42 protein-coding genes and 1 pseudogene are annotated in these 44,451 nt (G+C 68.5%); 26 read left to right on the plus strand and 17 right to left on the minus strand.

Annotation, left to right across the window (positions count from 1 at the left end; genetic code table 11):
• The first annotated feature begins 261 nt into the window (after positions 1-261).
• From DI526_RS12600 to DI526_RS12615, 4 genes are all read left to right on the plus strand, one after another.
• Complete coding sequence (locus tag DI526_RS12600) at positions 262-834, plus strand: protein-L-isoaspartate O-methyltransferase (RefSeq protein WP_304278313.1); 573 nt, start codon at positions 262-264, stop codon at positions 832-834.
• 127 nt (positions 835-961) lie between these two features.
• On the plus strand, positions 962-2,404 hold the full coding sequence (locus DI526_RS12605) for a TolC family outer membrane protein (protein ID WP_304278315.1): 1,443 nt from the start codon (positions 962-964) through the stop codon (positions 2,402-2,404).
• Positions 2,405-2,534: 130 nt separating this feature from the next.
• A complete protein-coding gene (locus tag DI526_RS12610) occupies positions 2,535-3,083 on the plus strand; it encodes a DUF2497 domain-containing protein (RefSeq protein WP_304278320.1) in 549 nt (182 codons plus the stop codon).
• A gap of 128 nt (positions 3,084-3,211) precedes the next feature.
• Positions 3,212-5,932, plus strand: coding sequence for a valine--tRNA ligase (locus DI526_RS12615; protein ID WP_304278324.1), 2,721 nt, complete (start codon positions 3,212-3,214; stop codon positions 5,930-5,932).
• A gap of 56 nt (positions 5,933-5,988) precedes the next feature.
• On the opposite strand, the gene DI526_RS12620 is transcribed toward DI526_RS12615, so the two are convergent.
• On the minus strand, positions 5,989-7,224 hold the full coding sequence (locus DI526_RS12620; RefSeq protein ID WP_304278327.1) for a serine hydrolase: 1,236 nt from the start codon (positions 7,222-7,224) through the stop codon (positions 5,989-5,991).
• A 240-nt stretch (positions 7,225-7,464) separates the two neighbouring features.
• Here DI526_RS12620 and DI526_RS12625 point away from each other — a divergent pair, with 240 nt between their 5' ends.
• Positions 7,465-9,219, plus strand: a complete 1,755-nt coding sequence (locus DI526_RS12625) for a class I adenylate-forming enzyme family protein (RefSeq protein WP_304278331.1) — start codon at positions 7,465-7,467, stop codon at positions 9,217-9,219.
• A 23-nt stretch (positions 9,220-9,242) separates the two neighbouring features.
• On the plus strand, positions 9,243-9,602 hold the full coding sequence (locus tag DI526_RS12630) for a DUF1801 domain-containing protein (RefSeq protein ID WP_304278333.1): 360 nt from the start codon (positions 9,243-9,245) through the stop codon (positions 9,600-9,602).
• A gap of 42 nt (positions 9,603-9,644) precedes the next feature.
• On the opposite strand, the gene DI526_RS12635 is transcribed toward DI526_RS12630, so the two are convergent.
• Positions 9,645-11,132, minus strand: coding sequence for an amidase (locus tag DI526_RS12635; protein ID WP_304278336.1), 1,488 nt, complete (start codon positions 11,130-11,132; stop codon positions 9,645-9,647).
• Positions 11,133-11,252: 120 nt separating this feature from the next.
• Here DI526_RS12635 and DI526_RS12640 point away from each other — a divergent pair, with 120 nt between their 5' ends.
• Positions 11,253-11,984: a TlyA family RNA methyltransferase gene (locus DI526_RS12640; protein ID WP_304278338.1), complete on the plus strand. Its 732-nt coding sequence runs from the start codon at positions 11,253-11,255 to the stop codon at positions 11,982-11,984.
• 60 nt (positions 11,985-12,044) lie between these two features.
• Here DI526_RS12640 and DI526_RS12645 read toward each other — a convergent pair whose 3' ends face one another.
• Positions 12,045-12,674 carry a hypothetical protein gene (locus tag DI526_RS12645; RefSeq protein WP_304278341.1) on the minus strand — a complete coding sequence of 210 codons (630 nt, stop codon included), beginning with the start codon at positions 12,672-12,674 and terminating at the stop codon, positions 12,045-12,047.
• A gap of 158 nt (positions 12,675-12,832) precedes the next feature.
• Between DI526_RS12645 and DI526_RS12650 the strand changes: the two genes are divergently transcribed.
• From DI526_RS12650 to DI526_RS12675, 6 genes are all read left to right on the plus strand, one after another.
• Positions 12,833-14,083 carry a class I SAM-dependent RNA methyltransferase gene (locus DI526_RS12650; RefSeq protein WP_304278344.1) on the plus strand — a complete coding sequence of 417 codons (1,251 nt, stop codon included), beginning with the start codon at positions 12,833-12,835 and terminating at the stop codon, positions 14,081-14,083.
• A gap of 1 nt (position 14,084) precedes the next feature.
• Positions 14,085-15,134, plus strand: a complete 1,050-nt coding sequence (locus DI526_RS12655) for an acyltransferase (protein ID WP_304278347.1) — start codon at positions 14,085-14,087, stop codon at positions 15,132-15,134.
• Between the two features lie 18 nt (positions 15,135-15,152).
• Entirely contained in the window at positions 15,153-15,524 is a 372-nt protein-coding gene (locus tag DI526_RS12660) for a YciI family protein (protein WP_304278350.1), read from the plus strand.
• Positions 15,521-16,786: an RNA polymerase sigma factor gene (locus DI526_RS12665; protein WP_304278352.1), complete on the plus strand. Its 1,266-nt coding sequence runs from the start codon at positions 15,521-15,523 to the stop codon at positions 16,784-16,786. The genes DI526_RS12660 and DI526_RS12665 overlap by 4 nt, the downstream gene beginning before the upstream one ends.
• Positions 16,787-16,856: 70 nt before the next feature.
• Positions 16,857-17,942 carry a PA0069 family radical SAM protein gene (locus DI526_RS12670; protein WP_304278428.1) on the plus strand — a complete coding sequence of 362 codons (1,086 nt, stop codon included), beginning with the start codon at positions 16,857-16,859 and terminating at the stop codon, positions 17,940-17,942.
• Positions 17,943-18,188: 246 nt separating this feature from the next.
• Positions 18,189-18,644, plus strand: coding sequence for a cell wall biosynthesis glycosyltransferase (locus DI526_RS12675; protein ID WP_304278356.1), 456 nt, complete (start codon positions 18,189-18,191; stop codon positions 18,642-18,644).
• Positions 18,645-18,797: 153 nt separating this feature from the next.
• Here the strand turns inward: DI526_RS12675 and DI526_RS12680 are convergent, their stop codons facing one another.
• Together DI526_RS12680 and DI526_RS12685 are read right to left on the minus strand one after the other, a co-directional pair.
• Positions 18,798-20,396, minus strand: a complete 1,599-nt coding sequence (locus DI526_RS12680; protein WP_304278359.1) for a lytic transglycosylase domain-containing protein — start codon at positions 20,394-20,396, stop codon at positions 18,798-18,800.
• 57 nt (positions 20,397-20,453) lie between these two features.
• The gene (locus tag DI526_RS12685; protein ID WP_304278362.1) at positions 20,454-21,272 is read right to left on the minus strand and encodes a uracil-DNA glycosylase; all 819 of its coding nucleotides are present in this window, start codon (positions 21,270-21,272) and stop codon (positions 20,454-20,456) included.
• 212 nt (positions 21,273-21,484) lie between these two features.
• Here DI526_RS12685 and DI526_RS12690 point away from each other — a divergent pair, with 212 nt between their 5' ends.
• From DI526_RS12690 to DI526_RS12705, 4 genes are all read left to right on the plus strand, one after another.
• The gene (locus DI526_RS12690) at positions 21,485-23,155 is read left to right on the plus strand and encodes an electron transfer flavoprotein-ubiquinone oxidoreductase (RefSeq protein ID WP_304278365.1); all 1,671 of its coding nucleotides are present in this window, start codon (positions 21,485-21,487) and stop codon (positions 23,153-23,155) included.
• Positions 23,156-23,244: 89 nt separating this feature from the next.
• Positions 23,245-24,978: a tetratricopeptide repeat protein gene (locus tag DI526_RS12695; protein ID WP_304278368.1), complete on the plus strand. Its 1,734-nt coding sequence runs from the start codon at positions 23,245-23,247 to the stop codon at positions 24,976-24,978.
• Positions 24,979-25,019: 41 nt separating this feature from the next.
• Complete coding sequence (locus DI526_RS12700; RefSeq protein WP_304278370.1) at positions 25,020-25,892, plus strand: 4-(cytidine 5'-diphospho)-2-C-methyl-D-erythritol kinase; 873 nt, start codon at positions 25,020-25,022, stop codon at positions 25,890-25,892.
• A 9-nt stretch (positions 25,893-25,901) separates the two neighbouring features.
• On the plus strand, positions 25,902-26,537 hold the full coding sequence (locus DI526_RS12705; RefSeq protein WP_304278372.1) for a peptidylprolyl isomerase: 636 nt from the start codon (positions 25,902-25,904) through the stop codon (positions 26,535-26,537).
• Here DI526_RS12705 and DI526_RS12710 read toward each other — a convergent pair.
• From DI526_RS12710 to DI526_RS12725, 4 genes are all read right to left on the minus strand, one after another.
• Positions 26,534-26,980 (minus strand): NUDIX hydrolase, encoded by a 447-nt coding sequence (locus DI526_RS12710; protein ID WP_304278375.1) that lies wholly within the window; start codon positions 26,978-26,980, stop codon positions 26,534-26,536. The genes DI526_RS12705 and DI526_RS12710 overlap by 4 nt on opposite strands.
• A complete protein-coding gene (locus DI526_RS12715; protein ID WP_304278379.1) occupies positions 26,977-27,780 on the minus strand; it encodes a lipid II flippase Amj family protein in 804 nt (267 codons plus the stop codon). The genes DI526_RS12710 and DI526_RS12715 overlap by 4 nt, the downstream gene beginning before the upstream one ends.
• Positions 27,781-27,903: 123 nt before the next feature.
• The gene (locus tag DI526_RS12720; protein WP_304278382.1) at positions 27,904-29,439 is read right to left on the minus strand and encodes an ammonium transporter; all 1,536 of its coding nucleotides are present in this window, start codon (positions 29,437-29,439) and stop codon (positions 27,904-27,906) included.
• Between the two features lie 22 nt (positions 29,440-29,461).
• Entirely contained in the window at positions 29,462-29,800 is a 339-nt protein-coding gene (locus DI526_RS12725) for a P-II family nitrogen regulator (protein ID WP_304278385.1), read from the minus strand.
• A 328-nt stretch (positions 29,801-30,128) separates the two neighbouring features.
• Here DI526_RS12725 and DI526_RS12730 point away from each other — a divergent pair, with 328 nt between their 5' ends.
• The 4 genes from DI526_RS12730 to glyS all read left to right on the plus strand — a co-directional run bounded on the left by DI526_RS12730 (position 30,129) and on the right by glyS (position 34,522).
• A complete protein-coding gene (locus tag DI526_RS12730) occupies positions 30,129-30,479 on the plus strand; it encodes a DMT family protein (protein WP_304278388.1) in 351 nt (116 codons plus the stop codon).
• Positions 30,480-30,563: 84 nt separating this feature from the next.
• Positions 30,564-31,520 carry a fasciclin domain-containing protein gene (locus DI526_RS12735; RefSeq protein ID WP_304278390.1) on the plus strand — a complete coding sequence of 319 codons (957 nt, stop codon included), beginning with the start codon at positions 30,564-30,566 and terminating at the stop codon, positions 31,518-31,520.
• A 98-nt stretch (positions 31,521-31,618) separates the two neighbouring features.
• Positions 31,619-32,518 carry a glycine--tRNA ligase subunit alpha gene (locus DI526_RS12740; RefSeq protein WP_304278391.1) on the plus strand — a complete coding sequence of 300 codons (900 nt, stop codon included), beginning with the start codon at positions 31,619-31,621 and terminating at the stop codon, positions 32,516-32,518.
• A 6-nt stretch (positions 32,519-32,524) separates the two neighbouring features.
• A complete protein-coding gene (gene glyS, locus DI526_RS12745; RefSeq protein WP_304278394.1) occupies positions 32,525-34,522 on the plus strand; it encodes a glycine--tRNA ligase subunit beta in 1,998 nt (665 codons plus the stop codon).
• 22 nt (positions 34,523-34,544) lie between these two features.
• Here the strand turns inward: glyS and DI526_RS12750 are convergent.
• The 4 genes and pseudogenes from DI526_RS12750 to DI526_RS12765 all read right to left on the minus strand — a co-directional run.
• Positions 34,545-34,631 (minus strand): annotated as a pseudogene (locus tag DI526_RS12750) (hypothetical protein); the annotation flags it as partial.
• 47 nt (positions 34,632-34,678) lie between these two features.
• On the minus strand, positions 34,679-35,005 hold the full coding sequence (locus DI526_RS12755; protein WP_304278397.1) for a GIY-YIG nuclease family protein: 327 nt from the start codon (positions 35,003-35,005) through the stop codon (positions 34,679-34,681).
• Between the two features lie 46 nt (positions 35,006-35,051).
• A complete protein-coding gene (locus DI526_RS12760; RefSeq protein ID WP_304278400.1) occupies positions 35,052-36,014 on the minus strand; it encodes a c-type cytochrome in 963 nt (320 codons plus the stop codon).
• A 122-nt stretch (positions 36,015-36,136) separates the two neighbouring features.
• Positions 36,137-36,991, minus strand: a complete 855-nt coding sequence (locus tag DI526_RS12765; RefSeq protein WP_304278401.1) for a metal-dependent hydrolase — start codon at positions 36,989-36,991, stop codon at positions 36,137-36,139.
• Positions 36,992-37,046: 55 nt separating this feature from the next.
• On the opposite strand from DI526_RS12765, the gene DI526_RS12770 reads away from it, so the two are divergent.
• Positions 37,047-37,673 carry a TetR/AcrR family transcriptional regulator gene (locus DI526_RS12770; RefSeq protein WP_304278404.1) on the plus strand — a complete coding sequence of 209 codons (627 nt, stop codon included), beginning with the start codon at positions 37,047-37,049 and terminating at the stop codon, positions 37,671-37,673.
• On the opposite strand, the gene DI526_RS12775 is transcribed toward DI526_RS12770, so the two are convergent.
• The 4 genes from DI526_RS12775 to DI526_RS12790 form a co-directional block, all read right to left on the minus strand.
• On the minus strand, positions 37,670-38,065 hold the full coding sequence (locus tag DI526_RS12775; RefSeq protein WP_304278407.1) for an NUDIX domain-containing protein: 396 nt from the start codon (positions 38,063-38,065) through the stop codon (positions 37,670-37,672). The two genes, DI526_RS12770 and DI526_RS12775, sit on opposite strands and share 4 nt — an antisense overlap.
• On the minus strand, positions 38,062-39,078 hold the full coding sequence (gene hemB, locus DI526_RS12780; RefSeq protein WP_304278409.1) for a porphobilinogen synthase: 1,017 nt from the start codon (positions 39,076-39,078) through the stop codon (positions 38,062-38,064). Before hemB ends, DI526_RS12775 begins: the two co-directional genes overlap by 4 nt.
• A 58-nt stretch (positions 39,079-39,136) precedes the next feature.
• Positions 39,137-40,636 (minus strand): NAD(P)/FAD-dependent oxidoreductase, encoded by a 1,500-nt coding sequence (locus DI526_RS12785; protein ID WP_304278414.1) that lies wholly within the window; start codon positions 40,634-40,636, stop codon positions 39,137-39,139.
• Positions 40,637-40,770: 134 nt separating this feature from the next.
• Entirely contained in the window at positions 40,771-41,235 is a 465-nt protein-coding gene (locus DI526_RS12790) for a DUF2147 domain-containing protein (RefSeq protein ID WP_304278417.1), read from the minus strand.
• Positions 41,236-41,485: 250 nt separating this feature from the next.
• On the opposite strand from DI526_RS12790, the gene DI526_RS12795 reads away from it, so the two are divergent.
• From DI526_RS12795 to DI526_RS12810, 4 genes are all read left to right on the plus strand, one after another.
• Complete coding sequence (locus DI526_RS12795) at positions 41,486-42,634, plus strand: isobutyryl-CoA dehydrogenase (RefSeq protein ID WP_304278419.1); 1,149 nt, start codon at positions 41,486-41,488, stop codon at positions 42,632-42,634.
• A gap of 7 nt (positions 42,635-42,641) precedes the next feature.
• Positions 42,642-43,241, plus strand: a complete 600-nt coding sequence (locus DI526_RS12800; protein ID WP_304278424.1) for a histidine phosphatase family protein — start codon at positions 42,642-42,644, stop codon at positions 43,239-43,241.
• A 7-nt stretch (positions 43,242-43,248) separates the two neighbouring features.
• Complete coding sequence (locus tag DI526_RS12805; protein WP_304278425.1) at positions 43,249-44,301, plus strand: enoyl-CoA hydratase/isomerase family protein; 1,053 nt, start codon at positions 43,249-43,251, stop codon at positions 44,299-44,301.
• A 60-nt stretch (positions 44,302-44,361) separates the two neighbouring features.
• A partial coding sequence (locus DI526_RS12810) for a lipoprotein (protein ID WP_304278431.1) occupies positions 44,362-44,451 on the plus strand: 90 nt, incomplete at its 3' end.

Genomic DNA, 44,451 nt, shown 5'->3' on the forward strand with positions numbered 1-44,451 from the left:
GGTAGCTCAGTGGTAGAGCAGCCGGCTGTTAACCGGCTGGTCGTAGGTTCGAATCCTACCCGCGGAGCCATCTCTTCTTTCCTGCACGATTTGGTTTGGACCGGACGGTTTCGTTCAGCCGGGGCGCCAAAGGTCGCGTCCTTGGCGAGTGACGACTTGGGCGCGCGCTTTAAACCCCGCCTGCGCCGCGCGATCGCATTGCGTTCTGACGATCGGCGGACCTATAAGCCTGCTCGAAAGTCCAGTCCTTCGAGGGATTCCATGAGCACCGACTTCGCCGCCGCGCGGCTGAACATGGTCGAGAGCCAGATTCGCACCGCCGACGTCACCGACCTGCCGCTGCAGGACGCGCTGCGCGTGGTGGCGCGCGAGACGCTGGTCCCCGCCGCGAAGGCCTATCTGGCCTATGCCGACGTCGACATCGAATATGCGCCGGGCCGCTGGCTGCTGCGTCCCCGCGAGGTCGGCAAGCTGCTGCAGAATCTGAAGCCCCGCGAGGGCGAGAAGGCCCTGGCCATCGCCGCGCCCTACGCCGCGGCCGTGCTGGAGACCATGGGCCTGTCGGTGACGCGCGTCGACGGCGACGACCTGAAGGCCGCGCCGGGCGCCGGCTATGACGTCATCGTCTGCGAAGGCGCCGTTTCGGTCGCGCCGAAGGCCTGGCAGGACGCGCTGGCGATCGGCGGTCGCCTGGGCGTTGTCGAGCGCACCGGCCCGGTCGGCCGCGCCGTCATCTATGTGCGCGCCGAGGACGGTGTCGGTCGTCGCCAGGCCTTCGACGCCTCGCCGCCGATTCTGGCTGGGTTCGAGGTCGAGGCCGGCTTCAGCTTCTGATCGGGGCGTCGCGGCCGGGCGCCGCAACGTCTGCGTGAAAAAAGCTTAACTGGCGACGGCAGGCGGTCCGACTTACACGCCTCATAGTGTGGTACGCGAGCTTCGCGTGATTGGGGATAGAACCTAGATGTCGAACCGTCGACGGGCCGGATTGCTGGCCGCCGCTTGCAGCGCCGGCCTGATGGCGGGCGTTTTCACCGCCGCTCAAGCCGAAACCCTGGCCGACGCCATCGCCCTGGCCTACCAGACCAACCCGACGCTGCAGCAGCAGCGGGCCAGCACGCGGGTCGTCGACGAGGGCGTGGTCCAGGCCAAGACCGGCTTCCGTCCGACGATCGGCGGCGAACTGGACGTCACCGGCTCGAACACCTCGCCGCACACGGGCGCCGACGTGAAGGCCTCGGGCAGCGCCGCGACCGTGTCGGTCAGCCAGCCGCTCTATACGGGTGGGCGCGCCAGCGCCAACCTGAGCGCCGCCGAGGCCGACGTGCTGTCGGCGCGGGAGAACCTGCGCTCGGTCGAGCAAAGCGTGCTGATCAACGTCGTCCAGGCCTATGTCGACGTGCGCCGCGACCAGGAACGCCTGCGCATCGCCAAGGAAAACGTCGCCGTCCTGCAGCGCCAGCTGGACGAATCCAACGCCCGCTTCGACGTGGGCGAGATCACCCGCACCGACGTGGCCCAGTCGCAGGCTCGCCTGGCCGCCGCCAAGGCCGGCCTGTCCTCGGCCCAGGCCCAGCTGGAAATCAGCCGCTCGTCCTACGCCGCCCTGGTCGGGCAGACGCCGGGCGAGCTCGCGCCGGAGCCCAGCCTCGCCAGCCTGCTGCCGACGTCGGTGGACCAGGCCTTCGAAGCCGCGCAGACCACCAATCCCAGCGTGACCTCGGCCCGCTACGCCGAGGAAGCCGCCGCCGCCCGTGTCGCCGTGGCCAAGGCCGGCTATCGCCCGACCGTCTCGGCCCGCGCCTCGCTGGGCTACGCCGCCGACCGGCGCGCCGGCGTTGGCAGCCAGTTCGACGACTACGACCGCACCCTGTCGGGCGCGATCACCGCCTCGATCCCGATCTTCACCGGCGGCCTGACGACCTCGCAGGTGCGCGCCGCGTCCGAGCGCGAGAACGCCGCCCGCAGCGCCACCGACAGCGCCAAGCGCACGGCGATCCAGCAGGTCTCGAACGCCTGGAGCAACCTGCTGGCCTCGCGCGCCAACCTGGTCTCCAACGAGGAGCAGGTGCGGGCCACGCGGATCGCGTTCGAAGGCGTGCGTCAGGAGCAGCAGGTGGGCCTGCGCACGACCCTGGACGTCCTCAACGCCCAGCTGGAACTGTCCAACGCCGAGCTGGCGCTGGTCGGCGCCCGTCGCGACGAATATGTCGCCAGCGCCGCGGTGCTGCAGGCCATGGGTCAGCTGGGCGTCACCAAGCTGGCGGCCAACACGACCGCCTACGATCCCAAGGTGTCCTACAGCCGCGTCACGCACAGCGTCGGCTGGGTTCCGTGGGAGCCCGTCGTGCAGGCTGTCGACAAGGTCGGCGCGCCGTCGCCCAAGGGGAGCAGCGCGGCGAAGTAAGCGTCGCGTCCCGCGTCGTTTCCGCCCACGGGTTATGCTTAAGCTTGCTTAAGCTGTCCAAGTCTGCACCATCGCGAACTGACGCGCCGTCAGGCGTGTAGAGATTCGTATTCCTTACGACGGCCCAAACATGTCCGATCAGAGCTCCCAAGAACCGACGATGGAGGAGATCCTCGCCTCCATCCGACGCATCATCTCCGAAGATGACGCGCCGGCGGAGCCTGCGGCCGAGGAGGCGCCCGTCGTCGAACCGGAACCGCTGCTCGAGCCGGAGCCGGATTTCGGCGGCGATGGCGAAGACGTGCTGGAGCTGACCGACCCGATCGAGCCGGAATTCGAAGTCGAGCCGCCTCTCGAGACCGTTGGCGATATCGACGTCTATTCTCCGCCGCCGCCCGAGCCGGAGCCGGAACCCGCGCCGCCGCCGCCGATCGCCCCCAGCTTCGATCGCGACGAAGTGGCCGATACCCTGGTTGGCGCGACGGCCGCCTCGGCCGCGGCCTCGGCGTTCGGCAGCCTGAGCTCGGCCCTGCTGATGCCCAAGGACGGTCGCACGCTGGAGGATGTCGTTCGCGAGCTGCTGCGCCCGCTGCTCAAGGAATGGCTGGACCAGAACCTGCCGCGCATCGTCGAGACCAAGGTCGAGGAAGAGGTACAGCGCATCGCTCGCGGTCGCTAACCCCGCTTCGACTCTCGCGAAAAACGAGGCGGCCGCCGCGGCGGCCGCCTTTTTCGTTGCGAATTACCCCACAAATCCAGGCCCCGCAGGTTCCCCGCGCGGGCCGCAGATGGCATATCCGCACCGCCATGCTCGAAAAGACCTTCGATCCCAAATCCGTCGAACCCCGCCTGTACGCCGCCTGGGAGGCCTCCGGGGCCTTCAAGCCTGCTGAGGATCCGAACGCCGAGCCGTTCGTCATCGTGATCCCGCCGCCGAACGTGACGGGCAGCCTTCACATCGGTCACGCGCTGAACAACACGCTGCAGGACGTGCTGACCCGCTTCCACCGGATGCGCGGCAAGGCCGCCCTGTGGCTGCCGGGCACCGACCACGCGGGCATCGCCACTCAGATGGTCGTCGAGCGCCAACTGGCCGCCCAGGGCAATATCGGCCGCCGCGACATGGGCCGCGACGCCTTCGTCGCCAAGGTCTGGGAATGGAAGGCCGAAAGCGGCGGGGCCATCACCAACCAGCTGCGCCGCCTGGGCGCCAGCTGCGACTGGTCGCGCGAGCGCTTCACCCTTGACGAGGGTCTGTCGGCGGCCGTCCGCAAGGTGTTCGTCCAGCTCTACAAGCAGAACCTGCTCTATCGCGACAAGCGCCTCGTCAACTGGGACCCGCAGTTCCAGACCGCCATCTCCGACCTCGAGGTCGAGCAGAAGGAGGTCGACGGCGCCTATTGGCACTTCGCCTATCCGCTGGCCGACGGCGTCACCTACCAGCACCCGATCGCCTTCGACGAGGACGGCAAGCCGACCGATTTCGAGACCCGCGACTACATCGTGGTGGCGACCACGCGGCCGGAGACGATGCTGGGCGACACCGGCGTCGCGGTCCATCCCGATGACGAGCGCTATAAGGGCCTGGTCGGCAAGTTCGTGACCCTGCCGATCGTCGGCCGCCGCATCCCGATCGTCGCCGACGACTACGCCGACCCGACCAAGGGCTCGGGCGCGGTGAAGATCACCCCGGCCCACGACTTCAACGACTTCGGCGTCGGCAAGCGCGCCGGTCTGGAAGCGATCAACATCCTGACGGTCGACGCCAAGCTGAACGAGAACGTTCCGGCCGAGTACCAGGGCATGGACCGCTTCGTCGCGCGCAAGGCGATCGTCGCCCGCGCTGAGGAAGAGGGCTGGCTGAAGGAGATCGAGAAGACCAAGCACATGGTCCCGCACGGCGACCGTTCGGGCGTGGTCATCGAGCCCTTCCTGACCGACCAGTGGTATGTCGACGCCAAGACCCTGGCCCAGCCCGCGCTGAAGGCCGTCGAGAGCGGCGAGACGGTCTTCGAGCCCAAGCACTGGGAGAAGACCTATTTCGAATGGCTGCGCAACATCGAGCCCTGGTGCGTCTCGCGCCAGCTCTGGTGGGGTCACCGCATCCCGGCGTGGTTTGGTCCGGAAGGCTCGATCTTCGTCGAGGAGACCGAGGAAGCCGCCTACGCCGCCGCCAAGGCCCAGTTCGGCGAGAACGTCGTCCTCACCCAGGACGAGGACGTCCTCGACACCTGGTTCAGCTCGGCCCTGTGGCCGTTCTCGACCCTGGGCTGGCCGGAAAAGACCGCGGATCTGGCCAAGTTCTACCCGACCAGCACCCTGGTGACGGGCTTCGACATCATCTTCTTCTGGGTCGCCCGGATGATGATGATGGGCATCCACTTCATGGGTGAAGCCCCGTTCAAGCAGGTGTTCATCAACGCCCTCGTCCGTGACGAGAAGGGCGCCAAGATGAGCAAGTCCAAGGGCAACGTGATGGATCCGCTGATCCTGATCGACGAGCTGGGCTGCGACGCGGTGCGCTTCACCCTGACGGCGATGTCGGGCCAGGCGCGCGACATCAAGCTCTCCAAGCAGCGCATCGAGGGCTATCGCAATTTCGGCACCAAGCTGTGGAACGCCTCGCGCTTCGCCCAGATGAACGAGTGCGTCCGCGTCGAGGGCTTCGATCCGGCCACCGTCCAGCAGCCGATCAACAAGTGGATCCGCGGCGAGACGGTCAAGACCGTGGCCGAGGTGACCAAGGCCCTGGAAGCCCCGTCGTTCGACGAGGCGGCCGGCGCTCTGTACCGCTTCGTCTGGAACGTCTTCTGCGACTGGTACCTGGAGCTGGCCAAGCCGATCCTGAACGGCGATGACGCGGCGGCCAAGGCCGAGACCCGCGCCACGGCCGCCTGGGCGCTGGATGTGATCCTCAAGCTCTTGCACCCGGTGATGCCGTTCATCACCGAGGAGCTGTGGGAGAAGACGGCCGAGTTCGGTCCGGCTCGCGACAGCATGCTGATCTCGGCTCAATGGCCGGACCTGCCCGCCGACTGGATCGACGCCGAGGCCGAGGCCGAGATCGGCTGGCTGGTCGAGACCGTCGGCGAGATCCGCTCGATCCGCGCCGAGATGAACGTGCCGCCGTCGGCCAAGCCCGCTCTGACCGTCGTCGGCGCCGGTCCCGAGACCAAGGCCCGCCTGGCCCGTCACCGCGACCTGCTGCTGACCCTGGCGCGCCTCGACAGCGCCCGTGAAGCGGACGCCGCGCCGGCTGGCTCGGTTCCGATTGTGATGGGCGAGGCCACCGGCGCCCTGGCCATAGCCGAGTTCATCGACCTAGCCGCCGAGAAGGCGCGCCTGACCAAGGAAATCGCTGGCCACGTCGGCGAGATCGAGAAGGTGGGCAAGAAGCTGGGCAACCCCGACTTCCTGGCCCGCGCCAAGGAAGAGGTCGTCGAGGAAAACCGCGAACGCCTCGCCGAAGCCGAAGCCGCCAAGGCCAAGCTGGAAGCGGCGCTCAGCCGGCTGGAGTCGGTGGGTTAGGTCTTCACGGGACGAGAATGGGAGGGCGGCGTCTCAACGAGAGCGCCGCCCTTTCCTTATTTGGCGTAGACCGCGTCGCGCAGCTCGCGCGTCACCTGGCCGTTCATTCCCTCGAACGCCGTGTTGGACAGCAGCACCACGGTCAGGCCGTTCTTCCGATCGACGAACCAGTTGTGGCCATAGACGCCGCCCCAGGCGAGCGTGCCGACGCCTTGCGGGGTGTTGGCGACCGCCGGGGCGTCAAGCACCGCCCAGCCATAGCCGAAGCCCCAGCCGGGCCCCTGCGTCGCCGCCTGCGGGCCGACCTGGTCCCTGGTCATCTCGCTGACCGTGGCGGCTTTCAGGATCGGCGCGCCGCCTTGGCGGATCGTCTCGAGCAGTTTCAGGACATCGCCGGCCGAGCCGACCATGCCCGCGCCGCCGGACGGGAACTCCTTGGCGCTCAGGGCGCGGCTGGGGGCGAAGCGGACGGAGGTCGGGCCGATCGGGACGTCCTGGTTGTCCGTCATCCGCGTCGGCGCGGGCTGGGCGTTGGCGTAGGGCGTGGCCAGGCGGGCAGGGGCCGTGGCGACGAAGCCGGTGTCCTTCAGGCCGAGCGGCCGGGTCACGGTCTCGGCCACGACGTCGGGCAGCGATCGGCCGGTCGCCTTCTCGATCACCTCGCCGAGCACGTCGATGGCGACCGAGTAGCGCCAGCGCGAGCCCGGCGCGAAAGCCAGCGGCGCCTCTCCGATCCGGCGGACGTTCTCGTCGAGGCTGAGACCGGAGAGGTCGATGCCGTCCGAGACGCCCAGCGTGTGATACGGGTGCGACGGGCCCTCGGCCAGACCGTAGGTCAGGCCGGCGGTGTGGGTCAGCAACTGGCGGATGGTGATCACCGGCGTCGTCCCGTCGGCGAGCTTCGGCTTGAAGTCCGGCAGGTAGGTCGTGACGGGCGCGTCGAGCTTGATCTTGCCCTGCTCGACCAACCGCATCACGGCGGCGCTGACGAACGGCTTTGTCACCGAGGAAAAGCGGAAGAGGGCGTCCTCGGTCATCGGCCTGTTCGCTTCGCGATCCGCCAGGCCGGCGGCGCGGTGATAGACGAGCTTGCCGTCGCGGGCGACCAGAACCACGACGCCGACGAGGCGCTGATCGTCGATCGCGCGGTCAAGAACGCTGTCGATCCTGGACTTCAGCGCGGCGTCGGGCGAGTCCGCGAGGGCGGCGGTGGGCTGGACCGTGGCGCAGGCGCCCGGAAAGGCCAACGAGAGACCGGCGGCGGCGACAAGGCCGGTGAGAAACAGGCGCATCAGGGAACTCTCGAATCGTGAGCGCGAGGGGTTCGCACAGCCCATGTGCGTTGACGGCGATCTGGCGCAAGAGGGTCCGGCGTGAGGACGCTGATCTTGTTCGCCTGGTCGGGGTCGAGGTGTCTAACTTATCAATGATCCCCTAGCGTCAAACGCACGTTTGCATCCGGCTTCCGGCTGTGCTCTCTGGTCGTCAAACGCGCTCGCTCAACAAGGCGCGACACACCGGGAGTAAGCATCATGACCCAGGCCGCCGCCGCTAAGTCCATTCCGTGGCCCGCCATGTCGGTTCAGCAAGCCTATGCGCTGATCACCCAGCCGGGCACGCCGGGCGAGATGGAAGAGGTCGAGATCCGCGGCGTGAAGACAAGGGTCTGGAAGAACGCGCCGCCGACCCTGCGCGAGACGCTCCTGATGGGGCGCACGCACGGCGAGAAGATCTTCCTGGTCCACGAGGACGAGCGGGTCAGCTTCGAGGCCTTCTATCGCGCCGTCACCCACATGGCCGCCGAACTCCAGGCCTTCGGCGTACAGAAGGGCGACCGGGTCGCGATCGTCATGCGCAACGTGCCCGAATGGCCGGTGGCCTTCTATGCGGGCCTGACCCTCGGCGCGATCGTCACGCCGCTGAACGCCTGGTGGACGGGCCCCGAGCTGGAGTATGGCCTCGTCGATTCCGGGGCCAAGGTCGCCATCGTCGATGTCGAGCGCTACGAGCGGCTGGCCGAGCACCTTCACAACTGTCCCGAGCTGCAGCGCGTCTATGTCAGCCGCTCGCCGGAAGAGATCAGCCACCCTTATGTCGTCCATTTGGAGGCGGTGATCGGCGGGGCCAACGACTGGGCGGCGCTGGAAGCCAAGCCGCTGCCCGCCGTCGAGCTGGCGGCCGATGACGACGCCACCATCTTCTACACCTCGGGCACCACGGGGAAGCCCAAGGGCGCGATCGCCACCCACCGCAATATCAACAGCAACATCTTCGCCGCCGCCGCCGCGTCCGCGCGCGCCTTCCTGCGCCGGGGCGAGGCGCCGCCCCAGCCCGATCCGAGCGCGCCGCAGAAGGGCGCGCTGCTGTCGGTGCCGTTCTTCCACGCCACCGGCTGCTTCGCGGTGCTGAACCCCTCGCTGTTCGGCGGCGCCAAGCTGGCCATGATGCGCAAGTGGGACGCCGAGCGGGCGATGCAGGTGATCCAGGACGAAAAGCTGACCCAGATGGGCGGCGTGCCGACCATCGCCTGGCAGATCATCGAGCACCCGAACCGCGACAAGTATGACCTCTCTTCGATCGAAGCCGTGGCCTATGGCGGCGCGCCCTCGGCGCCGGAGCTGGTGCGCAAGATCAAAGAGATCTGGCCCAAGTCCTCGCCCGGCAACGGCTGGGGCATGACCGAGACCTCGGCCACGGCGACCAGCAACTCGGCCGAGGACTACGAGAACCGGCCCGACAGCTGCGGCCCGGCCGTGCCGGTCACGGACCTCAAGATCATGACCGTCGAGGCGCCGTATCGTGAGCTGCCGATCGGCGAGGTCGGCGAGCTGTGGTGCAAGGGCCCGCAGGTCGTGCGCGGCTACTGGAACAAGCCGGAGGCCACCGCCCAGACCTTCGTTGACGGCTGGGTGCGGACCGGCGACCTGGCGCGCCTCGACGCCGAGGGCTTCTGCTTCATCATCGACCGCGCCAAGGACATGCTGATCCGGGGCGGCGAGAACATCTACTGCATCGAGGTCGAGAACTGCCTCTACGACCACCCGGCGGTCATGGACGCGGCCCTGGTCGGCATCCCGCACAAGTCGCTGGGCGAGGAGCCGGCGGCGGTCGTCACCCTGAAGCCCGGCGCCGAGGCCTCCGAGGCCGAACTGCGGGCCTTCGTCGCTGATCGTCTGGCCGCTTTCAAGGTGCCGGTGAAGGTGGTGTTCTGGCACGAGACCTTGCCGCGCAACGCCAATGGCAAGATCATGAAGAACGAACTGAAAAAGGTGTTCGTGGAGGGGTGATCCGCCCCTCGCTGGAGGGGGCGATGGTTCAGTCAAAGGCGGCGCGTGTCGATGACTTCCTGGCGGAGGTCCCGCCCGAGCGCCGCCCGGCGCTGGACCGACTGCGCGCCCTCTGCCTCGAGCGGTTCGGCGTCGACAGCGAAATCATGGCCTTCGGCATGCCGGGCTACGGCGACCCCAAGGCGCCGCTGGTCTCGTTCAACAGCCAGAAGCAGTACATCGCGCTCTATGTCGGCCGCGGGGCGCTGGACGCCTTCCCGGAGCGCATGGCGGGGGTCGATCGCGGCGGCGGCTGCGTGCGCTGGAAGAAGCCCGAGGCGATCGACTTCGGGCTGGTCGCCGATTTGTTGGATCACGTCCGAGAACACGGACGCGGGGCGTAGGAGCCGCCGTCCCAGCCGAGCCGGAACGGCGGGTCGTCAGGGCTAGGCGCTGACCGGCGGCCGTTTGTGCGCCCAGGGCTGGGCCTCTTCCAACTGGTAGGCCAGGGCCAGCAGCGTGGCCTCGCCGCCGGCGCGGCCGGCGATCTGGACGCCGACCGGCAGGCCGTCGGCGGTCCAATGCAGCGGCACGCTCATGGCCGGCGCTCCGGCGACGTTCTGGATCGGAGTGTAGCCGACATAGGCCGTCAGCCGCGCCTGGAGTTCCTCGAACGGAACCCAGCCGGCGACATAGCCGAGCTCGACGGGCGGCTTGCCCAGCACCGGCGACAGGATGACGTCGTACTTCGCCAGCCAGGCGTCATAGGCGCCGATGAAGGCCTTCAGTCGCTGCATGGCGGCGGGCAGGGCGTCCTTGGGGAGCTTGCCGACCAGTTCGGCCATGCCCAGGGTGAACGGTTCCAGCACGCTGGCGTCGGGCTTGCGGCCCATGGCCTTCGTCACGCCCGCGACCAGCTCCGCCGCGCCGCTGGCCCATAGCACCGTGAAGTCCTGGCCAAACTGCGCGCCATCGACGGGCAGGGTGGCGGGCTCGACCCGGTGTCCGAGGTCGCCGAGCAGCTTGGCGGCGTTCTCGACAGCGGTCCGCACTTCCGGATCGGGCGCCAGGCCCGTGCCGCCGTTCATCATGAGGCCGACCCTCAGCTTCTTCTTCAGCGGCTGGCCGATCATGCCGATGGGCTTCAGCGGCGCGCCGGCGTCCGTCCGCTCGGTCGCCGCGAACATCGCCGCCGAGTCGCGGACGCTGTGGGTCAGGACGTGGGATACCGACAGGTCGATGCCCCAGCTGCTGGGCCGGTTGGGGATCATCCGGCCGCGCGAGGGCTTCAGGCCAAAGAGGCCGCAATTGGCCGAGGGGATGCGGATCGAGCCGCCGCCGTCGCTGGCGTGGGCGATGGCGACCATGCCGGAAGCCACCGCCGCCGCGGCGCCGCCGGACGAGCCGCCTGAGGAATGCTGGGTGTTCCAGGGATTGCGGGTCGGCAGGAAGCCCATCGGCTCGGTCGTCGGCAGGAAGCCGTATTCCGGCGTCGCCGACTTGCCCAGGGTGACCAGCCCCGCCTTGTCGAAGGCGTCGATATAGGCGGTCTGCTCCTTCTCCGGCTTGGCGCCCATGCTGACGCGCGTCCCGTAGCGGGTCGGCAGGCCCCTGTAGGGATCCAGGTCCTTGACCAGGAAGGGTACGCCCGCGAACGGACCGGAGAGCTTGCCGGCCTTGGCCTTGTCCAGCGCGCGCTCGAAGTCCGAGGCGACCAGGGCCTGGACTTGGGGCTGCAGCGTCTCGATCCGCCGGATCGCCGCCTCGACCAGTTCGGCCGCGCTGACCTCCTTGCGGCTGACCCGCCCGGCGAGTTCGGTGGCGTCTGGCGTCCACGGAGCGGGGGCGGCGGATGACTTGGGCTTGGCGAAGGCCGAGGGGGCGGCGGCGATGGCGGCGGAGGCGGCCAGGAGGCCGCGGCGGCTGAAACGCATGGATGGTTGTCTCCCACGGGCCGGCGTCTTGCGCGCCGGTGATCGCGGTTAAGTTGGCCTGGAAGAGACCTGGGCCGCAACCCCGTGCTACAGGGCCAGCTTCGGTTTTGGGGAGGCGTCGTGGCCCGCAAGCGCATCGATCAGCTGCTCGTCGAGCGAGGCGTCTTCGACAGCCGCGCCAAGGCCCGCGCGGCCGTCGAGGCGGGGCGGGTGATGGTGGCGGGCAAGGTGGTCGCCAAGCCATCCGAAAGCGTCGCCGAGGACGCCGAGATCCTCGCCGAGGCCGCCCATCCCTGGGTGGGGCGGGGGGCGCTGAAGCTGGTCCATGCGCTGGACCTGTGGCCCATCGTCGTGCAGGGGCGGATCGCTGTCGACGTGGGCGCCTCCACCGGCGGCTTCACCGAGGTCCTGCTGTCGCGCGGCGCGGCCCAGGTGTTCGCGGTCGATGTCGGCCGCGACCAGCTTCACGCCAAGCTCAAGGCGGACGACCGGGTGGCGGACCTGTCGGGAGTCGACGCCCGGGCGCTGGACACCAACCGCATTCCCGCGCCGCCGGAGTTGGTCGTCAGCGACGTCAGCTTCATCTCCCTGACCAAGGCGCTTCCCGCCGCCCTGGCTCTGGCCACGCCCGGCGCGGACTTGGTGGCGCTGATCAAGCCGCAGTTCGAGGCTGGGCGCGACCATGTCGGCAAGGGCGGGCTGGTCAAGGATCCCGAGGTCATCGCTCGCGTCGAGGGCGAAATCACCGACTTCCTGGAAGGCGCGGGTTGGTCCGTGAAGGGCTTGGCCGAAAGCCCGATTACCGGCGGCGAGGGCCAGGTCGAGCGCTTGGTCTGGGCGGTCAAGCGCTAAACGAAACCGGCCGCCCCCCAAGGGGAGCGGCCGATCGTCTTCCACAAGATGGCGGGTCGCTTAGTCGACCACTTGGTACCGGCCGTTGGCGTCCGGACAGACGCGCACGAAGCGCTTCTGGACGCGGCCGTCCGGCAGGTAGATCGGGCTTTCGGCCAAGGTGCAGCCGTTGATGTCGGCCTTCGGGCGGTCGGCGACGCGATAGCCTTCGTGGCGCTCGTAGCTGCGCTCGTAATAGCTGTCGCGTTCGGCGTCGCGGCGGGCGTCGTCATAGGAGGACGGCGGCGGCGGGGGCGGAGGCGGTTCGTTATAGGCCACGGGCGGCGGAGGCGGCGGAGGCGGTGGCGCGCGGCCCGGCGTGCAGGCGGCGGAGTTCTTGCCGACATTGGTCCCGATCACCGCGCCCAGCAAGCCGCCCAGAACGGCGCCTTCGGTGCGAGCCCCCTTGGCCGCGATGCCGCTGCCGATCGCCGCGCCGATGCCGGCGCCGGCCAGGCCGCCGCCCGCGCCGCGCTGCGTCGTCGAGCGCTGGCACTCGTCATAGTACGGCCGCTGGTCATAGGCCCCACCCGAGCCATAGGCCTGGGCCGAGGCGAGGGTCGGCGTGAGAACGCCGCAGACGAGGGCGACGGTGACGCCCAGAACGGTCTTCATCTTGGTGGTCCTGCTCTTGGTGGCGGTCATGGTCATGAGAGAGCTTGTCAATTTAGGGGCGAGGCCCGGTCCGTTCGTTGGTCAAGCTATGGCGTAGTCAACATGAACGGCGCCTGACCGAGGTGTTCAGCTTGTCGTCCGCGCGGTATGGACGGCCTCTGCGCGCCGGTTCCCTGGCGCCCTATGGATACCAGATGCGAGAACTGACGATCGACGCGGTCGGCGCCCAAGGCGACGGCCTCTCCCGCAACGCGGAGGGCAAGGGGGCCGCCTTCGTGCCCCTGACCCTGCCGGGCGAGCGGGTGCTGGCCAGGATGGACGGCGCGCGGGGCGAGGTCGCCGAGATCCTCATCCCCAGCCCGGACCGCGTGACGCCGCCGTGCCGCCACTTTGGGACCTGCGGCGGCTGCGCCCTGCAGCACTGGGCGTCTGAGCCCTATCGCGCCTGGAAGGGCGAGCAAATCCGTCTCCAGCTGTCGATGGAAGGGCTCGAGACCGAGATCCTGCCGACCTTCGCCGCGCCGCCGGCTTCGCGTCGCCGCGTTGCTCTGCACGCCCGCAAGGGACCGAAGGGCGTCGGCGCGCTGCTGGGCTTCAAGGAGCGCCGCTCCTGGAACCTCGTGCCGATCGCCGAATGCCCGGTCACCGACCCACGGCTCGTCGCCGCCCTGCCGGCCCTGGCGCGCTTGGCCGAGCCGTTCCTGGAGCACCCCAAGTCCGCCCCGACGCTGCACGTGACGCTGACGGGCACCGGGCTCGACATCGACGTCACCGGCGTCGAGCGCAAGAGCGGCGGGCTGTCGGCCGACGCCCGCATGCGCGCGGCGATGGCCGCCAGCGAGGGCGACTTCGCCCGCGTCACCATGGCCGGCGAGACCGTCTATGGCGCGCGCCAGCCGCTGGTGAAGCTGGGACCGGCGGTGGTGGCCTTGCCGCCCGGCGCCTTCCTGCAGGCCGTGCCGGCCGCCGAGCGCGCCATGGTCGACTTCGCCGTCGCCGAGGCCCAGGGCGCCAGCCGTCTGGCCGATCTCTATTGCGGTGTCGGCACCTTCACCTTCCGCCTGGCCGAGATCGGGGCGGTCCACGCCGCCGAGATGAGCGCGCCGGCCATCGGCGCGCTGAAGGCCGCCATCGGCTCCACGCCGGGCCTCAAGCCCATCCAGGCCGAGGCGCGCGACCTTGTCCGGCGCCCGGTGCTGAGCACCGAGCTGGCCAAGATCGACGTCGTGGTCATCGACCCGCCACGTGCGGGCGCGGCCGAGCAGACGGTCGAGATCGCCAAGTCGAAGGTCCCCAAGGTGATCAGCGTCTCGTGCAATCCGGCCACCTTCGCCAAGGACGCACGCGCCCTGGTCGAGGCCGGCTTCCGGCTGGAGAAGGTGCTGCCGGTCGACCAGTTCGTCTGGTCGCCGCACATCGAGCTGGTCGGCGTCTTCACGCGCTGACATGAGCGGGGGCGAGGCGGGAAGGCGGTTCGAGGCGCTGGACGGCCTGAGGGGCGTCGCGGCGCTCGGCGTGATGCTCTATCACGTCGGCAGCTGGACCGGCCGCCATGGCCTGGTGCCGCACGGCTATCTCGCCGTCGACTTCTTTTTCTGCCTCTCAGGCTTTGTCCTAGCCCACGCCTATGGCCGGCGCGAGATCGGCTGGCCGGGCTTCATGCGCCAGCGGCTGATCCGGCTGTGGCCGCTGATCGCCTTGACCATGCTGCTCGGCGCGACGGTGATCATCCAGCATCGCGAGCGGGTGCCGGGGTGGCTGGGCCTGGGCCTGCTGATGATCCCCCGCGTGTGGACGAGCGACGATGGGTTCTCACCGCTTTTTCCTTTGAATCCGCCGGCTTGGTCGCTGTTCTTCGAGCTGGCCGTGGGGGCGGCGTGGTTCCCGATCCGGCGTCTCGGTGTCCTGGGCCACGTGCTGATGGTCGTGCTGCTGCTGCCCGTCATGCTGTATGTCGCGCACGGCATGGGCGGGGTGCTGACGGGCTGGGATCGCGGCACCTTCGTGATCAGTTTCCTGCGGACGATCTTCGCCTTCCTGCTGGGCTGGGGCTGCTACCGCATCCACCCTTTCACGACCTGGAGCGCGCCAGTCTGGCTGCTGGCGGTGGTGCTGGCGGCTGTGTTGAGTTTCCCGTGGACGCCCTTGAATTGGCTCTACGATTTCGTCTGCGTGAGCGTGGTTTTCCCGCTGATGGTGCTGGCGGGGCGGCGCGATCCGGCGGGGCGCCTCGGCGCGCTGTGCCGGGTCTCGGGCGCGATCTCCTATCCGCTGTACGCGCTGCACTGGCTGGGCTGGGAGCTGATGCTGCGCGGCTTCCGGGCGATCGGGGGCAAAGGCTATCCGATCGGCTTCTCGCTGGTGGCGATCCCTGTGATCATCGTCGGCGCCTGGGCGGTGCTGAAGCTCTATGACGAGCCGGTCCGGCGGCGCTTGAGGGCGTGGCTAGAAAAGTCTGGGCCGGCTGTCGGAAGCGGGCATAGTCGCTCGTCCTAGGCAGGAACGAGGACCGCGATGCTCTACGCCATACTCTGCTACAATTACGAGGACGTCGTCTGCGCCTGGTCCAAGGACGAGGAGGACGCCGTGATGGAGAAGCTCGGCGTCGTCCAGGAGCGCTTGGCGCGGGAGGGGAAGCTCGGTCCCGTCGCCCGGCTGATGCCCACGACCGCCGCCACCACCCTGCGCAAGGACCGCGATCCGCCGCTCGTCTTGGATGGTCCGTTCGCCGAGACCAAGGAGCAGCTGCTGGGCTTCTACGTCGTCGACTGTGACTCGCTGGACGGCGCGCTGCAGATCGCCAAGGACCTGGGCAAGGCCAATCCCGGCGGCTCGTACGAGATCCGGCCGATCGCGATGTTCAATCCCGGTGAGGTCGCCGCATGACCGACCTGGCCTGGATCGAGGGCGCGGTCGTCGCCGCTCGGCCCCAGGCCATGGCGGCGCTGCTGCGCTACTTCCGCGACATGGACGCGGCCGAGGAGGCCTTTCAGGACGCCTGCCTGCGGGCGCTGAAGGCCTGGCCCAGGAACGGTCCGCCGCGCGATCCGACGGCCTGGCTGATCATGGTCGGCCGCAACGCCGCCATCGACGCCGTCCGCAAGACCAGCCGCAACGCGCCGCTGCCGCCCGAGGAGCTGCTCTCCGATCTGGAAGACGCCGAGGCCGACGCGGCCGAGCGCCTGGACGGTTCGCACTATCGCGACGACGTCCTGCGCCTGCTGTTCATCTGCTGTCATCCCGACCTGCCGGCCACCCAGCAGATCGCCCTGGCCCTGCGCATCGTCTCGGGCTTCACAGTCCGCGAGATCGCCCGCGCCTTCCTGGTCAGCGAGGCGGCGATGGAGCAGCGCATCACCCGCGCCAAGGCCAGGATCGGCGCCGGCGACGCGCCGTTCGAAGCTCCCGGTCCCGTCGAGCGGGCGCAGCGCTTCGCCGCCGTAGCGACAATGATCTACTTGGTCTTCAACGAGGGCTATTCGGCCAGCGGCCGGGCGGTGGAGGCGCGGGGTGGTCTCTGCGACGAGGCGATCCGGCTGGCGCGCCTGCTGCTGCGGCTGTTCCCGGCCGAGCCGGAGATGATGGGACTGACCGCGCTGCTGTTGCTGCAGCACGCCCGCGCCGAGGCCCGCTTTTCCGCGGACGGAAACGCCATCCTGCTTGAGGATCAGGATCGAAGCCTCTGGAATCGCAAGATGATCGGCGAAGGCCTCGCCCTGATCGACAAGGCCATGCTCAAGCGCGACCCGGGCCCCTACCAGGTGCAGGCGGCGATCGCCGCCTTGCATGCGCGCGCCGCTCGGCCCGAGGACACCGACTGGCGGGGCGTCGACCAGCTCTACGCCGCGCTGGAGATCATGCAGCCATCGCCGGTGGTGACCCTGAACCGCGCCGTGGCGACGGCCAAGGTGCGCGGGCCGGAAGCCGCCTTGGCGATGGTCGAACCGTTGGGCGCGCGGCTGGACGGCTATTTCCACTATCACGGCGCGCGCGGCGCCTTCCTGTTGCAGGCTGGGCGTGGCCACGAGGCGCGCCAGGCCTTCGACCGCGCCATCGCCCTGGCCAACACCGCCGCCGAGGCCGCCAGCATTCGCCTGTACCTGGATCGGCTCACGGCCGAGGCGAGAACGACCCCACACGGCGCCTGAACGGCGACGCATAGTGAGTTCGCGCTACAAATGTTCTTGAAATGTTCCGTTGTCGTGGCATCATTCCACCATGGCCCTGGCGACGAACATCAAGGGCGCGGTCCCCCGGGGACGCGGCGCGCGCTCCAACCGCACCGGGCGCTTCGAAGCCGTGGAGCGCGAAGCGTTCGACGACGGCTGGGGCGAGGAGGAAGAGCCCCGGCAGCTGAAGACCGAGCTGCAGCCGATGAAGTCGCGGACGATCATCGCCCGCAACCAGAGCCCTGATGTCGGCTTCGATCGCTCGATCAATCCGTATCGCGGATGCAGCCACGGCTGCATCTACTGTTACGCCCGGCCCGCCCACGCCTATCTGGGCCTGTCGCCAGGTCTCGATTTCGAAAGCAAGATCTTCTTCAAGCCGCACGCTGGCGAGCTGCTGGAGAAGGAGCTGGCCAAGGCCAGCTACACGCCGGCGACCATCCATATCGGCGGCGACACCGACCCCTACCAGCCCGACGAAAAGCAACTGCGCGTGACGCGGCAGGTGATCGAGGTGCTGGAGCGCTACAGCCATCCGTTCACGATCATCACCAAATCGGCGCTGATCCTGCGCGATCTGGATATCTATGCGCGGCTGGCCGAGCGGAAGCTGACCCGGGTGGCGATCTCGATCACCACGCTGGACCGCAAGCTGGCGCGCAGCATGGAGCCGCGCGCGGCGACGCCCGGCAAGCGGATCGAGGCGGTGCGGCGACTGACGGAGGCCGGCGTGCCGGTGACGGTGATGTTCGCCCCCGCCATCCCCGGTCTCAACGACCACGAGGTCGAGGCGGTGCTTGAGGCCTCGGCCAAGGCCGGGGCGCGCGGCGCCGGCTATGTGGCGCTGCGCCTGCCGCGTGAGATCGCCCAGCTGTTCGAGGAGTGGCTGGAGACCGATCACCCCGATCGCGCCCGCCGCGTGATGTCGCTGGTGCGTCAGGTGCGGCGGGGCGAGACCTACCGCTCGGGCTGGGGCGAGCGCATGACGGGCGAGGGGCCGGTGGCGGAGGTGCTGCGCCAGCGCTTTCACCTGGCGGTCAAGAAGTTCGGCCTGGACCAGCCGTGGACGCCTCTGGACTGCAGCCAGTTCCAGCGGCCGGTGCTGGGCGGGTCGCAGATGGACTTGTTCGGGTAGGGGGCGTGCAACACGGACTCCAAGCAAAATCGCGCCTTCCTGGGCCTTGTGCCCAGGACCCATGCTGGCGGCGAGCTCACGCGTGTAGCCTAGTAGGAGCTGGTCAACCGAGATCACCTCTCGAATTCAACTGTGGTTGAGCGATGGGTCCTGGGCACGAGGCGCAGGAAGGCAGGTTAAATGTCTTCTAGGCTAGGGCTTGGCTTTGCCGCTTGACCCCGAGCCGCCCTCTGGCGAAGCAGGGGCATGATCTCCGTCGTGCTGCTCGCTTCCGAGGACCTGCCGGGCCTGGCCGGCCAGATGGCCATGCTGGTGCCTGCCGCCGTCGATGGACTGGTCAAGGAGGTGATCCTGGTCGGCCGCGCCGAACCCGGCGTCGAGGCCCTGGTCGAGGATAGCGGCGCGCGGCTGGTCTCGGTCGAGGGCGACGCGGCGGCTTGCCTGGCGGCGGGCGCGGCGGCGGCGCGCGGCGACTGGATCCTGACCCTGCGGGCGGCGCCGGCCTTGCGCGAAGGCTGGCGGGAGCCCGTCGAGAAACATCTCGCGGGCGGCGGCGGAGCTTCGGCTGTCCTGGGCGCGCCGGGCGGGCTGCTGGCGCGCCGGCTGCACGGCGTTCTGGTTCGTCGCCTGGACTGGCCGGCGCAGAGCGGCGAGGAGCGGGCGCTGGCGAAGGCGCTCAAAGCTCGGCGACTGGTCTACTAGCAACGTCCAACGGACCGCCCCGGCGAACGCCGGGTCCGGATCGCGTTGACGCTCTATGAGGGCTCCCGCAGCGGATGGGCGCCTTCACTCAAAAGACTCGGGAAGAAGCTGGGCCCCGGCGTTCGCCGAGGAGGTCGGAGGTCAAGACCGGCCCTACGGCAGGGCGCTGACCAGCTCGCCGATCGAGGTGACCTGCTGCACCTTGGGGTCCAGCCGGAAATCGACCAGCCGCGCGCCGCTGGCCACGGCGTCGAGCGTGCGGTTCTCCGCGCCCATCAGCCTGCGGTAGGTCCAGTAGCTGGCCATCACCTTCTCGACGTAGTTGCGGGTCTCCTGGAACGGCAGGCTCTCGATCAGCAGCAGGCTGTCGCAGTCGGCGCCCAGTTGCTGCAGCGTGCGGTTCAGCGTGCCCGGTCCGCCGTTATAGGCCGCAACGGCGCGGAGGATGTCGGGGCTCTGCAGGCCGCGATCCATCAGCCAGGTGAAATAGTCCTGGCCGACCCGCAGATTGAAGGCTGGATCGAACAACGGCGTGGTGTCGGCGAGCAGCTTGTCGTCGCCGGCGGCGCGCGCGGCGGCGACCGGCATCACCTGCATCAGGCCCACGGCCCCGGCGTTCGAGACCGCCAGCGGGTCGAAGCGGCTCTCCTGGCGCACCAGGGCGTAGACCAGGGCCTTGTCGAGCGTGAAGCCGCCGATCGGCTCCAGGGCGGGGAGGGGATAGTCCTCGCCGCCGACCCGGCGCGTCGGGCGGCCCGCGTTCAGCGGCGCGTTGGCGTTGAGCGCCAGGGCCAGCGTCGTCCAGTCGCCGCGCAGGTTCTCGCTCTCGGCCAGCGAAAGACCGGCGCGCAGCTCCTCGCCGGCTTCGCGCCAGCGACCGATCTGAGCCAGGGCGGCGGCGCGGTGGGCGCGCGGATCCGAGCGTAGCAGGCGATCCAGAGAGGCGCTGTCAGGACCAGCGTAGGCGGCGCGGGTCAGCAGGGCCGCGATCGGATCTTCCAGGTCATCCGACGTCGCCATGCCCGCCAGGGCCAGCTGCCGTGAGGCGATCATGCCGTAGAAGGTGTGGGGCGCGGCGCTGGCCTTGACCAGCCACTGGCGGGCGCGGTCCTCCCCGCCGGCCTGGCTGGCCGCCCGCGCGGCCCAGAAGGCGCCGGCGGCGCGCATCCACTCGTCCTGGCCCGGATCGTCGGCGACCTGCTGGAAGAACCTCTGGGCCTGGCCAGCGTCGCCGAGCCGATAGGCGGAGAGCCCCGCGATCCAGCGCTCGCCGCTGGCGATCGCCAGGGACAGGGCCCGGCGGACGTCGCCGGAATAATAGGCCTCGCGGGCGGCGCGGCCCTTGTCGGCCGCCGGCGGCTTGCGGTCGCCCGCGACGAATAGGGCCGGCGCCATCGGCGCGGCGACAGCCTTGCCGGCGGGCTTGCGCTTGACCGCCAGGGCGTAGATCCGCTCCGCGCCCGCTTCGTCGGCATAGCGGTCCAGCCAGCCGGTCAGCTCGTCATAGCGCGCCGCATAAAGCGTTGGATGCATCAGCTTGGCGAAGGCCAGGCGGCCGGACAGGCTGCGGTCGCGGGTGTTGGCGAAGGCCGCTTCGGCGGCGTCGAAGTCACCGCGATCGACGGCGGCGAAGGCTGCGCGATAGGCGCGGGCGTCGTCCTGCGACAACGGCTCGAGCGCGCTGGCGTGCGCGATCGTAAAGCTGAGGAGGAAGGCCGAAACCACGGCCAGAGCGCGAGTCCAAAGCTGCAAAAGCCATCCGCGCGCCCCCGAAGTCGCGCGTCCCCGTTCAACTGGTCGGCGAGAGTTCTAGTGGGGCCGCTCGGGGCGATCAAGCCGTTCGGTTAATGTCAGAAGGTCTTGCCACGCCTTCTTTTTCTGGGCCGGGGTCCGCAGCAGGAAGGCTGGGTGCAGGGTCGGCATGGCCGGCAGCTCGGTGGCCTTGTCCTCGGACAGCCACTCGAACCAGCGGCCGCGCATGGTCAGGATGCCCTCGTCGCGTTTCAGCATCGCCTTGGCCGAAGCGCCGCCGGCCAGCAGAAGCATCTTCGGCTTCACCAGCGCGATGGCGCGTTCGACGAAGGGGGCGCAGACGGCCTGCTCCTGCGGGGTCGGCGTGCGGTTGCCGGGCGGACGCCAAAAGACGGTGTTGGTGATGAAGGCGCGGCCTTCCAGGCCCGCCGCCTTCAGCATCCGATCCAGCAGCTTGCCCGCGCGGCCAACGAACGGCGCGCCTTGCGCGTCCTCGTCGGCGCCGGGACCTTCGCCGATGATCATCAGCGGCGCGTCGGCGACGCCCCGCGAAAACACCGCCTGCTTGGCGCCCTGCGTCTTCAGCGAACAGCCGTCGAAGGCGGCGATGGCGGCGGCCAGGCTGTCGAGATCCTGGCAGGCGGCGGCGGCGGCCCTGGCCGCGGCGATCGCCGTGGCGACATCGGGACCGCGCACGGCGGCCAGGCTCGGCCGCATGGGCGGCGGAGGCGGCGGCGGCTGGCTCCGGGCCCGAAGCATCGCCGCGCCCTCGGCCAGTCGATCGATCGGCGCGTCGGCGTACGAGACCTCGACGCCCGCATCGGCCCAGAAGGCCAGCAGGCTCTCGACGGCGCGTTGATCGACGGCGGGGCTCATGTCACCGTCATAAAGCGGGACGACCGAAAAAGTCAGCGCTTTTGGCGAAAGCGGGCGACGAATTCGGAACCCCGGAGCGTTGAGAAGGTCCTATCCACGCTGCGGCGCAGCGAAAATTTACGGCGGACGCTTGACCGCCTCCGCGTCACGTCAGGATAAGCTGTGATTCAAACAGCGATAAGACGGGCCGGTCGGCCCAGCCGGGAGAACCCATGAGCGAAGACCTCGAACGCGAGTCGATGGAGTACGACGTCGTGATCGTCGGCGGCGGTCCCGCGGGGCTCTCGGCCGCGATCCGGCTCAAGCAGATGGCCGCCAAGGTCGGGACCGAGATTTCGGTGGCCTTGCTGGAAAAGGGCTCGGAAGTCGGCGCGCACATCCTGTCGGGCGCGGTGATCGACCCCAAGGGCCTGGCCGAACTGTTCCCGAACTGGAAGGAAGAGGGCGCGCCGCTTGAGACGCCGGTCACCAAGGACCGCTTCAAGCTCTTGGGTCCGCAGGGCGAGCTTTCCCTGCCGATGTTCGCCATGCCGCCGTTCATGCATAACCACGGCTGCTATATCGCCTCGCTGGCCAACCTGACCCGCTGGCTCGCCACCAAGGCCGAGGAGCTGGGCGTCGAGATCTATCCGGGCTTTGCGGCCTCTGATCTGGTCTGGAACGACGACGGCTCGGTCAAGGGCGTGGTCGTCGGCGTCGTCGGCATCGCCAAGGACGGCCACCACAAGCCGGACTACCAGCCGGGCATGGAGCTGCACGGCAAGTACGTCTTCATCGCTGAGGGCGTGCGCGGCTCGCTGGCCAAGCAGCTGATCGCCAAGTTCAAGCTGGACGAGGGCAAGTCGCCGCAGAAGTACGGCATCGGCATCAAGGAGCTGTGGCAGGTCCCGCCGGAGAAGCACCAGCCGGGCCTGGCCGAGCACACGACCGGCTGGCCGCTGGACAACAAGACCGGCGGCGGCAGCTTCATGTACCACTTCGGGGACAACTACGTGGCCATCGGCTACGTCGTGCACCTGAACTACAAGAACCCCTGGCTGTCGCCGTTCGACGAGTTCCAGCGCTTCAAGCAGCACCCCTCCGTGCGGCCCTATCTGGAAGGCGGCAAGCGCATCGCCTATGGCGCGCGGGCCATCACCGAGGGCGGCTACCAGTCGGTGCCGAAGCTGACCTTCCCGGGCGGGGCGCTGATCGGCTGCTCGGCCGGCTTCGTCAACGTGCCGCGCATCAAGGGCAGCCACAACGCGGTCAAGACCGGCATGCTGGCCGCCGAGGCCGCGTTCGAGGCGGTCCAGGCCGGCCGCGCCAGCGACGAGCTGACGGCCTACCAGGCGTCCTACGAAAAGTCGTGGGTGGCCAAGGAACTCAAGATCGTCCGCAACGCCAAGCCGCTGCTGGGCAAGTTCGGCACCGCTTTGGGCGGCGCCTTCGGCATGCTGGACATGTGGACCAACCACCTGTTCGGCTTCTCGTTCTTCGGCACCCTGCCGCACGACAAGACCGACGCGGCCTCCACGGGCCTGGCCAAGGACTACCAGCCGATCGTCTATCCCAAGCCCGACGGCGTGATCAGCTTCGACAAGCTGTCGAGCGTCTTCCTGTCGGCCACCAACCACGAGGAAGACCAGCCGGCGCACCTGAAGCTGAAGGACCCGTCGATCCCGATCGCGGTGAACCTGCCCAAGTACGGCGAGCCGGCGCGCCTCTACTGCCCGGCCGGCGTCTACGAGGTGCTCTACAACGAGCAGGGGCAGGACCCGCGCTTCCAGATCAACGCCCAGAACTGCGTCCACTGCAAAACCTGCGACATCAAGGACCCGTCGCAGAACATCGTCTGGACAACACCGGAAGGCGGCGGCGGTCCGAACTATCCGAACATGTAAGCGCCGCGCCTGAAGCGCTCGGAAGCCTCCCGGTTCAAGCCGGGAGGCTTTTTGTTGCGGACCGCCCCGAAACCTCGGAGGGTGCGGGGATGACGCGTATCAAAGTCCTCCTCGCCTGCGTTTCCGTGGCGGCCCTGGCGGCCTGTTCGAGCGTGCCCCGCGAAATCACGATGCGCGGCCCGATCGCCTTGGGGTCGCCGTTGTTCGACACCCGCAGCTCTTACGGTCAGTTCCTCGCCGGCCAGGCGGCCTTGCGCGATGGTCAGTCCAAGCAGGCGGCGACCTATTTCGACGCCGCGGCCGCGATGGACAGCGGCTCCGGCGTGATCGACGAGCGGGCCTTCACCGCCTTGCTGCTGGCCGGCGACATCACCCGCGCCGCGGCGGTCGCGCCCACCGGCGCGGATACGACCGAGGCGGTCAAGCGGCTGAGCGTCCTGACTCGCGTGGTCGAGGCGATCGCCGTGGGCGATGGCAAGACCGCCAATACGCTGCTGACGACCTCGCCGCCCGGCTTTCCACACCAGCAGGCCGCGGCCTTGCTGGCGCCCTGGACGGCCGCGCTGGCCGGCGACAAGGATGGCGCTGTGGTCCAGCCGACCCTGCGCAACGACAAGCTGGTGCAGTTCTTCGGCCAACAGGGCCAGGCGCGCATCTTCGAGCGCGCCAAGCGCTACGACGAGGCCGAGACCGACTACAAGGCGCTGACGTCGAACGCCGCGACCGCCAGCATCTTCACGCTGGACTACGGCGCGTTCCTGGAGCGTCGCAAGCGGCATGAGGACGCCGTGGCGCTGTACGACACCGCCTTGCGCACCGCCCCTAACGACATCGGCCTGATGAGGGCGCGGGCCCGCGCCGCCGCCAAGGGGACGCCGCCGCCGCTTCCGACCATCCGCCAAGGCGCGGCTGAAGGCCTGATCGCCTGCGCGGCCACCTTCGCCGGCGAGCGGCAGGCGCAGTTCGCCCAGGCCTATCTGCGTCTCGCTCTGAGACTGGATCCGGCGCGTGACGAGGCCTGGGTGCTGCTCGGCGACCTGATGAACCAGAACGAGGATCCCAAGGGCGCGATCGAGGCCCTGGCCCATGTGCCGCCGACCTCGACCCACTATGTGACCGCCCAGACCAAGACCGCCTGGGCCCTCAATGACCTGGGCGACAAGGCCAAGGCGCTGGAAGTCGCCCGCGCCGCGGCCGCCGCCGCGCCCGGCGATCGCGACGCCCAGGTGGCGCTGGCCGACCTGCTGCGCTCGGGCGGCCAATGGAACGACGCCGTGTCCGTGCTCGATCCGCTGATCGCCCGCGAGGGCGTTTCGCCCGACTGGCGCCTGCTGTACCTGCGCGCGGTGTCGCTGGAGCAGGGCGGGCGCTGGCCCGAAGCCGAGCGCGACCTGAAGACGGCGCTGAAGCTCAATCCCGAAGAGCCGGAGTTGCTGAACTTCCTGGGCTACAGCTGGATCGATCGCGGCGAGAACCTGAAGGACGCCCTGGCCATGGTCCAGAGGGCCGTCAATGCGCGGCCGCAGTCCGGCGCGATGCTCGACTCGCTGGGCTGGGCCTATTACCGGCTGGGCGACTACAAGACCGCCGTCCAGAAGCTGGAGGCCGCGGTCGAGCTGGAGCCGGGCGACCCCGACATCAACGGGCATCTCGGTGACGCCTATTGGCAGGTGGGGCGCAAGACCGAGGCCGTGTTCCAGTGGCGGCGGGTCCTGAGCCTGGAGCCCGACGACAAGCAGAAGGCCGAGGCTGAAGCCAAGCTGAAGAATGGCCTGGGTCCCGCGGGTGCGCCGGTCGTGAAGTCGACGGCCGCCAACAACTGAGCTATCGCAAGGCCTCGCCTTCAACCGAGTTCTGAAGAGTCATGCGGCTTTCCGCGTTCGCGCCCGCCAAGGTCAATCTGTTCCTCCATGTCGGTGGGCCGGACGCCGAGGGCTATCACCCGATTTCCAGCCTGATGGTGTTCGCCGACGTCGGCGATCAGGTGATGATCCAGCCCAGCGACGCGCCCGCGTTCGAGACGACGGGGCCGTTTGGGGCCAGCATTCCGGCGGGGGACGACAATCTGGTGCTCCGTGCGGCGCGGGCGTTCCACGCCAGGCTGGGCGGGCCGGTTCCGCCCTATCGCCTGATCCTCGACAAGCGCCTGCCGATCGCGGCGGGACTGGGCGGCGGCTCCAGCGACGCCGGCGCGGCCCTGAAGCTGCTGCGCGACGCCTTGGCCCCGGGGTTCACCGACGATGATCTCGAGCCCCTGGCGGCGAGCCTGGGGGCGGATGGCGCGGCCTGTCTCCGCGCGACGGCTCTAATGGCGGAGGGACGAGGGGAGGTGCTTTCCCCAGCCCCGAACTTGCCGCCCCTGCACGCGGTGCTGGTCAATCCAGGCGTGCCTTCACCGACCGGCGCGGTCTATCGCGCCTATGACGCCGCCGTGCATCCTGAAGGGGCCGCTCGGCCGTTCGTTCCGCCGGAACTGGAGACCGCCGAGGAGGCCGCCGCCTGGCTGGCGGTCGCCACCCGTAACGACCTCGAAGCGCCCGCCGTGGCGCTGCAGCCCCTGATCGGCGAGGCGCTGGACGTGCTGCGCGACCAGGCCGAAAGTCTGCTGGTCCGGATGTCGGGCTCGGGCGCGACCTGCTTTGCGCTCTGCGCGGGCGACATCGAGGCCGAAACCCTGGCCGAGCGCATCGAGGCGGTGCGGCCGGACTGGTGGGTGCGGCGCTGCCGCCTGAGCTAGGAGAGAGCCATGAAGCGCCGTGACGTCCTCACCGCCCTGGGCGGCCTGGCCGCCGCGCCGGGGCTGGCGTCGGCCCAGATCTTGAACCTGGCGCCCGCGCCGATCGTGCCGGGGCCGGGCGACGTGCTGGTGGCGCTGGAGACGAGCTTGGGTCCGATCGTCATCGCCCTGAAGGTCAGGCAGGCCCCGCTGACCACGGCCAACTTCCTGCGCTATGTCGACGACAAGCGCTACGACGGCGCGAGCTTCTGGCGATCGGCCAAGGCCAAGAGCCCTGTGGACTACGGCCTGATCGAAGGCGGGCTGCAGGGCGACCCCAAGAAGGTGCTGCCGCCGATCGCGCACGAGCCGACCAGCCAGACGGGCCTTCGCCACGCGGACGGGACCGTGTCGCTGGCCCGCAAGGAGCCGGGCACGGGCGACAGCGACTTCTTCATCTGCGTGGGCGAGGCGCCGTACCTGGACGCCAATCCCGGGGGAGAGGGCGACAACCTGGGCTTCGCCGCCTTCGGCCAGGTGATCAAGGGCATGGAGATCGTCCACAAGATCCTCAACCTGCCCACGCCCGGTAAGGCGACCAACCCGGTCATGGAAGGCCAGATGCTGGATCCCGTCGTGCCGATCACCAGCGCGCGGCGGATTTAGGCGCGCGCCACACGCCGGACGACTTCGGCCAAGTCGGCGGGGAATATCGGCTCGGCGCTGTCGGCGATCTCGTCGGCGTCCCACCAGCGGAGGGTCTGCATCGCCTTGCGTTCGGCGTCGTCGACGCCGTCCAGTCGCGGCGCGGAGGCGGCGCAGCGGCCCAGGAAGAAAGTGTCGGTGTTCTCGAGCAGCGCGCCTTCGTGCTCAAACACGGCGGTGGCCTTGTGAATGGGACCCGTCAGCGGCAGGTCCAGCCCAAGCTCCTCCATCAACTCGCGTTTCGCGCCGTCGAGCGGGTCTTCATCGCCCTCGAGCCCGCCGCCCGGCGTGGCCCAGAACACGACGGTCCCGTCTCGGCGCGTGATCGAGAAGCGGATCAGCAGCACACGGTTGCGCTCGTCGAACAGGATGACGCGCGCCGCCTGGCGCTGGCGAACCGTCATATCAGGCGCGCCAGCAGGACGACGCCGCTGGCCGCCGGGACGAGCAGCAGCTGCGCCAACATCGTACCGGCCACGCGACTGCCCGCGAACCAGACGACGGCTCGGCGGAAGGCGGGCTCGCTGACCCGGCCGTCCATGACGTCGTCGGTCATGATCGACAGCGCCGGATCGATCAGCACGAACAGCAGGATGGTCGCCACGCCGTTGATCGCCGCCGACAGGCTGACCGCCGTGACCCGGAATTGCGGATCCAGGTAGCCGGCGTAGAGCGAGGCGAAGACCCCCACCGTCAGCAGGGCCTGGGCCAGGACGTTGAGCACGATCACCCGCGCCGGGAAGTCGATCTTCTGCTTGAGCGCCGGGATATGGGCCGGCGAGGGCAGGGCGACCGCGTCGCGGACATAGGCGAGGCCGCCCTTGGCGAAGGCGTGCATCAGCAGCTTCGGAATCGAGCGGTGGACTTGGAAGTGAGCGACGGCCCGGGTGAACAGGCGCTGGGCGGTCGGGATGGCCAAGGCGCCGACCAGGGCCGCCAGGCTGGCGCTGGCCATCAGCCACTGGAAGTCCGTCAGCAGGTGTCCGCCTGTGCCCGCTGCGAGGTTGGTCTCGATCCGCTTGGACAGGAACGGGCCCTGGAAGGCGTTCGAGGCGCGCGACAGCAGCACCAGCACATTGAACAGGGCGAACGACATGGCGATCCGCCGTGTGCGCACCCCGGCGATCCGCACCGCATAGGCCAGGGCGCCGATCAGATGAATCACGAAGGTCAGGACGCAGAGCAGGAAGAGTTGGGCGTCCATGACGATCTCCGGTCGAGAGCACTTTCCGGCGCAGCTTGGCCAAGGCGGTCCGAGTCGCAACGAAAAAGGGCGCGGAGATTGCTCTCCGCGCCCTTCGCCCTCCGGTGAAGCGCTACCCCAGCCTTAGCTGTGGTAGGCGCGCTCGCCGTGTTCCGAGATATCCAGGCCTTCTTCTTCGGCTTCCGGCGAAGCCTTCAGGCCGATGATCAGCTTGATCACGAAGAAGACGATCAGCGAGGCGACCAGCGACCAGACGATGGTGACGCCCACGCCCTTCAGCTGGGCCATCACTTGGGTGCCCAGGCTGTAGACCGCGTTGTCGCAGGTCGAGATGTCGCCGTCCTTGGCGCAGCTGGTGTAGTCGACGACGCCGGCGCCGCCCCAGGCGGGGTTGACCAGCAGGCCGGTGGCGATGGCGCCCACGATGCCGCCGACGCCGTGGATGCCGAAGGCGTCCAGGCTGTCGTCGTACTTGAAGGCGTTCTTCACGACCGAGCAGAAGAAGATGCAGATCGGCGAGACGACCAGGCCCAGGATCACCGAGCCCATCGGTCCGGCGAAGCCGGCGGCCGGGGTGACGGCGACGAGGCCGGCGACGATGCCCGAGGCCAGGCCCAGGGCCGACGGCTTACCGCGGGTGGCCCACTCGACGATGATCCACGACAGGCCGGCGGCCGCGGTGGCGACGAAGGTGTTGATCATGGCCAGCGAGGCGTAGCCGTTCGACTCCAGGTTCGAACCGGCGTTGAAGCCGAACCAGCCCACCCACAGCAGGCCCGCGCCGACCAGGGTCAGGGTCAGCGAGTGCGGCGGCATCGGCTCCTTGCCGAAGCCTTGGCGCTTGCCCAGGACCAGGGCGCCGACAAGGGCGGCGATACCGGCGTTGATGTGGACGACGGTGCCGCCGGCGAAGTCCAGGGCGCCGAAGCCCCAGATCAGGCCCGACTTGACCGGCGCGGTCGGCGCCGTGGCGATCGCGTCAGGACCCGGCCACCACCAGACCATGTGAGCCATCGGATAGTACGACAGCAGCGGCCACAGCACGGCGAAGGCGACGATGGCGGCGAACTTCATGCGCTCGACCAGCGAACCGACCACCAGGGCCGCCGTGATGGCCGCGAAGGTCGACTGGAACGAGATGAAGGTGAACTCGGGGATCACCACGCCGGTCGAGAAGGTCGCGACATTGCTGGCGGGGGTGACGTCCTTCAGGAACAGGCGACCAAAACCGCCCACGAAGGTGTCGAGGCCGCCGCCGTCGGTGAAGGCGAAGCTGTAGCCCCACAGCACCCAGGCCACGAAGCCGATCAGGGCGACGGTCGAGACCTGCATCATGACCGACAGCATGTTCTTGGCGCGGACCAGGCCGCCGTAGAACAGCGCCAGGCCGGGCAGGATCATCAGCAGCACGAGCAGCGAGGAGGTCAGCATCCACGCGTTGTCGCCCTTGTCGTTCTTGTCGACGATGGCGGGCGCGGCGGCCGGGGCGGGAGCGGGCGTCGCCGCGGGCGCCGGAGCCGGGGCGGCTTCGGCCGGCGCGGCGGTGGCGGCGGCCGGCGCGGGCGCGGCCTCCTGGGCGAAGGCGGTCGCCCCCAGCGGAGCCCCCGCGATGGTCGCGGCGAGCATAAGCCCCGCCAGCGGTTTGAAGGTGAGTTTCATCTCGGTATCCCCTTGTTCCCGATTACAGCGCGGCCGAGCCGGTTTCGCCGGTGCGGATGCGAACGGCTTCCTCGACGTTCACGACGAAGATCTTGCCGTCGCCGATCTTGCCGGTCGCGGCGGCGGCCTTGACGGCCTCGACCGCCTTGGCGGCGGACGCGTCGTCGACGACCGCTTCCAGCTTCACCTTCGGCACGAAGTTTACCTGGTACTCAGCGCCCCGATAGATCTCGGTCTGGCCCTTCTGGCGGCCGTAGCCCTTCACTTCCGACACCGTCAGGCCTTCGACGCCGGCGGCGACGAGCGCTTCGCGCACCTCGTCCAGCTTGAAGGGTTTGACGACCGCTATGATCAGTTTCATCCGCCTTGCTCCGGCCCGCCGTCCTGCGGGCTTGTCTGCTTTGATTGTGGGAAGCGAGACCGCCCCCGGTGTCATTCACCGCCGACGCCGCGCTTCACGCGCCGCATCGGTTCCCCGGCTTGGCCACGCTATCGGCGACGGTTCCGTGAAGGCGCGCGCTGAAAAGCTTTCGCAAAGGAATTGGCTTCGGCGCCCAATTTTTGGGCGTCGAGCGCTTCGGTTGCGCCGGAAAATAGCGTTTTTGCGGGACGGGACGGCGCTGGCCTCCGAGCCCCCACTTGTCCTAGGGTGCCGCGCTTCCTACCGCCCCGCTCTGGAGACCACCCGCATGCCGCCTCTCGTCCTGAAGATCGCGCCCTGGCTCATGCTGGTGGCGTCCAACATCTTCATGACCTTCGCCTGGTACGGCCATCTGAAGCACAAAAGCCTGGCCCTGCCGGTCGCAATCATTTCAAGCTGGCTGATCGCCTTGCCTGAATACATGCTGGCGGTCCCGGCCAATCGGCTCGGCAGCGGCATGTATTCCACGGCTCAGCTCAAGACCGGCCAGGAGGCGATCACCCTGATCGTCTTTACGCTGTTTTCCTATTTCTACCTGGGAGAGCCGATCAAGTGGACGACGATGGTCGGCTTCGGCCTGATCGTCTGTGGCGCGGCGATGGTGTTCTTCTTCAAGTAACGGCCAAGGTGATCACGACGGCGTGATCCTGGAACCGAGTCCCAGGCTTGGGCGTAAACCGCTCGAACCGAAAGGACCTCGACCATGACCACCAAGCGCCTCCTGACCGCCGCCGCCGCGATCGCCCTGATGGCCGGCGCGGCTCATGCCCAGACCACGGCCGCCCCGGCGCCCGCCGCGCAGGCGCCGGCCGCCGCGTCGCCCGTCGTCGCCAAGGGGGATCTGATCCAGACCGCCCAGGCTTCGGGCCAGTTCAGCACCTTTTTGAAGGCCGTCTCGTCGGTGAACCTGACCAGCGTCCTGAAGAGCAACCAGAACCTGACCTTGTTCGCCCCGACCGACGCGGCCTTCGCGGCCCTGCCGGCCGGCGAACTGGACAAGCTGATGGCGCCGGACAACGGCCCGCTGCTGCAGAAGGTGCTGACCTACCACCTGATCAACGCCAAGGTGGACTCCAGCAAGATCAAGGGCGCCAAGGGCGAGGTCAAAAGCGTCGAGGGCTCGCCCCTGATGCTGGACGGCAGCGGCGCGACGCCGATGGTCGACGGCGCCACCATCGTCCAAGCCGACGTCATGGCCACCAACGGCGTGCTGCACGTCGTCGACAAGGTCCTGCTGCCCAAGGACGTGCCGGGCCTGCAAGCGGCTTCCGCGCCGGCCGCCACCGACGTCGCCGCGACCATGAACGTCGCCGCCAACGAGCAGGTCTCGCCGCCCGCGCCGCCGGAGACGGCCGGCGCCCAGGTCCCGAGCGCCTCCACCACCTCGACCAACCCGACCCCGGCGACGCCTGCGACCGCCACCGACATGGCCGCCGACCCGGCCGCCTCGCCCTCGGCCATGGCCGCTCCGGCGGCCGGTGTCAGCGCCTCGGGCGTCGTGCCGCTGTCCTCGCAATCGCCGGACGCCCAGGCCGCCCTTAAGCCCGGCGACGCCAACGTCGTCTCCAACGGCCCGGTCGCCGACACGACGGCCAACCGCGCCAAGTACGGCGCGCCGGAGTCGAACGCCGGCAAGCGCACCACGCCCAAGGGCAACTAGGCTCTCGGACTTTCGTCCGGCGCGCGCCGGACATCGCTTGAAGCACCGGTCGGCGGGCCCTATGGTCCGCCGACTTTTTTCTAGGCCTGCTTCGATTGATGTCGCGCGAAAAACCCAAGTCCTTCCAAAGCCTGATCCTGACGCTCCATGACTATTGGAGCCGCCAGGGTTGCGTGATCCTGCAACCGCACGACGTCGAGGTGGGGGCGGGGACCCTGCACCCGGCCACGGTGCTGCGCGCCCTGGGCCCCAAGCCCTGGAACGCGGCCTATGTGCAGCCCTCGCGCCGTCCGGGCGACGGCCGCTATGGCGAGAACCCCAACCGCCTGCAGCACTACTATCAGTACCAGGTCATCCTGAAGCCGAACCCCGAGAACATGCAGGACCTGTATCTCGGCTCGCTGGACGCGATCGGCCTTGATCTGCGCACCCACGACATCCGCTTCGTCGAGGACGATTGGGAGAACCCGACCGTCGGCGCCTGGGGCCTGGGCTGGGAGGTCTGGTGCGACGGCATGGAGGTGTCGCAATACACCTACTTCCAGCAGGTCGGCGGCCTGGACGTCTCGCCCGTCGCTGGCGAGCTCACCTATGGCCTGGAGCGCCTGGCCATGTACGTGTTCGGCGTCGACAACGTCTATGACCTGCCGTTCAACGACCCGGACTCGGTTCTGGGCGCCACGACCTATGGCGAGGTGTTCCTGGAGAACGAGCGCCAGCAGTCGGAAGCCAACTTCCATGGCTACGACGTCGCCGTGCTCAAGCAGCAGTTCGAGCAGATGGAAGAGCAGGTGCCGCTGATGCTGGCCCGCTCGTACCAGGGCAAGGCCCTGGTGCTGCCCGCCTACGACATGGTCCTCAAGGCCAGCCACCTCTTCAACCTGATGAACGCCCGCGGCGCGATCGCCGTCGCCGAGCGCGCCAGCTACATCGGCCGCATCCGCGACCTTTGTAAGATGTGCGCCAGCGCCTGGGTCGAGCAGCAGGAAGCCGCGTAAGTCACGATGCCCCAACTTCTCCTCGAACTGTTCTCGGAAGAGATCCCCGCTCGCATGCAGGCCCAGGCCGCCAAGGACCTGGAGCGCATGGCGCGCGAGCACCTGGCCGCCGCCGGCTTCCTGCCCGAGGCCCTGACGACCTTCGCCGGTCCGCGCCGCCTGACCCTGGTGGCCGAGGGCCTGCCGCTGGCCCAGGCCGACCGCAAGGAAGAGCTGAAGGGCCCGCGCGTCGGCGCGCCGCCGCAGGCCATGGAAGGCTTCCTGCGCAAGACCGGCCTGACGCAGGACCAGCTGGTCGAGCGCGACGGCGTCTACATGGCCTTCATCGAAAAGAAGGGCCGCCCGACCGCAGAAATCGTCGCCGAGATGGTCGAGGCCATCGTCCGGGGCTTCCCTTGGCCCAAGTCGATGATCTGGGGCTACAAGAAGCTGCGCTGGGTGCGGCCGCTGAAGCGCATCCTGTGCGTGCTGGACCGCGAGGTCGTGCCGTTCTCGATCGAAGGGATCGAAAGCGGCGACGTCACCGAAGGCCACCGCTTCATGGGTGAGGCCAAGCCCTTCGTCGCCAAGGACTTCGACGAATACGCCGCCGGGCTGGAAAAGCACTTCGTCGTGCTGGACGTCGAGGAGCGCAAGCAGCGCATCCTCGAGGGCTGCAAGACCCTGTGCTTCGCGCGTCACCTGGAGATGGTCGAGGACCAGGGCCTGCTCGACGAAGTCGCGGGCCTGGCCGAATGGCCGACGCCGGTGCTGGGCGACATGGACCCGTCGTTCCTGGACCTGCCGCCCGAGGTGATCCGCACCTCGATGCGCACGCACCAGAAGTACTTCGCGGTCAAGAAGCCCGGCGAGCCGGGTCTGGCCCCGCACTTCATCACCATCGCCAACATCGAAGCCGCCGACGGCGGCAAGGTGATCGCCGCCGGCAACGCCAAGGTGCTTTCGGCGCGCCTGTCCGACGCCCGCTTCTTCTGGGACGAGGACCGCAAGGCCGGCAATTTCGACGCCTGGCTCAAGAAGCTGGACGGCGTGACCTTCCACGCCAAGCTGGGCACCATGGCCCAGCGCGTCGAGCGCATCGTCGCCCTGGCCGGCGAGATCGCTCCGCTGGTCGGCGCCGATGTCGCCAAGGCCAAGGAAGCCGCGCGTCTGGCCAAGGCGGACCTGGCCTCGGGCATGGTCGGCGAGTTCCCGGAACTGCAGGGCCTGATGGGCGGCTACTACGCCCGCGAAGCCGGCCTCGACCCCGAGATCGCCGCCGCCATCCAGGACCACTACAAGCCGCAAGGCCCCTCCGACGCCGTCCCGACCGCGCCGCTGGCGATCGCCGTGGCGCTGGCGGACAAGCTGGATACGCTGGTGGGCTTCTTCGCGATCGATGAGAAGCCGACGGGGTCCAAGGACCCGTACGCCCTGCGTCGCGCGGCGCTGGGCGTGATCCGGATTGTTCTTGAGAACGGGCTGCGGGTGTCGCTCGCCCAGTTCGGCAAGGAAGACCTGATCGCCTTCTTCGCCGACCGCCTCAAGGTCACGCTCCGCGACCAGGGCAAGCGTCACGACCTCGTCGACGCAGTGTTCGCGCTGGGCGACGACGACCTCGCCCGCATCGTCGCGCGGGTCCAGGCCCTGGACGGCTTCCTGAAGACCGACGACGGCAAGAACCTGCTGGCCGGCTACAAGCGCGCGTCCAACATCCTCAAGGCCGAGGAGAAGAAGGGCCCGCTGCCGACCGGCGAGATGCAGGCGCCGACCGCCGACAGCGACGCCGAGGTGGGGCTCTACAACGCCCTGCGCCTGCTCGATAAGCCGCTGAAGGAAACGCTGGCGAAGGAAGACTTCACCGGCGCCATGACCCAGCTGGCCGAACTGCGCGGTCCGGTGGACGCCTATCTGGACGGAGTCTTCGTCAACGAGCCCGAACACCGCGACAACCGCCTGCGGACGCTGGCGGCGGTGCGTGATGCGATGGGGCAGGTGGCGGACTTTGGTTTGATCGCGGGATAGGGAGAAGCCCTCCCACACAAAACCCGTCATCCCGCGCTTTATGCGCGGGACCCATTTGTCCGTCGCACGTGCGGAGAAAGCTCACGCCCTCACGTGGAAGCTGAACCATGGGTCCCGCGCATAAAGCGCGGGATGACGGGGCTGTTGGGTTGGTGGTTAGAACTGACGCGGTACCGGCGTCCAGTTCATCACCTGATCATAGAGGTCATCCCACCGAGGATTGTCCCGCTCGATCAGGTTGATCTTCCATTGCCTCGGCCATTCCTTCAGCCGCTTTTCGCGATGGATGGCTGATGTCATTTCGTCGTGGGTCTCATACCAGACGAGCCGCGTCAGCCCATACTTCTGGGTGAAGCCCTTAAGCTGCTTCTCTCGATGCTGAACGAGACGCGCCTCGAACAGGCTGGTCACGCCGATATAGAGCGTGCCGTAGGGCCTGTTCGCCATCATGTAGACCGCTATGGAAGCGTCGCGCGGGACCATGACCGCAGCATGGCGAGCGCACGATGAAACTCAATCGAAAATTGAGCTACGGCCGCAACAACGCCGCGTAGACAGCGAGATCCCGGATCTCCTCGTCATCCAACCCCCGCGCCGGCCCCTGCATCTGACTCACCGACGGCCCGCTCCGCGCGCCGGTCTTGATGTCCAGCAACTGCCGCGCGATGTACGCCGCCGACCGTCCCGCCAGGGGCGGGGCGACCGGCGAGCCTTTCAGGCCCGGGCCGTGACACGCCGCGCAGGGCTGGCCATTGCCGCCGCCGCTTTCCGCCAGGGCCTTGCCCCGCGCCGTCGCGCCGACCGGCGCGTGAACCACGATCACCGCGTTCGGATCGGCCAGCAGCATGCGCGGCCAGTCCTCCGCCACTTCAATGACCTGGCCGTTCAATGCTTGCGGCGGCTTGCCGGGATCGAGGTCCAGCCAGCCATAGTAGTTCGGCTTGGTCGCCGGCGCGGTCTCGCCCTCCACGACGCGCACGCGCGGCTTGTAGGACAGGGCGGCGTAGTAGGCCGCGGCGGCCGCCAGCTCCTCGTCGGTGACGGTCTTGGCGACCTTGATCATGTCCTGGTTCGTGGGCCAGTTGGCGCGCCAAGACGCGCGCCGGCCTTCGCGGAATTCGCGCACCTGCTGGACGATGTAGTCCGCCGACAGTCCGGCCAGGTTCGGCGTGCCCAGCGAGCCGCCGCCGCCGATCTGGTGGCATTCGGCGCAGGCCATCAGGCCCTTGCGGCCTTGGGCGACGACCTCGGGCGCTGGCGGGTGGCTGTCGGGAAACCAGTCGGGCGGGCCCGCGCCCTTGTTCAGCGCCTCGCCGGTATAGGTCACCGTGCTGCCGGGGATGTGTTGCGGGCCGCTGGGATAGGGCGGCAGATTGACCTTGGGCCCCTGCGGATAGGCCCAGCCCAGCAAGGCGCCCGGCGCGGCCGTCGGCTTGGGCTGGCAGGCCGCCAGAGACAGCAGGGCGCCGCCCAGGATCATCGTCGACGACACCGCGCCCAATCGCATCGCAAAGCCCCCCGGCAAGATGAGCGCCGAAGCGCTCGTTGGCCGGCGCTCAGACCTGAGAGGCGCGGCGGCGCAGCCCTAGCCGACCACCTTTTACCCGGCAAGCCTCAGGCGACGGCCGCGTCGAATTCCGCTTTCCAGTCGGCGAACTGCGCGCGGTCGTCCTGGTCCCAGGGATGGAAACCGGGGCGATACCAGGCGAAATAGGTCTTGGCCCCACGGCTGAAGATGCCCGGCTCGCGCCAGACATAGCGCTTCACCGCCTTCAGCGCCGCCTTGGGCGTGTAGCCGTCGGTCTCCAGCAGACGGGCGGCGTAGCGGCTGATGTTGCGGGTGAACATGAGCGTCACCAGCGCCATGGCCCGGCAGCGGACGTAGTAGCGCTTCAGCGGCGACCAGTCCTTGGTCACCTCCAGGAAGACGTCGTAGGCGACCGCCTTGTGCTCGGTCTCCTCCATGGCGTGCCAGCGCCACAGCTTCTCGATCTCGGGATCGGTCGTAGCGAAGAGGTCGCGATGGCGCGCGTGCATTTCGGCCATCATGGCCGTGAAGTGCTCCAGCGCGATGGTCGAGATCAGCATGGCCATCGGACCCCGATCGCGCGCCATCTTCACGCGGCCGCGGATCGTCTCCTCGATCTCCGCCACAGGATAGCGCTCGCGGTCGATCAGGCTGTTCAGCTGATGGTGCTCGCGCGAGTGGATCGCCTCCTGGACCATGAAGCCCCGGGCGTCCTCGGCCAGCTTGCCGGTCAGGCGATCGCGATAGGCCTTCACGGCGTCCATGAACATCCGCTCGCCGTCCGGGAAGGTCAGGGACAGGGCGTTGAACACCGCCGTGCCGACCGGGTCGCCGCCCAGCCAGTGGCCTTGGCGGGCCGAGGCGAGGTCGAACCGGAGGTCGCGCGGGGTGACGTCAAGGTCGTCGGGCGTGTGCTTGGCTTGGGTCGCGGTGTGGGTCATGGCGTTCTGGGCTCCGCCGGTTTAGGGCTTGGACATCGGCCTTAGAGCCTCAGATTTGGTTGTACTGACAAAAATGTCAATAGAAGCGTCCGCGCCTCGTCCGACCCGTATCCGCCGCTCGCCCGAGGCCGCGCGCGAGAACATCCTGGCCGCCGCCGAGGCGATCCTGGTCGAACACGGCCCGCAGGCCCTGAAGCTGGCCGACGTCGCCAAGGCCGCCGGCGTCGTCCACGCCAATGTCATCCACCACTTCGGCTCGATCTCGGGCGTCGAGACGGCGCTGATGGAGCGGATGATCCGCGCCCTGGCCGACACGGTGATCACGGGGTTCAACACCGGCGGCGCGGCCCCCGGCTTCGGCGCCCAGGCCCTGTTCGAGGCCTTCGAGGCGAAGGGCGCGGCGCGCCTGGCGGCCTGGCTGGAGCTGACCGGCGAGAGCCGGCGGATGACCCTTGTCCGCGACGTGGTGGACGAGGTCATCCAGACGCGGGTCGCTCAGGACGTCGGCGTCGACCGCGACGCGATCGTCGATTTCATCCTGTTGAACATCATCCTGGCCGTCGGGACGGGCCTGTTCGGCCCGACGCTCTCGGAGCTGCTAGGGCGGCCTCCCGAGCGGGCGCGGGAGCTGGCGCTGGAGATGGTCCAGGGGCGGATCAGCGCCTTGGGATCGAAGGGCTAGGCGCTCTCGAGCAGCGCCGGCAGCACCTGCTCCGCCAGCAGCGGCGCTAGGCGCAGGTCGCCTGGCGCGGCTGGATCGATCCAGACGATCTCCTCGATCTCGGCGCGCGGCGCGATGTCGCCTTCAACCGTCGTCAGATAGGTCGCCGACTGGACGGTGAAACCGGTCTCGTTGGCCGCCGGGGCGCTGAAATGGCCGAGCAGGTCGGCGGAGACCAGACGACAGCCCAGCTCTTCCTCAAGCTCGCGGGCCAGGGTGGTCAGGTCGTCCTCGCCCGCGTCGCGCTTGCCGCCGGGTTTCATGAAGGTCGAGGTTCCGCGCTTGCGGACCAGCAGCATAAGGCCGGCCTCGTCGCGGATGACGGCGGTGACGATGTCGAGGACGCGGGTCATGGCGGGCTATAGGCGCCCAGCTTCTCCGCCGCCCACGGGGCGAAATAGGTGATGATCCCCGCCGCGCCGGCGCGCTTGAAGGCGGTCAGGCTCTCCAGGATGGCGCGGTCCTTGTCGATCCAGCCGTTCTGGGCGGCGGCCATGATCATCGCGTATTCGCCCGACACCTGGAAGGCGTAGGTCGGCATCCGGAACTCGTCGACGATGCGGCGGACGATGTCGAGATAGGGCATGCCGGGCTTGACCATGACCATGTCCGCACCCTCGGCGATGTCCATGGCGACTTCGCGGATGGCTTCCTCGGTATTGGCCGGGTCCATCTGGTAGGTCTTCTTGTCGCCCTGGCCGGCGGAGAGCTTGGCCGAGCCGATGGCGTCGCGGTAGGGGCCGTAGAAGGCCGAGGCGTACTTGGCTGCGTAGGACATGATCATCACGTCCTGGTGGTTCGCGCCCTCCAGCGCGGCGCGCAGCCTGCCGATGCGGCCGTCCATCATGTCGGACGGCGCGAGGATGTCGGCGCCGGCCTCGGCCTGCATCAGGCCCTGTTCGATCAGGCGGTCGATGGTGGGGTCGTTGAGGATCTTGCCGCCCTCGACCACGCCGTCATGGCCGTGGTCGGTGAAGGGGTCCAGCGCCACGTCGCACATGATCCCGACCTCGGGAGCGGCGTCCTTCATCGCCTTCACGGCGCGGGGGATGACGCCGTCCGGATCGGCGGCGATCGAGCCGGCCGCGTCCTTTCGCGAACCGTCGATGTGCGGGAAGATGGCGATGGCCGGGATGCCGAGGTCGCGGGCGCGGACGGCGGCCTTGGCGGCCTCCTTCACCGACAGGCGCTCGACGCCCGGCATCGAGGCGACAGGGATCGTCCCTTCGCCCTCATGTACAACCATCGACCAGATCAGGTCGGACGGGCGGACCTCCGTCTCGCGGACGAGGCGGCGGACCCAGTCGCTCTGGCGCACGCGGCGCAGACGGGTGTGCGGGTAGGGGGCGAGAGGCGGCGTGGTCATGCCGTTGATTTGGACCGCGCCGCCCGCCGAGGCAAGTTCGCAGGCGCCTTAAGCGCTCCTACGAATAACGGAAGGCCGGGTCATCCAGGTCGATGTTCGGGAAGATCTCCTTCTCGCTCCAGTAGTCCTGGGTGTGGCGCCATTCGGGCTTGTCGCCGGCCTTGGGCAACAGGTGCATGTTGCGCATCAGGTAGCCGGGGTTGAAGTCCTCGGGATCGATCCAACTCCCGATCTTCATGGCCTTGTCCTCGGGGCGCAGAGCCACCTCGACCTGCCTTTTGCCGGCCTTTTCCATATGCGTGAGCAGGCGGCAGACGAAGTCGCCGATCAGGTCGGCGCGCAGGGTCCAGCTGGCGCGGAAGTAGCCGAACACCCAGACGAGGTTCGGCACGCCGGTGAACATCATGCCGCGATAGGTGACGGTGTCGGCGAAATCGAGCGGCTCGCCGTCGATCTCGAAGGCGATGTCGCCCAGCACGCTGAGGTCAAAGCCCGTGGCGGTGATGATGACGTCCGCTTCCAGCGCTTGGCCGGACTTCAGCAGAAGCCCTTTCTCGGTGAAGCGCTCGATCTCGTCGGTGACGACCGAGGCCTTGCCCGAGGCGATGCCCTGGAAAAGGTCGCCGTCCGGCACGAAGGCGATCCGCTGGCGCCAGGGGCGATAGCGCGGGGTGAAGTGCTTCCCGATGTCGAAGTCCTCGCCGAGGAACAGCTTCACGCCTTCGAGCAGCTCGGCCTTCACGGTGTCGGCCTCGGCGATCGAGCGGCGGGTGAACTCGTGCTGGTCGAACAGCACCTTGCGGCGGACGATCTCGTGGATCCAGCTTTCGTCGATCTCCAGCTGGCGCAAGATGTTGGCCAGCTCGTTCTCGTTGCGGCCGGGCACGAAGTAGGTGGGCGAGCGCTGCAGCAGGGTGACGTGGTCGCAGTCGCCGGCGATATTGGGAACCAGGGTGGCGGCGGTCGCGCCGGAGCCGATGACCACGACCTTCTTGCCCTTCAGGTCGAGGTCCTTCGGCCAGGTCTGCGGGTGGACGATGCGGCCCTGGTAGCGGTCCATGTCCGGCCATTCGGGCGTGTAGCCCACCGAATGCCGGTAATAGCCCTGGCACATCCAGAGGAAGTTGGTGGTGTAGGTCTCGACGCCGTCGGGGCCGGAGACGGTCAGGGTCCAGAGCTTGTCCTGGCTGGACCACTCGGCGTGGGTGATCCGGCGCCGATAGCGGATGTGGCGGGCCAGGTCGTTCTCGTCGATCACTTCGCCCATGTAGTTCAGGATCTCGGCGGCGGTGGCGATCGGCGGACCAACCCAGGGCTTGAAGCGGTAGCCGAAAGTGTAGAGATCGCTATCCGAGCGGATGCCGGGATAGGTGTGGGTCAGCCAGGTGCCGCCGAAGCTCTCCAGCGCCTCCAGCACGACGAAGCGCGTTCCCGGCCGCTGATGCGTCAGGTGATAGGCGCCGCCGACGCCGGAAATGCCGGCCCCCACGATGATGACGTCGAAATGCTCGCTGGCCGCGCCGCGCGCGGTCTTCTGAAGCGTCGCCGCTTCGTCCATGCTCGTTCCTCCCGTGCCGGCCGTAATGCGGCCTGGACCCTTGGCGTCTCTGTCGGACGCTCAAGTGATCATCGTACACTTAGAGGGTCGCGCGGCGCTTGCGTTGAATCAAGCAAAACCCGCGAGCGCGGTGTTTAGGGGGCGGCGCGCGAGGCCAGCACCGACGGACCGTCGATCCGGGTCCACAGCTGCGACTTGCACAGGAAGTTGCCGATCACGCAGCCCTTGGCGCGCATGGTCTTGGGATCGACGATCTCGGCGGTGCCGACCAGGGTGACCTTCAGGGTCGGGACCCAGACGCGGCCCTTCAGGGAGCCGTTGTTCTGGGCCTCGAAGTCACGCAGAAGCTGCTTGCCGATCAGGGTGTCCGTGCCGGACTTGCGCGCGTCGGCCTCGGCCTTGGGGCTGGCCCAGACCACGGTGCCGCAGGTGCTGGGGCCGCAGTCCTTGATCTCGAGATGGACGCTGTTCTTGGGATTGCGCCAGACGCCATAGCTGCGCGCGATGTCGCCGCCGTCAGCGGCGTGGGCCGAAGCGGTGATGGCGGTCATGCCCAGGGTCGCCGCAAGGGCGGCCTTTGCAAGTTTCACGAAACGCATAGTCGTTGATGCAGTTTTTCTTGTTGAGAACGGTCAGACTCGACGATCGCCATTTGGGCCGAACGCGGATCGTTATCAAGGGGTGTGGCCTTCCTGCCGATTCAAGTCGTGTAACGGAGGATTTCAGGCCACACCCTTCGTGATGGCTGCCGGGCGTCCGGAACGCTCGCCGCGCGCGCGATTGACAGCCGCCCGTCGGCGCCGCAGTCAGACGGAAACAAGTGAGGGCTGTTCTGCCCCGATCGGGAGGATGTCGCGCATGGATTTCGCGCTGAATGATGATCAAGTCGCAATCCAGGATGCGGCGCGCGCGTTCGCCGAAGGACAGCTTGCCCCGCATTCCGCCGGCTGGGACGAGCGGAAGCACTTCCCGGTCGACGTGCTGCGCCAGGCCGCCGAGCTCGGCTTCGCCGGAATCTATGTGAACGAGGATGTCGGCGGCAGCGGCCTGTCGCGCCTCGACGCCTCGATCATTTTCGAGGCCCTGAGCTACGGCGACGTGCCCGTTGCCGCTTATTTGACCATTCACAACATGGCCTCGTGGATGATCGACCGGTTCGGTTCGGACGATCTGCGCCGCCGTTACCTGCCGCGCCTGACCTCCATGGCGCTGATCGCCAGCTATTGCCTGACCGAGCCCGGCTCGGGCTCGGACGCCGCGGCGATGCGCACCACGGCCAGATTGGACGGCGATCACTATGTCCTGAACGGCGGCAAGGCGTTCATTTCCGGCGGCGGCGTCTCGGACGTCTATGTCGTGATGGCCCGCACGGGCGGCGAGGGCGCCAAGGGCGTCTCGGCCTTCGTGGTCGAGAAGGGGACGCCGGGCCTGAGCTTCGGCGCCAATGAGCGCAAGATGGGCTGGAACGCCCAGCCGACAGCGCAGGTGAACTTCGACAACTGCCGCGTGCCGGTCGAGAACCGCATCGGCCAGGAAGGCGAGGGCTTCCGCTTCGCCATGATGGGCCTGGACGGCGGCCGACTGAACATCGCCTCCTGCTCGCTGGGCGGCGCCCAGTTCGCGCTCGACACCGCCAAGGCCTATCTGGAGACCCGCAACCAGTTCGGCCGGCCGCTGAAGGACTTCCAGGCCCTGCAGTTCAAGCTGGCCGACATGGCGACGGAGCTGGAGGCCGCCCGCCTGATGGTCCGCCGCGCGGCCCACGCGCTGGACAACCGCCACCCCGAGGCGACCAAGCTGTGCGCCATGGCCAAGCGCTTCGCCACCGACGCCGGCTTCCAGGTGGCCAATGACGCCTTGCAGCTGCATGGCGGCTACGGCTACCTCCAGGACTATCCGCTGGAGCGCATCGTGCGCGACCTGCGGGTGCACCAGATCCTGGAAGGGACCAACGAGATCATGCGCGTCATCATCGCCCGCGAGATGTTCCGCCAGTGAGCGTCGGATGATTTATCTCTGTCGCCACGGCCAGACCTTCCACAACCGGGAAGGCCGCATGCAGGGCCAGACCGAGTCGGACCTGACGCCTTTGGGGCAGGCCCAGGCGGCGGCGATGGGCGAGCTTCTGCTCGACCTCATCCGTCGCGATCCGCCGGCCGATTGGCGCATCGTGGCCAGTCCCTTGCGGCGCGCTCGCCAGACCGCCGAGATCATCGGCGCGCGCCTAGGTCTCCCGGTCGCGTTCGAGGATCGCCTGATGGAGATCAGCGTCGGCGACTGGTCGAACCGCCTGCGCGACGAGGTCAAGAGTGAGAACCCGGCGCTCCTGAGCGATCCCGAATGGGCCTTCAAGTCGCCCGGCGGCGAGACCTACGAGGACATCATGGCTCGCCTTTCCGGCTGGCTGGCCGATCAGGCGCCCGAGCCGGAGCGCCGGCTGGTCGTGGTCAGTCATGGCATCGCCGGCTGGATGCTGCGCGGCGCCTATGCCGGTCTGCCGCGCGAGCAGGTGATCCGCCTCGACACCCCGCAGGACGCCATCTTCCGGCTCGCGAACGGGCAGATCGATCGCCTGTCGTGCGCGCCCGTCGCCGAACCCGCCTAGGACAAGCATGACCGAAGACCCCGAAGTCCTGATCCGCGTCGAGAAGAACGTCGGCCGCATCACGCTCAATCGACCCAAGGCCCTCCACGCCCTCACCCTGGGGATGTGCGAGACGATGATCGGCGCTCTGCTGGACTGGCAGGAAGATCCCGAGATCTACATGGTCCTGATCGACCATGCGGGCGAGCGGGGCTTCTGCGCCGGCGGCGACATCCGCATGCTGGCCGAGAGCGGTGCCAAGGATGGCGTCGAGGCCCGGAAGTTCTTCCACACCGAATATCAGCTCAACCACCTGCTGTTCACCTACGACACGCCCGTGGTGGCGATCATGGATGGCGTGGTGATGGGCGGCGGCGTCGGGATTTCGATGCCGGCCCACGTGCGGATCGCCACCGAGCGCACCACGTTCGCCATGCCCGAGACGGGCATCGGCCTGTTTCCCGACGTCGGCGGCGGATGGTACCTGCCGCGCCTGCCGGGCAAGGCGGGGCTGTGGCTGGCGCTGACAGGCGCGCGGATCAAGGGCGCGGACTGCATGCGGCTGGGCGTCGCCACCCACTTCGTGGAGTTCGGCGCCGTCGAGGGGCTGAAGAAGGCCATCGTCGCCGATCCGCGCCGCATCGAAGAGACCCTGCGCAAGTACCGCGCCGACGCCGGCAAGGCCTCGCTGCTGGGCTTCGAGCAGGACCTCAACCGCCTGTTCGTCGGCGAGAGCGTCGATCAGATCGTTGAATTTCTGACCCTCGACTCCAGCGATTGGGGCAAGGCTCAGCTGGAGGTGATGAAGACCAAGTCGCCCCAGACGATGAAGGTCGCCTTCGAGCAGCTGAAGCGCGGCGCGGCCATGACCGACTTCGCCGACAACATGGCCATGGAGTATCGGATCGGCTCGCGCGTCGTCCGCAAGCACGACTTCATCGAGGGCGTGCGGGCGGTGATCATCGACAAGGACAACGCCCCGCGTTGGAATCCCGCCCGCCTTGAAGATGTCACCGACGTGATGTTGGACGAGATTTTCGCGCCCCTGCCGGCGGCCGAGGAATGGTCGCCGCTGACGTGACGGATGTCGTGCGCTAACGTGGTCGACAACGATATAAAGTGCCGGTTTGGAAGGATCGCCATGCGTAAGCCGCTTCTCAGTCTCGTCGCCGTGCTCGGCCTCGCCGCCTGCGCCACGCAACCGATGCTGGGACCGCCGCCGCCTCCGCCT

The sequence above is a fragment of the Caulobacter segnis genome (assembly GCF_003243465.1).
Classification (GTDB): domain Bacteria; phylum Pseudomonadota; class Alphaproteobacteria; order Caulobacterales; family Caulobacteraceae; genus Caulobacter; species Caulobacter segnis_A.

Bases quoted from the DNA above. Each gene is read 5' to 3' on its own strand.
- DI526_RS12600 (WP_304278313.1), top strand. From the start codon at position 262: ATGAGCACCGACTTCGCCGCCGCGCGGCTGAACATGGTCGAGAGCCAG.
- DI526_RS12605 (WP_304278315.1), top strand. From the start codon at position 962: ATGTCGAACCGTCGACGGGCCGGATTGCTGGCCGCCGCTTGCAGCGCC.
- DI526_RS12610 (WP_304278320.1), top strand. From the start codon at position 2,535: ATGTCCGATCAGAGCTCCCAAGAACCGACGATGGAGGAGATCCTCGCC.
- DI526_RS12615 (WP_304278324.1), top strand. From the start codon at position 3,212: ATGCTCGAAAAGACCTTCGATCCCAAATCCGTCGAACCCCGCCTGTAC.
- DI526_RS12620 (WP_304278327.1), bottom strand. From the start codon at position 7,224: ATGCGCCTGTTTCTCACCGGCCTTGTCGCCGCCGCCGGTCTCTCGTTG.
- DI526_RS12625 (WP_304278331.1), top strand. From the start codon at position 7,465: ATGACCCAGGCCGCCGCCGCTAAGTCCATTCCGTGGCCCGCCATGTCG.
- DI526_RS12630 (WP_304278333.1), top strand. From the start codon at position 9,243: ATGGTTCAGTCAAAGGCGGCGCGTGTCGATGACTTCCTGGCGGAGGTC.
- DI526_RS12635 (WP_304278336.1), bottom strand. From the start codon at position 11,132: ATGCGTTTCAGCCGCCGCGGCCTCCTGGCCGCCTCCGCCGCCATCGCC.
- DI526_RS12645 (WP_304278341.1), bottom strand. From the start codon at position 12,674: ATGACCATGACCGCCACCAAGAGCAGGACCACCAAGATGAAGACCGTT.
- DI526_RS12650 (WP_304278344.1), top strand. From the start codon at position 12,833: ATGCGAGAACTGACGATCGACGCGGTCGGCGCCCAAGGCGACGGCCTC.
- DI526_RS12655 (WP_304278347.1), top strand. From the start codon at position 14,085: ATGAGCGGGGGCGAGGCGGGAAGGCGGTTCGAGGCGCTGGACGGCCTG.
- DI526_RS12660 (WP_304278350.1), top strand. From the start codon at position 15,153: ATGCTCTACGCCATACTCTGCTACAATTACGAGGACGTCGTCTGCGCC.
- DI526_RS12665 (WP_304278352.1), top strand. From the start codon at position 15,521: ATGACCGACCTGGCCTGGATCGAGGGCGCGGTCGTCGCCGCTCGGCCC.
- DI526_RS12670 (WP_304278428.1), top strand. From the start codon at position 16,857: ATGGCCCTGGCGACGAACATCAAGGGCGCGGTCCCCCGGGGACGCGGC.
- DI526_RS12675 (WP_304278356.1), top strand. From the start codon at position 18,189: ATGATCTCCGTCGTGCTGCTCGCTTCCGAGGACCTGCCGGGCCTGGCC.
- DI526_RS12685 (WP_304278362.1), bottom strand. From the start codon at position 21,272: ATGAGCCCCGCCGTCGATCAACGCGCCGTCGAGAGCCTGCTGGCCTTC.
- DI526_RS12690 (WP_304278365.1), top strand. From the start codon at position 21,485: ATGAGCGAAGACCTCGAACGCGAGTCGATGGAGTACGACGTCGTGATC.
- DI526_RS12695 (WP_304278368.1), top strand. From the start codon at position 23,245: ATGACGCGTATCAAAGTCCTCCTCGCCTGCGTTTCCGTGGCGGCCCTG.
- DI526_RS12700 (WP_304278370.1), top strand. From the start codon at position 25,020: ATGCGGCTTTCCGCGTTCGCGCCCGCCAAGGTCAATCTGTTCCTCCAT.
- DI526_RS12705 (WP_304278372.1), top strand. From the start codon at position 25,902: ATGAAGCGCCGTGACGTCCTCACCGCCCTGGGCGGCCTGGCCGCCGCG.
- DI526_RS12710 (WP_304278375.1), bottom strand. From the start codon at position 26,980: ATGACGGTTCGCCAGCGCCAGGCGGCGCGCGTCATCCTGTTCGACGAG.
- DI526_RS12715 (WP_304278379.1), bottom strand. From the start codon at position 27,780: ATGGACGCCCAACTCTTCCTGCTCTGCGTCCTGACCTTCGTGATTCAT.
- DI526_RS12720 (WP_304278382.1), bottom strand. From the start codon at position 29,439: ATGAAACTCACCTTCAAACCGCTGGCGGGGCTTATGCTCGCCGCGACC.
- DI526_RS12725 (WP_304278385.1), bottom strand. From the start codon at position 29,800: ATGAAACTGATCATAGCGGTCGTCAAACCCTTCAAGCTGGACGAGGTG.
- DI526_RS12730 (WP_304278388.1), top strand. From the start codon at position 30,129: ATGCCGCCTCTCGTCCTGAAGATCGCGCCCTGGCTCATGCTGGTGGCG.
- DI526_RS12735 (WP_304278390.1), top strand. From the start codon at position 30,564: ATGACCACCAAGCGCCTCCTGACCGCCGCCGCCGCGATCGCCCTGATG.
- DI526_RS12740 (WP_304278391.1), top strand. From the start codon at position 31,619: ATGTCGCGCGAAAAACCCAAGTCCTTCCAAAGCCTGATCCTGACGCTC.
- glyS (WP_304278394.1), top strand. From the start codon at position 32,525: ATGCCCCAACTTCTCCTCGAACTGTTCTCGGAAGAGATCCCCGCTCGC.
- DI526_RS12755 (WP_304278397.1), bottom strand. From the start codon at position 35,005: ATGGTCCCGCGCGACGCTTCCATAGCGGTCTACATGATGGCGAACAGG.
- DI526_RS12765 (WP_304278401.1), bottom strand. From the start codon at position 36,991: ATGACCCACACCGCGACCCAAGCCAAGCACACGCCCGACGACCTTGAC.
- DI526_RS12775 (WP_304278407.1), bottom strand. From the start codon at position 38,065: ATGACCCGCGTCCTCGACATCGTCACCGCCGTCATCCGCGACGAGGCC.
- hemB (WP_304278409.1), bottom strand. From the start codon at position 39,078: ATGACCACGCCGCCTCTCGCCCCCTACCCGCACACCCGTCTGCGCCGC.
- DI526_RS12785 (WP_304278414.1), bottom strand. From the start codon at position 40,636: ATGGACGAAGCGGCGACGCTTCAGAAGACCGCGCGCGGCGCGGCCAGC.
- DI526_RS12790 (WP_304278417.1), bottom strand. From the start codon at position 41,235: ATGCGTTTCGTGAAACTTGCAAAGGCCGCCCTTGCGGCGACCCTGGGC.
- DI526_RS12795 (WP_304278419.1), top strand. From the start codon at position 41,486: ATGTCGCGCATGGATTTCGCGCTGAATGATGATCAAGTCGCAATCCAG.
- DI526_RS12800 (WP_304278424.1), top strand. From the start codon at position 42,642: ATGATTTATCTCTGTCGCCACGGCCAGACCTTCCACAACCGGGAAGGC.
- DI526_RS12805 (WP_304278425.1), top strand. From the start codon at position 43,249: ATGACCGAAGACCCCGAAGTCCTGATCCGCGTCGAGAAGAACGTCGGC.